This is a genomic window from Amycolatopsis sp. NPDC088138, assembly GCF_044741685.1.
Lineage (GTDB): Bacteria > Actinomycetota > Actinomycetes > Mycobacteriales > Pseudonocardiaceae > Amycolatopsis.
Genome location: NZ_JBIUTB010000008.1, coordinates 375,738 through 432,969, shown reverse-complemented (window position 1 = coordinate 432,969; position 57,232 = coordinate 375,738). Strand labels below are relative to the sequence as shown.

Annotated in this window: 49 protein-coding genes (2 of these 49 only partly in view); 21 read left to right on the top strand and 28 right to left on the bottom strand. The window is 72.5% G+C overall.

The window, feature by feature from the left end:
* The 4 genes in view from ACIOD2_RS42755 to ACIOD2_RS42740 are tightly spaced (at most 26 nt apart) and all read left to right on the top strand, a layout consistent with a single transcriptional unit that may run on beyond the window.
* Positions 1-477 carry the 3' portion of a GDSL-type esterase/lipase family protein gene (locus tag ACIOD2_RS42755; RefSeq protein WP_400551108.1) on the top strand. The gene continues 432 nt to the left of window position 1, outside the view, so 477 of the gene's 909 nt are visible here — the last part of the coding sequence; its start codon lies beyond the left edge, outside the window; its stop codon occupies positions 475-477.
* Positions 474-1,547 (top strand): isocitrate/isopropylmalate dehydrogenase family protein, encoded by a 1,074-nt coding sequence (locus tag ACIOD2_RS42750; RefSeq protein WP_400551106.1) that lies wholly within the window; start codon positions 474-476, stop codon positions 1,545-1,547. Before ACIOD2_RS42755 ends, ACIOD2_RS42750 begins: the two co-directional genes overlap by 4 nt.
* Complete coding sequence (locus ACIOD2_RS42745; protein ID WP_400551105.1) at positions 1,544-3,319, top strand: aldehyde dehydrogenase family protein; 1,776 nt, start codon at positions 1,544-1,546, stop codon at positions 3,317-3,319. Before ACIOD2_RS42750 ends, ACIOD2_RS42745 begins: the two co-directional genes overlap by 4 nt.
* A gap of 26 nt (positions 3,320-3,345) precedes the next feature.
* Positions 3,346-4,224: a MurR/RpiR family transcriptional regulator gene (locus ACIOD2_RS42740; protein ID WP_400551104.1), complete on the top strand. Its 879-nt coding sequence runs from the start codon at positions 3,346-3,348 to the stop codon at positions 4,222-4,224.
* Between the two features lie 105 nt (positions 4,225-4,329).
* On the opposite strand, the gene proC is transcribed toward ACIOD2_RS42740, so the two are convergent.
* The 8 genes from proC to ACIOD2_RS42700 all read right to left on the bottom strand — a co-directional run bounded on the left by proC (position 4,330) and on the right by ACIOD2_RS42700 (position 12,493).
* Positions 4,330-5,124 (bottom strand): pyrroline-5-carboxylate reductase, encoded by a 795-nt coding sequence (proC, locus tag ACIOD2_RS42735; protein ID WP_400551103.1) that lies wholly within the window; start codon positions 5,122-5,124, stop codon positions 4,330-4,332.
* Positions 5,121-6,113: a proline racemase family protein gene (locus ACIOD2_RS42730; protein ID WP_400551102.1), complete on the bottom strand. Its 993-nt coding sequence runs from the start codon at positions 6,111-6,113 to the stop codon at positions 5,121-5,123. Before ACIOD2_RS42730 ends, proC begins: the two co-directional genes overlap by 4 nt.
* Positions 6,110-7,054, bottom strand: coding sequence for a threonine/serine dehydratase (locus tag ACIOD2_RS42725; RefSeq protein ID WP_400551101.1), 945 nt, complete (start codon positions 7,052-7,054; stop codon positions 6,110-6,112). The genes ACIOD2_RS42730 and ACIOD2_RS42725 overlap by 4 nt, the downstream gene beginning before the upstream one ends.
* A gap of 31 nt (positions 7,055-7,085) precedes the next feature.
* Entirely contained in the window at positions 7,086-8,492 is a 1,407-nt protein-coding gene (locus ACIOD2_RS42720; protein ID WP_400551100.1) for a serine hydrolase domain-containing protein, read from the bottom strand.
* A complete protein-coding gene (locus ACIOD2_RS42715) occupies positions 8,489-9,322 on the bottom strand; it encodes an alpha/beta hydrolase (RefSeq protein ID WP_400551099.1) in 834 nt (277 codons plus the stop codon). The genes ACIOD2_RS42720 and ACIOD2_RS42715 overlap by 4 nt, the downstream gene beginning before the upstream one ends.
* Before the next feature lie 29 nt (positions 9,323-9,351).
* A complete protein-coding gene (locus ACIOD2_RS42710; protein ID WP_400551098.1) occupies positions 9,352-10,545 on the bottom strand; it encodes a copper resistance D family protein in 1,194 nt (397 codons plus the stop codon).
* A 167-nt stretch (positions 10,546-10,712) separates the two neighbouring features.
* A complete protein-coding gene (locus ACIOD2_RS42705) occupies positions 10,713-11,615 on the bottom strand; it encodes a MurR/RpiR family transcriptional regulator (RefSeq protein ID WP_400551097.1) in 903 nt (300 codons plus the stop codon).
* Between the two features lie 47 nt (positions 11,616-11,662).
* Positions 11,663-12,493 carry an alpha/beta hydrolase gene (locus tag ACIOD2_RS42700; RefSeq protein ID WP_400551096.1) on the bottom strand — a complete coding sequence of 277 codons (831 nt, stop codon included), beginning with the start codon at positions 12,491-12,493 and terminating at the stop codon, positions 11,663-11,665.
* A gap of 142 nt (positions 12,494-12,635) precedes the next feature.
* On the opposite strand from ACIOD2_RS42700, the gene ACIOD2_RS42695 reads away from it, so the two are divergent.
* The 8 genes from ACIOD2_RS42695 to ACIOD2_RS42660 are packed head-to-tail and all read left to right on the top strand — an operon-like array spanning position 12,636 to position 21,923.
* Positions 12,636-13,376 (top strand): amino acid ABC transporter ATP-binding protein, encoded by a 741-nt coding sequence (locus ACIOD2_RS42695; RefSeq protein ID WP_400551095.1) that lies wholly within the window; start codon positions 12,636-12,638, stop codon positions 13,374-13,376.
* A gap of 17 nt (positions 13,377-13,393) precedes the next feature.
* Positions 13,394-14,332 (top strand): transporter substrate-binding domain-containing protein, encoded by a 939-nt coding sequence (locus tag ACIOD2_RS42690; protein ID WP_400551094.1) that lies wholly within the window; start codon positions 13,394-13,396, stop codon positions 14,330-14,332.
* 24 nt (positions 14,333-14,356) lie between these two features.
* Entirely contained in the window at positions 14,357-15,001 is a 645-nt protein-coding gene (locus tag ACIOD2_RS42685) for an amino acid ABC transporter permease (RefSeq protein WP_400551093.1), read from the top strand.
* Complete coding sequence (locus tag ACIOD2_RS42680) at positions 14,998-15,867, top strand: amino acid ABC transporter permease (protein WP_400551092.1); 870 nt, start codon at positions 14,998-15,000, stop codon at positions 15,865-15,867. The genes ACIOD2_RS42685 and ACIOD2_RS42680 overlap by 4 nt, the downstream gene beginning before the upstream one ends.
* On the top strand, positions 15,864-18,422 hold the full coding sequence (acnA, locus tag ACIOD2_RS42675; protein WP_400551091.1) for an aconitate hydratase AcnA: 2,559 nt from the start codon (positions 15,864-15,866) through the stop codon (positions 18,420-18,422). The genes ACIOD2_RS42680 and acnA overlap by 4 nt, the downstream gene beginning before the upstream one ends.
* Positions 18,415-19,104 carry an MBL fold metallo-hydrolase gene (locus ACIOD2_RS42670; RefSeq protein ID WP_400551090.1) on the top strand — a complete coding sequence of 230 codons (690 nt, stop codon included), beginning with the start codon at positions 18,415-18,417 and terminating at the stop codon, positions 19,102-19,104. The genes acnA and ACIOD2_RS42670 overlap by 8 nt, the downstream gene beginning before the upstream one ends.
* The gene (locus tag ACIOD2_RS42665; RefSeq protein WP_400551089.1) at positions 19,101-21,311 is read left to right on the top strand and encodes an aminotransferase class III-fold pyridoxal phosphate-dependent enzyme; all 2,211 of its coding nucleotides are present in this window, start codon (positions 19,101-19,103) and stop codon (positions 21,309-21,311) included. The genes ACIOD2_RS42670 and ACIOD2_RS42665 overlap by 4 nt, the downstream gene beginning before the upstream one ends.
* Positions 21,312-21,368: 57 nt before the next feature.
* Positions 21,369-21,923: a TetR/AcrR family transcriptional regulator gene (locus tag ACIOD2_RS42660; RefSeq protein ID WP_400551088.1), complete on the top strand. Its 555-nt coding sequence runs from the start codon at positions 21,369-21,371 to the stop codon at positions 21,921-21,923.
* A 7-nt stretch (positions 21,924-21,930) separates the two neighbouring features.
* Here ACIOD2_RS42660 and ACIOD2_RS42655 read toward each other — a convergent pair whose 3' ends face one another.
* The 3 genes from ACIOD2_RS42655 to ACIOD2_RS42645 are packed head-to-tail and all read right to left on the bottom strand — an operon-like array spanning position 21,931 to position 25,390.
* On the bottom strand, positions 21,931-24,195 hold the full coding sequence (locus ACIOD2_RS42655) for an FtsX-like permease family protein (protein WP_400551087.1): 2,265 nt from the start codon (positions 24,193-24,195) through the stop codon (positions 21,931-21,933).
* Complete coding sequence (locus ACIOD2_RS42650; protein WP_400551086.1) at positions 24,192-24,872, bottom strand: ABC transporter ATP-binding protein; 681 nt, start codon at positions 24,870-24,872, stop codon at positions 24,192-24,194. Before ACIOD2_RS42650 ends, ACIOD2_RS42655 begins: the two co-directional genes overlap by 4 nt.
* Positions 24,869-25,390 (bottom strand): PadR family transcriptional regulator, encoded by a 522-nt coding sequence (locus ACIOD2_RS42645; protein WP_400551085.1) that lies wholly within the window; start codon positions 25,388-25,390, stop codon positions 24,869-24,871. Before ACIOD2_RS42645 ends, ACIOD2_RS42650 begins: the two co-directional genes overlap by 4 nt.
* Before the next feature lie 78 nt (positions 25,391-25,468).
* Between ACIOD2_RS42645 and ACIOD2_RS42640 the strand changes: the two genes are divergently transcribed.
* The gene (locus ACIOD2_RS42640) at positions 25,469-26,248 is read left to right on the top strand and encodes a hypothetical protein (protein ID WP_400551084.1); all 780 of its coding nucleotides are present in this window, start codon (positions 25,469-25,471) and stop codon (positions 26,246-26,248) included.
* On the opposite strand, the gene ACIOD2_RS42635 is transcribed toward ACIOD2_RS42640, so the two are convergent.
* From ACIOD2_RS42635 to ACIOD2_RS42620, 4 genes are read right to left on the bottom strand one after another with little or no spacing between them, the layout of a single operon-like run.
* Entirely contained in the window at positions 26,232-27,011 is a 780-nt protein-coding gene (locus ACIOD2_RS42635; protein WP_400551083.1) for an MHYT domain-containing protein, read from the bottom strand. The genes ACIOD2_RS42640 and ACIOD2_RS42635 overlap by 17 nt on opposite strands.
* A gap of 32 nt (positions 27,012-27,043) precedes the next feature.
* Entirely contained in the window at positions 27,044-27,433 is a 390-nt protein-coding gene (locus ACIOD2_RS42630; protein ID WP_400551082.1) for a DUF742 domain-containing protein, read from the bottom strand.
* Positions 27,430-27,948 (bottom strand): roadblock/LC7 domain-containing protein, encoded by a 519-nt coding sequence (locus tag ACIOD2_RS42625; protein WP_400551081.1) that lies wholly within the window; start codon positions 27,946-27,948, stop codon positions 27,430-27,432. The genes ACIOD2_RS42630 and ACIOD2_RS42625 overlap by 4 nt, the downstream gene beginning before the upstream one ends.
* Positions 27,945-30,401 carry a sensor histidine kinase gene (locus ACIOD2_RS42620; RefSeq protein WP_400551080.1) on the bottom strand — a complete coding sequence of 819 codons (2,457 nt, stop codon included), beginning with the start codon at positions 30,399-30,401 and terminating at the stop codon, positions 27,945-27,947. Before ACIOD2_RS42620 ends, ACIOD2_RS42625 begins: the two co-directional genes overlap by 4 nt.
* A gap of 607 nt (positions 30,402-31,008) precedes the next feature.
* Here ACIOD2_RS42620 and ACIOD2_RS42615 point away from each other — a divergent pair.
* The gene (locus tag ACIOD2_RS42615) at positions 31,009-31,887 is read left to right on the top strand and encodes an SAM-dependent methyltransferase (RefSeq protein WP_400551079.1); all 879 of its coding nucleotides are present in this window, start codon (positions 31,009-31,011) and stop codon (positions 31,885-31,887) included.
* Positions 31,888-32,021: 134 nt separating this feature from the next.
* Positions 32,022-33,707 carry an SIR2 family protein gene (locus tag ACIOD2_RS42610; protein ID WP_400551078.1) on the top strand — a complete coding sequence of 562 codons (1,686 nt, stop codon included), beginning with the start codon at positions 32,022-32,024 and terminating at the stop codon, positions 33,705-33,707.
* A gap of 1 nt (position 33,708) precedes the next feature.
* Here the strand turns inward: ACIOD2_RS42610 and ACIOD2_RS42605 are convergent, their stop codons facing one another.
* From ACIOD2_RS42605 to ACIOD2_RS42580, 6 genes are all read right to left on the bottom strand, one after another.
* Complete coding sequence (locus tag ACIOD2_RS42605) at positions 33,709-33,870, bottom strand: hypothetical protein (protein WP_400551077.1); 162 nt, start codon at positions 33,868-33,870, stop codon at positions 33,709-33,711.
* A gap of 245 nt (positions 33,871-34,115) precedes the next feature.
* Positions 34,116-34,940 (bottom strand): DUF3592 domain-containing protein, encoded by an 825-nt coding sequence (locus ACIOD2_RS42600; protein WP_400551076.1) that lies wholly within the window; start codon positions 34,938-34,940, stop codon positions 34,116-34,118.
* 9 nt (positions 34,941-34,949) lie between these two features.
* Positions 34,950-35,477, bottom strand: a complete 528-nt coding sequence (locus tag ACIOD2_RS42595; RefSeq protein WP_400551075.1) for a hypothetical protein — start codon at positions 35,475-35,477, stop codon at positions 34,950-34,952.
* Between the two features lie 52 nt (positions 35,478-35,529).
* On the bottom strand, positions 35,530-39,066 hold the full coding sequence (locus ACIOD2_RS42590; RefSeq protein ID WP_400551074.1) for a hypothetical protein: 3,537 nt from the start codon (positions 39,064-39,066) through the stop codon (positions 35,530-35,532).
* Between the two features lies 1 nt (position 39,067).
* A complete protein-coding gene (locus tag ACIOD2_RS42585; protein ID WP_400551073.1) occupies positions 39,068-40,102 on the bottom strand; it encodes a hypothetical protein in 1,035 nt (344 codons plus the stop codon).
* Positions 40,099-41,520, bottom strand: a complete 1,422-nt coding sequence (locus ACIOD2_RS42580) for a hypothetical protein (RefSeq protein WP_400551072.1) — start codon at positions 41,518-41,520, stop codon at positions 40,099-40,101. Before ACIOD2_RS42580 ends, ACIOD2_RS42585 begins: the two co-directional genes overlap by 4 nt.
* 55 nt (positions 41,521-41,575) lie before the next feature.
* Here ACIOD2_RS42580 and ACIOD2_RS42575 point away from each other — a divergent pair, with 55 nt between their 5' ends.
* From ACIOD2_RS42575 to ACIOD2_RS42560, 4 genes are all read left to right on the top strand, one after another.
* Positions 41,576-42,841: a low temperature requirement protein A gene (locus ACIOD2_RS42575; RefSeq protein WP_400551071.1), complete on the top strand. Its 1,266-nt coding sequence runs from the start codon at positions 41,576-41,578 to the stop codon at positions 42,839-42,841.
* A gap of 1,012 nt (positions 42,842-43,853) precedes the next feature.
* The gene (locus tag ACIOD2_RS42570) at positions 43,854-45,437 is read left to right on the top strand and encodes an AMP-binding protein (RefSeq protein ID WP_400551070.1); all 1,584 of its coding nucleotides are present in this window, start codon (positions 43,854-43,856) and stop codon (positions 45,435-45,437) included.
* Between the two features lie 426 nt (positions 45,438-45,863).
* Positions 45,864-46,967 (top strand): DnaJ domain-containing protein, encoded by a 1,104-nt coding sequence (locus ACIOD2_RS42565; RefSeq protein ID WP_400551069.1) that lies wholly within the window; start codon positions 45,864-45,866, stop codon positions 46,965-46,967.
* Positions 46,964-47,569, top strand: coding sequence for a LysE family translocator (locus tag ACIOD2_RS42560; protein WP_400551068.1), 606 nt, complete (start codon positions 46,964-46,966; stop codon positions 47,567-47,569). Before ACIOD2_RS42565 ends, ACIOD2_RS42560 begins: the two co-directional genes overlap by 4 nt.
* A gap of 55 nt (positions 47,570-47,624) precedes the next feature.
* On the opposite strand, the gene ACIOD2_RS42555 is transcribed toward ACIOD2_RS42560, so the two are convergent.
* Positions 47,625-50,114 carry a M14 family zinc carboxypeptidase gene (locus ACIOD2_RS42555; protein WP_400551067.1) on the bottom strand — a complete coding sequence of 830 codons (2,490 nt, stop codon included), beginning with the start codon at positions 50,112-50,114 and terminating at the stop codon, positions 47,625-47,627.
* A 178-nt stretch (positions 50,115-50,292) separates the two neighbouring features.
* Between ACIOD2_RS42555 and ACIOD2_RS42550 the strand changes: the two genes are divergently transcribed.
* A complete protein-coding gene (locus tag ACIOD2_RS42550) occupies positions 50,293-50,946 on the top strand; it encodes a DUF998 domain-containing protein (RefSeq protein WP_400551066.1) in 654 nt (217 codons plus the stop codon).
* 50 nt (positions 50,947-50,996) lie between these two features.
* On the opposite strand, the gene ACIOD2_RS42545 is transcribed toward ACIOD2_RS42550, so the two are convergent.
* The 6 genes from ACIOD2_RS42545 to ACIOD2_RS42520 form a co-directional block, all read right to left on the bottom strand.
* Positions 50,997-51,650, bottom strand: coding sequence for a GTP pyrophosphokinase family protein (locus ACIOD2_RS42545; RefSeq protein ID WP_400551065.1), 654 nt, complete (start codon positions 51,648-51,650; stop codon positions 50,997-50,999).
* Positions 51,651-51,811: 161 nt separating this feature from the next.
* Positions 51,812-52,684, bottom strand: coding sequence for an LLM class F420-dependent oxidoreductase (locus ACIOD2_RS42540; RefSeq protein WP_400551064.1), 873 nt, complete (start codon positions 52,682-52,684; stop codon positions 51,812-51,814).
* A gap of 77 nt (positions 52,685-52,761) precedes the next feature.
* Positions 52,762-53,895, bottom strand: coding sequence for an adenosylhomocysteinase (locus ACIOD2_RS42535; RefSeq protein ID WP_400551063.1), 1,134 nt, complete (start codon positions 53,893-53,895; stop codon positions 52,762-52,764).
* A gap of 148 nt (positions 53,896-54,043) precedes the next feature.
* A complete protein-coding gene (locus tag ACIOD2_RS42530) occupies positions 54,044-54,403 on the bottom strand; it encodes an immunity 8 family protein (protein ID WP_400551062.1) in 360 nt (119 codons plus the stop codon).
* Between the two features lie 18 nt (positions 54,404-54,421).
* The gene (locus ACIOD2_RS42525; RefSeq protein WP_400551061.1) at positions 54,422-55,732 is read right to left on the bottom strand and encodes an alpha/beta hydrolase fold domain-containing protein; all 1,311 of its coding nucleotides are present in this window, start codon (positions 55,730-55,732) and stop codon (positions 54,422-54,424) included.
* Positions 55,733-55,996: 264 nt separating this feature from the next.
* Positions 55,997-57,004: a hypothetical protein gene (locus ACIOD2_RS42520; RefSeq protein ID WP_400551060.1), complete on the bottom strand. Its 1,008-nt coding sequence runs from the start codon at positions 57,002-57,004 to the stop codon at positions 55,997-55,999.
* A gap of 70 nt (positions 57,005-57,074) precedes the next feature.
* On the opposite strand from ACIOD2_RS42520, the gene ACIOD2_RS42515 reads away from it, so the two are divergent.
* Positions 57,075-57,232: the beginning of a TetR/AcrR family transcriptional regulator gene (locus ACIOD2_RS42515; protein WP_400551059.1), read on the top strand. The gene runs 439 nt beyond the window's last position; the window shows 158 of its 597 coding nt (coding positions 1-158); it begins with the start codon at positions 57,075-57,077; the stop codon falls past the right edge of the window.

The window sequence follows — 57,232 nt, the reverse complement described above, 5'->3', positions numbered from 1 at the left end:
GCGACCGAACTCGGCTGGTCGTTGCGCTGCCTGGGTTTCGCCGGGGAATGCCACCTCGACCCGGCCGTCGCGCGGTACATCCGCGACACCGAAGCCGACGTGATCAGCCTCTGCGTCGGCGTCAACATCCACGGCGCCGCCACGTTTTCCGCACGCTCGCTCGGGCCTGCGCTGGAGGGGTTCGTGCGCACGATCCGCGACGGCCACCCGGACACGCCGATCCTGCTGACCACTCCCCTGCACGCCCCCGACCGCGAAACCCAGCGCAACGCGCACGGCCTGACCCTCGCGGACGTCCGCGCCGAGGTCGCGGCCGCCGCGCACGGCCTGCCCGTGCTGGACGGCCCGTCGGTCTTCGGCCCGGCCGACGCGCACCTGCTGGCCGACGGCCTGCACCCGGGCGCCGACGGCTACCGCCTGCTCGCCGAGCGGCTGCGGCCGCACCTGGCGGCACTCCTGACTGGAAGGTCCTCATGAGAATCCTCGTCCTGCCGGGTGACGGCATCGGCCCCGAGATCACCGCCGCCACCCTCGACGTCCTCACCGCCGCCGACACCCGGCTCGGCCTCGGCCTGGCCTTCGAGACCCGCGACATCGGGCTCGCGTCGCTCGCCGCGTCCGGCACCACCCTGCCCGCCGAGGTGCTGACCCGGATCCCGCAGGTCGACGGCGTGCTGCTCGGCCCGGTGTCGCACTACGAGTACCCGCCGCGCGCGGACGGCGGCATCAACCCGTCGGCCGAGCTGCGCACGGTGTTCGAGCTGTTCGCCAACGTCCGGCCGTGCCGCTCGCGCGCCGGGCTGAGCCTGCTGCGCTCCCCGATGGACCTGGTCATCGTGCGGGAGAACACCGAAGGCTTCTACGCCGACCGCAACATGCACGCGGGCACCGGCGAGTTCATGCCCGACCCCGATCTGGCGCTGGCGGTCCGCAAGGTCAGCGCGAAGGCGTCCGAGCGGGTGGCCGTGGCCGCGTTCGAACTGGCGCGCGGCCGGCGCCGCAAGGTGACCGCGGTGCACAAGGCCAACGTGCTCAAGCTGTCCGACGGCCTGTTCCTGCGCGAGGTCCGGGCGGTCGCCGAGCGGTACCCGGACGTCGAGCTCGAGGAGCTGATCGTCGACGCCGCGGCCGCGCTGCTGATCCGCACCCCGGACCGGTTCGACGTCGTGGTCACCACCAACATGTTCGGCGACATCCTGTCCGACGAGGCGTCCGAGCTGTCCGGCGGGCTCGGCCTGGCCGGGTCGGTCAACGCCGGCCACGACCTGTGCGTCGGGCAGGCGCAGCACGGGTCCGCCCCCGACATCGCCGGGCTCGGCGTCGCCAACCCGACGTCGCTGATCCTGTCCGCCGCGATGCTGCTCGACTGGCGCGGCCGCCGCGACGGCAACCCCGGCCTGGTCGAGGCGGCGGCGCTGATCACCGCGGCCGTCGACGCGGTCCTCGACGACCCCGCCACCCGCACCCGCGACGTCGGCGGCGAGCTCGGCACCGCCGCGTTCGCCGAAGCCGTCGTGCACACCCTCGAAAAGACTGGAGTCCGATGATCCTCTCCGTCGACCCGGCGAGCGGCACCGAGCTGGCCCGGTTCACCCCGCACTCCCCCGCCGACGTCGACGCCGTGCTCGACGCGGCCGTCCGCGCCCAGGCCCGCTGGCGCACCCTAGGCGTCACCGACCGGGTGGGGCTGCTGCGGGAGCTGGCCCGCGTTCTCCGCGCGGGCAAGGAAAAGTACGCCCGGCTGATCACCGCGGAGATGGGCAAGCCGATCGCGGAGTCCGCGGCCGAAATCGAGAAGTGCGCGGTGACGTGCGAGCACTACGCCGAGCACGCGCCCGCCTACCTCGCCGACCGGCCGGTCGCGTCGAACGCCACCGAGAGCAAGGTCGTCTACGACCCGCTGGGCGTGGTGCTGGCCGTGATGCCGTGGAACTACCCGTTCTGGCAGTTCTTCCGCTTCGCCGCGCCCGCGCTCGCCGCGGGAGACGGCACGATCCTCAAGCACGCGGGCAACGTGCCGCAGTGCGCGCTGGCCATCGCGGAGGTGCTCCGCGACGCGGGCGCGCCGGCCGGGCTGTGCGCCACGCTGCTGGTGGAGGCGGACGCGGTGGCGGGCCTCATCGCCGACGACCGGATCGCCGCCGTCACCTTCACCGGCTCCACCCAGGTCGGCACGATCATCGCCGCGCAGGCCGGTGCGGCGTTGAAGAAGCAGGTGCTCGAGCTGGGCGGGTCCGACCCGTTCGTCGTGCTGGCCGACGCCGACGTGCCGGCCGCCGCGGCCACGGCCGTCAAGGCACGGTTCGTCAACGGCGGCCAGAGCTGCGTCAACGCCAAGCGGTTCATCGTCGAAGACGCGGTGGCCGACGAGTTCGCCGAGGCGTTCACGGCGGCGGTCGCCGCGCTGCGGGTCGGCCACCCCGGCTCGCCGGGCACCGACATCGGCCCGCTGGCCCGGGAGAACCTGCGGGCCACCCTGCACGACCAGGTCGAGCGCAGTGTGGCCGCCGGGGCGAAGCTGCTGCTGGGCGGCGAGCCCGACGGCGGGCCGGGCTTCTTCTACCCGCCGACCGTGCTCGACCACGTCACGCCGGGGATGGCGGCGTTCGACGAGGAGACGTTCGGGCCGGTCGCGGCGATCACCCGCGCCGCCGACGCCGCCGAGGCGATCGCCCTGGCCAACCGGACCGAGTTCGGCCTCGGCGCGGCGCTGTGGACCCGCGACCTGGACCGCGCCGCCGGGCTCGTCCGGGAGCTGGACGCGGGCGCGGTGTTCGTCAACGGCATGGTCGCCTCGGACGCGCGGCTGCCGTTCGGCGGCATCAAGAAGTCCGGTTACGGCCGGGAGCTGGGCGCCGAAGGCATCCGCGAGTTCGTCAACACCAAGACCGTGTGGACCGGCCCGGCCGCGCCGACGGCCGGGTTCCCGCCCGCGGTCCTGCGGCCCGGATCCCTGCCCGCGCACAACCGCGGCGGCGGGGCGAGCACCGTGCCGCTGGTGACCCGGGCGGTCGGGGCGCGGGTGTTCCTCAACGGCACCACGGCGTTCGAGGGCGGCGCGGGCATCCCGTTGCACACGCACAACTGCCCGGAGAGCGTCGTGATCCTCGAAGGCGAGGCGATCGCCGAGATCGGCGGCGTCGAGCACCGGCTGTCACGGTGGGACACGACCTACGTCGACGCGGGCACCCCGCACCGCTTCCGCAACGCGTCGGCGACCGAGCCGATGCGCATCCTCTGGACGTACGCCTCGGTGGACGCGACCCGCACGATCGTGGAAACCGGCGTCACGACCCGCGTCGACGCGGAGTCCCGCTGACGGCCCCGCTGGGTAGGCTGCTCTCCGTGAGCGACGACGGAAGCGAGCCGCTGGCCGACCGGATCGGCCGGCGGATCGGGGAGCTCTCGGCCGCCGAACGGCGCGTCGCCGAGTACCTGTGGAAGCACCCGGGGATGATCGTGCTGTCCACGGCGGGTGAGCTGGGCACGCTGAGCGGGACCAGCGACGCGACCGTCATCCGCACGGTCAAGGCCCTCGGCTACTCGGGCCTGCCCGAGCTCAAGCGCGCGGTGGGCCGGGACGTCGTCTCCGACACCCCGGCCACCCGGCTGCGCAAGCGCGTCGAGCAGGCCGGCGACGACACGACGTCCCTGCTGGACGAGCTGCTCGCGGAGTCCGTCGACCGCCTCACCGAAACCCGGCGGCTGCTGGCCGAGCCGGCGTTCACGGCCGCGGTCGAGCTGCTGGCGGGCGCGAACGCGGTCCTCGGCTACGGCCTGGGCGTGTCGGAACTGCCGGTGCGCTACCTCGCGACCCGCCTGCAGCGCCTCGGCCGCCGGGCCCGCAGCACGTCGGCGACGGGGTTCCGGCTCGCCGACGAACTGCTCACGATCGAGGCGGGTGACGTCGTGGTGCTGAACGCACCGGAACGCCTCCTGCCGGACATGACCACCCTCGTCCGCCACGCACGTTCAGTAGACGCGGGAGTACTGCTGCTGACGGACTCGCTGGGCGCCACTTTGGACAGTCAAGTCGACGTAACGCTCACGGCGACCCGCTCCCCAAGCGGCCTCACCCAAGAAGGCCTGAGCACGACGCTGGTGCTGGACTGCCTGCTCTTGGCGATCGCCAAGAAAGACCCCAGCTCGGTGTCAGCGAACACGGAACTCCTGGCGTCCCTCCGGGACCGCCTGGTCCCCGGCACCCCCCGACGCCGCCCCTGACGACCACCCGCGCCACCTCTGCCGCGGCTACCAAGTCCGTGAATGGCCCATTGAGGGACTTAGAGTCCCTCAATGGGCCATTCACGGACTTGCGGGGAACGAACTTCAGCGGCCCATTTCGATCGAGCGGTCGCGGGCGGCCACCACCGCGGACATCACCGCCGCGCGTAAGGCTCGGCTCTCCAGCTCCTGGATCGCCGTGATCGTGGTGCCGCCCGGGCTGCAGACCGCCGCGCGCAGCTGCGCCGGGTCGGCGTCCGGCTCGCCCAGCATCCGGCCCGCCCCCGCCGCTGTGGCCAGGACCAGCTCCTCCGACAACGGCCGTGGGAGACCCGCCAGGACTCCGGCGTCGATCATCGCTTCGGCGAGAAGGGCGAAGTACGCGGGACCGCCGCCGGAGAGCGCCGTTACCGTGTCCAGCTGGCTTTCCTGGACCGTGACGACCCGGCCGAGCGGCGCCAGCAGCGTCTTCACCCGGTCGAGATCCGCCGCAGCGGCGTAGCGGCCCGCGCTGATCGCGATCGTGCCCGCGCCGAGCGAGACCGGCAGGTTCGGCATGCTCCGCACCACCACCGGCTCCCCCGGCAGCCGCGCCTCGATGCCGGACGTCGGCGTCCCGCCCACCGCCGAGACGAGCAGCTGCCCCGGCGTCACCAAGGAAGCCAGCTCGTCGAGCAGCGCCGCGAAGTGGTACGGCTTCACGGTGATCAGCAGCGCGTCCGCCTTCGCCACGGCCTCGCCGAGCGACGTCACCGTCACGTCGTAGCGCGAGCGCAGGTATTCCGCCCGCGCCGGAGCCGGCTCTACGACGGTGATCTCGGCGGGCGAACCGCCTCCGGCGAGCAACCCGGCGAGGAGGGCCTCGCCCATGTTGCCGCCACCCACAATGGTCGTGGTCATCGCAGTAGGAACCCCGTTCCCAGGTCGTCGGCCGGATCGAGGGCGAAGGTGCACTCTCCGGTCTGGTAGGCGGTGCCTTCGATCTCGGTGGCCACCGCATCCGAGGTGGCCGACACGACGCGCCCGGTGAACGTCGTCCCGATGATCGAATCGTGGGTCAGGACGGCTCCGGCGGGCAGCCGGCCGTCGGCGGCCAGCAGCGCGAGCCGCGCGGAAGTCCCGGAACCACACGGTGAACGGTCGGCCTGGCCGTCGGCGAACACCGTGATGTTGCGCTGGTGCGGGCCCTCGGGCGTGTCCCCGAGGTCGTCGTAGATCATCGTGGCGTAGACGCCGCTGAGGCGGCTGTCTCCGGTGTGGGTGGCCCATTCCGTCGCGTTCAGGGCCCACTTGATCTCCCGGCCGGCCGCGATCAGCTCGGAATACTGCTCGGGAACCACCGCAAGTCCCAGCGCCGACGCCGGGACCGACGCGTAGATCGCGCCGCCGTAGCTGACGTCGACGCGGACCGTGCCCCGTTTGGTGACCACCTCGACGTCCCGGCCCATCACGTAGGAATCCACGTTCCGGAAGGAAACCCGCCGCGCCACACCGTCCACACAGGACACGGCCGCGGTGACCCGGCCCGACGGCACGTCCATGACGACGTCGGTGACGCCGTTCGACGCCGCGGCGACCCGGCCGGTGCGCACCGCCCACGCGCCGAGCGCGATCGTGCCGTGGCCACACGCCGTCGAGTAACCGTCCTTGTGCCAGAACAGGACGCCGAACTCGGCGCCGTCGTCGTCGGGTGGCACGAGGAAGCAGCCGTACATGTCGGCGTGCCCGCGCGGCTCGCGCACCAGCAGCTGCCGGACGGCGTCGATCTCCGGCGACGTCTGGGCGGCGGCCCGGCGCTCGAGGACCGTCGCGCCCGGGATCTCCGGCACCCCGGCCGTGACGATCCGGAAGGGCTCACCGGCGGTGTGGTAGTCGGTCGTGGTGATCATGACTCTCCGAGGATCGTGGCCAGCAGGTCGAGACCGATGTTCCGCCCCGAGATGACCAGCACAACAGGCCGGTCCGCAGGCACGAGGCCCCCGCGCAGCGCGGCCAGGGTCGTCGCGGACGCACCTTCGGCGACCACCCCGGCGGTCGCGACGAGCTCCCGCACCGACCGGCGGATGGCCGCCTCGGGCACCGCGACCAGCTCCACCCCGCAGTCCCGCACGATGCCGGGTGTGACGGACGCCGGCTCGAGGTTGCCGTCGAGCCCGTCCGCGATGGTCTCCCCCATCGGCACCGGCACCACGTGACCCGCGGCCACGGCCGTCGACAGCGCACGGCAGGCGCCGGCCTCGACACCGATCACGCGGACGTCCTGGGGTGCACGGCGCGCGGCCAGCGCCACCCCCGAGAGCAGGCCGCCACCCCCGGCCGGGACGACCACGGTGAAGTCCCCGGCGAGGTCCGCGGCGACCTCGGTGAGCAGCGTGCTCTGCCCGGCGATGACGTGTAAATCGTTATACGCCGAGACGTACTGCCCGCCCGCCTCCGCCAGGTCGAGGGCGTGGCGCTCGGCGCCGTCGAAGTCGTCACCCTCGAGGACGAGGTTGATCGGGTAGCGGCGCAGCGCCGCGATCTTGACCGGGGCCGCGCTCGTGGGCACGACCACCGTCGCGTCGACCGAGAGCAGCCGCGCGCCGTAGGCGATGCCCTGGGCGTGGTTGCCGACCGACGCCGTGACGACGGGTTTGCCCGCGTACGCCGTCAGGGCCGCGATCGCGCCGCGGACCTTGAACGACCCGACGGGCTGCGCGCCGTCGTACTTGAGGTAGACGGGCACGTCGAGCCCCGCCTGGGGGAACGGGATGAGCGGCGTCGGCGGCAGGTGGCGGGACACCACGTCCCACGCGCGGTCGAGGTCGGCGGCCGGCACGAGTGCGGTCATGGTCCTCCTTCGTGACGGGGCAGAGTGACGGTCAGGCGCGAACGGTGCCGCGCGCGGGCGGGAGGGCCGTCGGGCCGGAGTTGACGTTGGTCCGGTGGCCGAGGACGACGTCGTCACCCTCGAAGCGCAGCGTAAGGCGGTCGATGAACGGGCCTTCGAGGAAGTGCCAGGTCAGCTCCAGCTCGTCGCCGGCCCACTTCGCCCCGGCCAGGATCGGCGCCGCGTCGTCCTGGTACGAGTGGTGCAGCCGCCCGACGCTGACGCCGGTGCGCTGCCGCACCCACTTCTCGAGCCCGTGGTCGAGGGTGTGCGTGCCGCGGTCGTCCTCGACGACGAGCCGCACGGAGTCCGCCGTCGCCTCTACCGACAGCGAACGCACCCCTTGGTCGTTGGTCTCGAAGGCATAGGTACGAGCGAAAACGGGCCGCTCCCCCGGCGAATCGAGCAGCTCGGGTTCCCGCGCCCGCTCGACCCGGTGGTCCAGGTTTGCGGGCGGCTCGGCGAACGCACGGCGGAACGCCTCACGCAGCATCCGGGGCAGGTCGTGGTACTCCGGATCCGGCATGGCACCGGTGATCACGACGACCGCGCCGGAGTCCGGGAACACCATGCACTCCTGGCCGAACAGGCCGGAAGCCGCGTAGCTGCCGTCTTCGCTCGTCCAGAACTGGTAGCCGTACCCGGAGTTCGCGACGGCGTCCGGACCGGCCGGCAGCAGCTCCTTGCCGTTCCACTCCCCGCTGACCGCGCGCAGCACGTGCGGCGCCGACGCCTTGCGCACCCAGCCGGCCGGCAGAACGCGCTTGCCCTGCCACACGCCGTCCTGCAGATAAAGCACGCCGAACGACAGCAGGTCCCGTGGCCGCAGCGACAACCCGTTGCCACCGCTGGACACGCCGTCCGGGTCGCGTTCCCAGTCGAAGTCGGTGATGCCGAGTGGCTCGAACAGGCGGGGCCGCAGGTATTCGTCGACCGGTTCGCCCGCGACCTTCTGCACGATGGCGGACAGGACGTGGCTCGTCGTGCTGCTGTACCGGAAGGTGCGGCCCGGGCGTTCGACGACCGGCTCTTCGAGGAACTCACCGGCCCAGCCGGTCCTGCGCAGCCGGGTCGTCGCGCCGGACAGCCCGCGCGCGTGGCCGGTGCGCATGGTCAGCAGGTCCCGCACGCGCATCCGGCTCAGGTTCTCCCCCGGATCGGGCAGGTCGAAGAACCGCACCACCGGGTCTTCGAGGTCGAGCAGCCCTTCCGCCTCGGCGAACCCGACCGCGGTGGCCGTGAAGCTCTTGGTGGCCGAGTGGAGTTTATGCTTCAGGTCCGGTTCGTGCGGCCACTGCCACAGGTCGAGGGTCGTCGCGCCGTCGCGGTGCACGAGCAGCGAGTGCACGCGCATCCCGCGCGCGGCCAGTGCGTCCAAAAAGGACTCGACGGCGCTCATCGGGCGCTCTCGAGAGTGCTCAGCAGCCCGCTGACGAAGTCCTGCACCACCGGGATCACCTCGCTGCCCTGGTGCCCGACACCCGGGACGACGTCCCAGCGCACCGCGATCCCCTGCGAAACGAAGTTGTCGCGCAGGGTCTGCAGCCGTTCCACCCGGGTGCGGCCGGTGTCGGCGACGCCGTCCATCCAGTTCGGGCCGCCGGGGTTGTTGATCTCCCACGTCTCGACGTCCGCGGAGCCGACGACCATCTGCACCGGCACCGCGCGCAGGGCGCCGAGGTCGATGCGGATGCCGAAGCGCTCCTCGAAGCCGCCGGTGCCGAGCCACCACGGCAGGCTGTCGTCGAGCTGCGTGATCCGCCCGGGCGCGCCGATCGACACGCCGGCGAGGCGTTCCGGGCGGGCGTAGAAGAAGCGGTGCGCGAACTGCCCGCCGCCGGAGAAACCGTGCAGGTAGAAGCGATCGGTGCGGACGTTGAACCCGGCGCCGACCTCGTCGACGATGTGCAGCAGCTCCTCGTCGAAGCGGACGCCGCGGTATTCCAGGAACTTGTAGCTGTGCAGCTCACCGGGTTCCATCAGCCCGGCCGGGAACAGCGGGGTGAGGATGACGCAGCGGTGCTCGATCGCGAACTGCTTCCACAGGTCGCGGTAGAGCTCGGCCGACCGCCCGGTGCCGTGCTGGATGACCACGAGCGGCAGCGGTTCCGCGTCCGGCGTGTGGTCCTTGGGCACGTACAGCGCGTAGAACAGGCGCTGGTCGTGCTGCGAGGCGAAGAACGGGGTGCCGCCGACGAAGTGGGCGCGTTCGGAAGCGAGGTCGGTCATGGAGCGCAGTCCTCCTGGACGTCGTAGGGTCAGTATTCGGCGGCGGGCACGGGCACCGCGGCCTTCGAGAGCCGCTCGCTCACCTTTGCCGTGGTGACAAAGGAAACCGCGAGCAAGACGGCCAGCAGGGCACCGATCCCGACGATGCCGCCGCTGAGCGTCGGGTCGGGGTCGCCGGCCTCGACGCGGGCCGAGCCGGTCAGGAACGACAGGACGAAGAGCACGCCGACGGCCAGCACGACTTCGGCGGCGACCAGGCCCGGGAACACGCGCACAGCAAGCCGGAAGACCGAGCCGTCCGCACCCGCCGCGCGGGCCCGGGCGATGCGCGGCATCAACAGGAACTCGTTGAGCCCGCCGACCGCGATCATGCACGCCACCAGGGAAACCTTGACCAGCAGGAACCGGCCGAAGCTCGTCGTGAAGAGTTCGCCGGGGCTGCCGACGAACGTCCAGGCCAGGTACAGGCCGCTGATCAGCAGGCAGCCGACGGCACACAGCGCGACGGTGCTGAACCGCGTCCACAGCTGCGCCCAGGTGTCGCCGGCGCGGGCGGTGAGGTGGCGTCGGGCCGTCGCCAGCACGACCAGCCCGGCGATCCCGCCGACCCAGGTCGAGACGGCGAAAACGTGCGTGTGGTCGAGCACGCCGTCGACGAGGTTGTCGAGGGTCTCCTTGCCGAAGTCGGTCGGCAGCAAGGTGACCTGATAAGCCACGAAGGAAAGGACGAGCCCGCTCAAGGCAATTGCGGTCAGGTGCGCGCGCATCCGCGGTGACCACAGGAGCATCAGGACGACGGCGGACGCGCCCCAGAGCAGGTACTGGGTCAAGGTCTGCGCGCCGGTCGAGATCCACTCGCCGCGCTTGCCGGGCACGGTGACGTAGTTCCAGATCGAGCCCGGCCGCAGCGCCTGGCCGTACGGGATCTCGGTTCCCTTGACCCGCGCGGCTTTCCCGGCGATTTGGAAGTAGAGCGCGACCAGGTACCAGGTCCCGGCGAAGGCCAGCCAGAGGCTCGTCCGGCGCCGGAGCACCGCCCGGTCCGCCGGGTCGACGGACGGCCGGTCCAGCACCGGGCGCAGCACGATCAGGTGGAGCATCGTGGCGCCGATGGTGCCGATCAGGCCCGCGAAGTAGGCCATCTTGGTGACGATCCGCCACAACGCGGGCGTCGGGTTGGCGGTGGCGGCCGGCACGGCTTGCGCGAGCGAAAACCACATCATGACGATCTCCTCGACAGGCGGAGGACCAGGCCGTCCCGGCCGGTCGACACGCGGCCCGCGGCTGTTCGTAGCCTAACCTACAAGACGTCCATCTGTGAAGTATTTACTACAGACATTGGTCGCAACGACTACAAGAGTCCACTGTGGATAGTCCGTTATGGACGAATTCAGGCCTGACGCTTGCGACGCCGCTTCACCGCGGGCGAGGCGTCGTCACCCTGCACCAGCTCCGAACGCAGCTTCGTCAGCTCCTCCGCGGCCCGGGTCGTGCGGGTCTCGTCGTGGGAGGCCAGCTGCAGAAGCAGCGCGTCCGTGAGCACCTCGGCGCTGAGCATCTCGCCGGTGAAGTTGGTCGTCGACTGGGGAGCCGCCAGGGTGACGTCGACCCGGTCGGCGAACAGTGCGCCCAGCGAGCTGGAGATCAGCAGGACCCGGGCACCGACACTGTGCGCGTGGTCGAGGACCACCTCGATCTCGCCCAGGATGCGCGCCGGGGTGTAGAGCACCACGAGGTCGTCGGCGCCCAGGCCCAGCAGGTCGTCGGCGAGCTGGAAGCCGGTCGCCCAGCTCGCGCGGGCCCGCCGTCCCATCCGGGTCAGCCGCATCGCGAGGTAGCGCGCGAGCAGGCCCGAGCCGCCGAGGCCGAAGGCGAGCACCTCGCGCGCCTCGTCGAGCAGGCCGACGGCGGAGCCGAACTCCGCCTCCTCGACCAGCCGCCGGGTCACGGCCAGCCGCTCGGCCGCCTCGGCGAACACCCGGGCCACGGCGGACCCGCCCTCCTCATCATGGAAGTGACGCACGGCGTTGGTCTCGACCACGACCTCGGCCGCCAGGGTGCGCCGCAGATCGAGGAGCCCGCTGAAACCCAGCGACTTCGCGGTGCGGACGACCGTCGCGTCGCTGGTGTCGGTGGCGCTGCCGATCTGTTCGGCGGTCGCGAAGATCGCGTGCCTGCCGTGGTCGCGCAGGTACTCGGCGACGATCCGCTCGGCACGGGACATGCCCGTGAGGTTGCGGTTGATCCGGGCGCTGAACGACAGGTCCTGCCCGTTCTCGCCGTGCTCGGTCATCTGCTCTCCCCTGGACTCCGCCGCATAGTACTGTCGCCGCACCGCGCTCACGGGCGACCCGCGAGGACCTCTCCCAGGAACCCCTGCACGACCTCCTGCAGCTGCAGCCCGCGGTGCGCGATCCCCGGCACGACGTCGAAGCGCACGCCGATGCCGTGCCGCTCGAAGTTGTCGCGCAACGTCGTGAGCCGGGCGACCCGCGTGTCACCGCCGGCGTCGACGCCCGGCTCGGCGATCTCCCAGGTGTCGGTGTCCTCGGCGCCGACGACCAGCTGCACGGGCACGGTCCGCAGCGCGTCGAGGGCGAGGTCCTGGCCGAACCGTTCGCGCAGGTCGGCCGTGCCGAGCCACCACGGCACGTCGGGGTCGATCCGGGTGATCCGCCCGGGCGCCCCGACCGACAGCGCGGACAGCCGCGCGGCGTGCAGGTAGGCGAACCGGTGCACGAACTGGCCGCCGCCGGAGAAGCCGTGCAGCGCGAACCTCCCGGCGTCGACCCGGTACCGCTGCGCCACTTCGTCGACGATGTCGAGCAGGACCTGGTCGAACCGGACGCCCTTGAAGCTGAGCCGCTTGAAGCCGTTCAGGTCGCCGGGTTCCCCGATGCCGGCCGGGAACAGCGGGGCCAGCACGACGGTCTCGTGCTCCTCGGCGAACCCGCGGTAGGCGTCGCGGTAGCGCTCGGCCATGCGCTGGGTGCCGTGGACGACCACGGTGAGCGGGAGCGGCGCGGTCGCGCTCCGGTGCGCTTTCGGCACGTAGAGGCAGTAGGAGAACCGCTGGTCGGCCTGCGACGCGAAGAACGCCGTCGGGCCCGAGTGGTAGAACTCGACCGGGTCCAGGATTCTCGCGTCGGCGCTCGGGCGCGGGCTCGTCATGGCGTCTCCTTCGGGTCGTTCTCGTGTAGCGGCGACGACAGGTGTTGACATCTCGGTAGCACCGTCTATCTTAACGGTAGCCCACGCTACAACGTCTCGTTAAATGTAGCGAACGCTTCCAAGTCCGCCCAGGAGGAAGCCGATGAACGCTCCGCTGGTGAGCATCCGCGGTCTGTGCAAGAGCTTCGGCGACGTCGAAGTGCTGCACGACGTCGACCTCGACATCCACCAGGGTGAGGTGGTCGTGGTGGTCGGGCCGTCCGGTTCGGGGAAGTCGACGCTCTGCCGCTGCATCAACCGGCTCGAACGCGTCAGCTCCGGCACCATCACCCTCGACGGGGAGCCACTGCCCGCCGAAGGACGCCGGCTCGCGCAGCTGAGGGCCGACGTCGGCATGGTGTTCCAGTCCTTCAACCTCTTCGGCCACCGCACGATCCTCGACAACGTCACCCTCGGCCCGATCAAGGTCCGCGGGATGTCCGCCCGCGACGCCGAGACCGAAGCCCGGCGGCTGCTCGACCGGGTCGGCGTCGGCGACCAGGCGGCGAAACGCCCCGCCGAGCTCTCCGGCGGCCAGCAGCAGCGCGTCGCGATCGCCCGCGCGCTGGCGATGAACCCCAAGATCGTGCTGTTCGACGAACCGACCAGCGCGCTCGACCCCGAGATGGTCCACGAGGTCCTCGACGTCATGACCGCCCTCGCCGCCGACGGCACCACGATGGTCGTCGTCACCCACGAGATGGGCTTCGCCCGCCGCGCCGCCGACCGCGTCGTGTTCATGAGCGACGGCCGCATCGCCGAAGAGGGCACCCCGGAAGAGTTCTTCGACCGGACCGAGACCGTCCGGGCCCGCGACTTCCTCTCCAAAGTCCTCGCGCACTAACACTTTCAGGAGCAACCATGAGAACTCGCACCACAGTGGTCACGGCGGTCGCCGCCGCGCTGGTGGCCGTGCTGGCCGCCTGCGGCAGCGCCCCCAACCAGGCACCGGGCGCGGCCGCCAAGCCCGCCGCCGCCGACATCGCCGGCCAGATCGACGAGACGGCCGTCGTCGACGCCGCCCCCGTCGGGCAGAACCTGCCCAGCACGCCGATGCTGGACAAGATCCGGCAGAAGGGCGAGCTGACGTTCGCGGGCAGCCGCAACACGATCGGCTTCTCCCAGCTCGACCCGGCCACCGGCAAGCTCTCCGGGTTCGACGCCGGCATCGCGCAATTGCTGGCGAAGTACCTGCTCGGCAAGCCCAACGCGAAGCTCCAAAGTGGCGGCTCCGACACGCGGGAAGCGTTGCTGGGCAACCACACCATCGACGTCGCCATCCAGACCTACACGATCACGCCGGACCGCGCGAAGCTCGTCAACTTCGCGGGCCCGTACTACATGGCGGCCAGCGGCATCGTCGTGAAGTCGGCCGACACCACGATCAAGCAGGCGAGCGACCTGGCGGGCAAGAACGTCGCCACCGAGTCAGGCGCGGCGAAGGACGCGCTGCTGGCCGCGGTCCCGACCGCGAAGCCGATCCTGTTCGACACCGCCGCGCAGTGCGTCGCCGCCGTCGAGCAGGGCCGCGCCGAGGCGATGACGCTCAACAACGCGTCGCTGTACGGGGTCATCGCCACCAAGTCGGACGTCAAGCTGCTCGACGCGACGTTCGGGACGAACCCCTTCGGCATCGGCATGCCCAAGGACGACCCGAAGTTCAAGGACGTCGTCAACCAGTTCCTGAAGACGATCGAATCCGACGGGACGTGGACCAAGCTCTGGGAGAGCACGGTCGGCAAGCTCATCAAGACGCCCGCGCCGCAGCCGCCGCAGATCGGCTCCGTGCCCGGCTCCTGATCCGGCCCGAGACGGGAGACCACCGTGTCCGTACTGTTCGACCACCTCGGCGACCTGTTCACCGGGTTGCTCGTGACCCTGGAACTGGCCGTGCTCGCCTTTCCGCTCGCCCTGGTCGTGGGCACCGTGCTCGGCGTCTGCCGGGTCGGGCCCATCGGCCCGCTGCGGTCGGTCGCCGCGTTCTACGTGCACTGCCTGCGCAACTCGCCCCTGCTGCTGGTGCTGATCATGGTGGTCTTCGGGCTTCCCTACGTCGGGGCGACCGTGCCGCTGTTCGGCTCGGTCGTCCTCGGCCTGGGCCTGTACTTCGGCGCGTACGTCTGCGAGACCGTCCGCTCGGGCGTCGCGGCCGTGCCCGCCGGCCAGATCGAGGCGGCGCGCGCCCTCGGGCTGACGTTCTCCGGCGTCCTGCGGCAGGTCGTGCTGCCGCAGGCGTTCCGGTCGATGGCGCAGCCGCTGGGCTCGATCTTCATCAACGTCAGCCTCGCGTCGGCGCTCGGCGCGGCCGTCGGCGTCCAGGAGCTCACCGGCTCCGCCCGGCAGTTCAACCTCGACCACGCCCAGCCCATCCCCAGCTTCATCGCGGCGACGATCGGCTACCTGCTGATCACCCTCACCGCGGGGCAGCTCACCGGGATCATCGAGCGGAAGGTCCGGATCCGGCGATGAAGTCCTCGTCCACCACCGTGTTGTTCGACGAGCTCGGCCCGAAGGGCAAGGCCCGGCTCAAGGTCGCGACGATCGTCGCGGTCGTCGTCGTGCTCGGCGCGCTCGCCGGGATCTACTTCCAGCTCGACCACGTCGGCCAGCTCTCGTCGCGGCTGTGGTCGCCGCTGTGGGAGTGGCCCAACATCCGCTACCTGCTCGACGGCCTGGGGATGACGCTGCGGATCGGCCTGTCCTGCGCGGCGATGTCCCTGGTGTTCGGCACGGTGTTCGGGCTGGGCCGGCTGTCGCCGCGCCGCTGGCTGGCCGTGCCGGCCGCCGCCGCGATCGAGCTGTTCCGGGCGATCCCGCTGATCCTGCTGGTCTACTTCTTCCTCATCGGGCTGCCGACGTTCGGCTGGAGCCTGCCGCCGTTCTGGGTGCTGTCCATCCCGATCGTGCTGCACGCCGGTTCGGTGTTCGCGGAGATCGTCCGGGCCGGGGTGAACTCGCTCGACCGCGGCCAGTTCGACGCCGCCGCCGCGATCGGGCTCCGGCGCGGCCAGGCCCTGCGCCTGGTCATCCTCCCCCAGGTGTTCCGGGCCCTGCGGCCGGCGCTGGTCACCCAGGTGATCCGGACGCTCAAGGAGTCCAGCCTCGGGTACGTCGTCAGCTACCCGGAGCTGCTGCGCAACGGGCAGGTCCTCGGCGAGTACAACGCGAACTTCGTCCAGGCGTACGCGGTCACCGCCGCGATCTACATCGTCATCAACTTCGGCCTCTCCCGGATCGCCGAGCTGCTCGACCGGCCGCCGCGCGTCCGGCGCCGCTCCCGGATCGCCGAGCCAGCCCCCGCCACCCCGGCGGCCACGGTCGGGACGCTTTCGTGAGCGCCGACAGCTACGCCAGCCTCTCCTCGCTCGACCTGGCGGGCGAGCGGTTCCGGGTGCACCGCCTCGACGCCGTGCCCGGTGCGGAACGGCTGCCGCTGGCCCACAAGATCCTGCTGGAGAACCTGCTGCGCCACGAAGACGGCCACACGGTGACGGCCGGGCACATCCAGTCCCTGGTGGACGGTTTCCGGGGTGTCATCGCGTTCTCGCCGTCGCGGGTCTTCCTGCACGACACCAACGGCGTCCCGGTGCTGACGGACCTGGCCGCGCTGCGCGACGCCGTCGCCGAGGCGGGCGGCGACCCGGCCGCGGTGCGCCCGCACATCCCCAGCCACCTGACCGTCGACCACTCCATCGCGACCGAGGTGTCCGGGAGGCCGGACGCGGTGCGCCGCAACGTCGAGATCGAGTACGAGCGCAACGCCGAGCGGTTCCGCTTCCTCAAGTGGGGCGAGCGGCTCGACGGGGTGCACGTCGTGCCGCCCGGCACCGGGATCATGCACCAGATCAACCTCGAGTACCTCGCGACCGTGGTCGAGCGCCGCGACGGCTGGGCGTTCCCGGACACCTGCGCCGGCACCGACTCGCACACCACGATGGTCAACGCGCTGGGCGTGCTGGCCTGGGGGGTCGGCGGGGTCGAGGCGGAGGTCGCGCTGCTCGGGCAGCCGCTCAGTCTGGTCGTCCCGCCCGTCGTCGGCGTCGAGCTGACCGGCGAGCTCGGCCCCGGCGTCACCGCGACCGACCTGGTGCTCACCATCACCGAACGGCTGCGGGAGCACGGCGTCGTCGGCAAGTTCGTCGAGTTCTCCGGGCCCGCGGTGGCGCGGATTCCGCTGGCCCACCGCGCGACGATCTCGAACATGTGCCCGGAGTTCGGGGCCACCGCGGCGATGTTCCCCATCGATGCCACGACGCTCGGCTACCTGCGGCTCACCGGCCGCACACCCGACCACGTCACCGCGGTCGAGACGTACACCAAGGAACAGGGCCTCTGGCACGATCCTTCCGTCAGCCTGCGCTTCGACGAGCGGGTGCGGATCGACCTTGCCGCCGTCACACCTTCGCTCGCCGGGCCGCGTCGGCCGCAGGACCGTGTCGCGCTCGCCGACGTGCCGGCGAACGCGACGGCCGCGATCGGGTCCACTGTGGACCGTGACGGGGTTCCCGACGGTGCCGTCGCGATCGCGGCGATCACGTCGTGCACCAACACGTCCAACCCGCACGTGATGGTCGCCGCCGGGCTGCTCGCGCGCAACGCCCGCGCCCGCGGCCTGACGTCCGCGCCCTGGGTGAAAACGAGTCTCGCGCCGGGTTCGAAGACCGTCACGGAGTACCTGCGGCTCGCCGGGCTGACCGAGCCCCTCGACGAGCTGGGGTTCCAGCTCGTCGGCTACGGCTGCATGACGTGCATCGGCAACTCCGGGCCGCTGCTGCCGGCGGCCGCGGAAGCGGTCGCCGAGCGCGGCACGGTCGTCGCGTCCGTGCTGTCGGGCAACCGGAACTTCGACGGCCGGATCAACAACGACGTCTCGCTGAACTACCTCGCGTCACCGCCGCTGGTCGTCGCGTACGCGCTCGCCGGGTCGGTCAAGCACGACCTGACCACCGAACCGCTCGGCACCGATCCGGACGGCGTGCCCGTCTTCCTCGCCGACCTCTGGCCGGACGACGCCGAGGTCGACGCCGTCGTCAGCGCCCACCTCACCCCGGAGCTGTTCCGCGACGCCTACGCGGACGTCTTCGACGGCGGCGAGCGCTGGGCCGCCGTGCCCGCGGCGGGCGGCGACCGGTTCGAGTGGCCACCCGGATCGACCTACCTGCGGCGGCCGCCGTTCCTCGACGACGTCCCGGGCCCACCGGCCGACTTCCTCGGCGCGCGAGCCCTGCTGCTGCTCGGCGATTCGGTGACCACCGACCACATCAGCCCGGCCGGGCGGATCCCGCCGTCGAGCTGCGCCGGGGAGTACCTGACCGGACTCGGCGAGGCCGACCTGAACACCTACGCCTCCCGCCGTGGCAACTTCGAGGTGATGGTGCGCGGCGGTTTTGCCAACCCGCGCCTGAAGAACCGCCTCGCGCCCGGCGGCACGACCCGGGACGCCGCCGGGGACGTCGTCCCGGTGTACGAGGCCGCGCGGTCCTTCACCGGCACTCCCCTGCTGGTGATCGCGGGCCGCGAGTACGGCACCGGGTCGTCGCGCGACTGGGCGGCCAAGGCCACCGCGCTGCTGAAGGTGCGGGCGGTGCTGGCCGAGTCGTTCGAGCGGATCCACCGGTCGAACCTGGTGCAGCTGGGCGTGCTCCCGCTGCAGTTCACCGAGGGGCAGAGCGCGGAGACCCTCGGGCTCGACGGCACCGAGGAGTTCGACCTGCTCGGCATCCCCGAAGCCGTCGAGGATCCGGCGCGGCCGGTGACCGTGCGGGTCCGGCCGCGGGACGCGCCCGCGTTCGCGTTCGAGGTCCGCGCCCGGCTGGACACGCCGCGGGAGGCCGTCTACTACACCCACGGTGGTGTGCTGCCCTACATGCTCAAGCAGTTCGGTGCCTGAGGCCGTCGTCGAGCCGCTGCTGCTCGGCTACGGGCTCTCGTCGGCGCAGGGCAGCATCGGGTTCTGCGGGGTGTACCTCGTCCACGCGGCGGGACGCCGGATCCTCTTCGACTGCGGCCACACCGGACGCCGGAAGGCGTTGCTGCGGGCGCTGGGCACGCGTTCGGTCGACACGCTGGTGCTGTCGCACGCGCACTGGGACCACGTGCAGAACGCGGACCTCTTCCCCGACGTCCTGATCCACCCGGACGAGGACCTCTCGCCGCGCGGAAACCCGGTGGCGCCGCCGTGGACGTCGGCGATCCTCGCCCACGCGCGTCCGGCGACGGACGGGCTCGAGCCGGCCCCCGGCGTCACGGTCACCGCCCTGCCCGGGCACACCGCGGGCTCGATCGGGCTGACCGTCACCACGGCCGCCGGTGTCGCGCTGCTGACCGGGGACGCCGTCCCGTCGGCGCGGTCCGTGCGGGCGGGTCGGTGCGCCACCGCCGTCGACGAGGGGGCCGCGGCGCGGTCACTGTCCTTTGTGCAAGCTCACGCCGATGTGGTCTACCCCGGCCACGACCGGCCGTTCACCATGGAAGGCGGGCAGCCGGGCCGGTACCTGCTGCCCCGGGCGGACCTCGCCGCCGGCGAGCCCGACCCGCGCACCCGGGAACCCGGAAAGGACGCCTCCGCATGAGCCTCTTCACGGAACCGGCACCGGCTTTCGGTTCCGGGAGCCTGCGTGCCGCGCTCGGTGACCACTGGCGGCTGACCGACCCGGTGCTGAAGCCCCTGGACAGCGAACGCGACCGGAACGTGCTCGTCGACGGCCGGTTCGTCCTCAAGATCTCCAACCCGGCCGAGCGCGCCGACGTCGTCGACATGGAGGTCCGCGCGCTGGAGCACGTGCACACCGCGGACCCCGGGCTGCCCGTGCCGGAGTCCGTCGCCACGCGGTCGGGCGAGGCGGTCGCGCACCTGACCGACGACACCGGACGCGCGTGCCTGGCCCGGCTGATCACCCTGCTGCCCGGCGTCCCGCTCGAAGGCAAGCCGCTGGCAGGCGGGCTCGCGGCCCAGGTCGGCGCGGTCGCGGCGCGGGTTTCCCTGGCGCTGCAAGGGTTCTTCCACCCCGCGGCCGGCCGCACCCTGCTGTGGGACGTCCGGCAGGTGGCCGCAGTGGTGGCCGAGTCGGGCATCGGGCGGTTCGGCGAGCTGGTCGCGCGGGTGGCACCGGCGCTGGCCGCGACGGCCACCCTGCCCTCCGGCGTGCAGCACGCCGACGTCACGCTCACCAACGTGCTGGCCGAGGACGGCGCGATCACCGGGGTGATCGACTTCGGCGACATGCACCACACGGCCGCCGTCACCGACCTGGCCGGCACCCTCACGTCGGTGGTGCGCCGGTCCGATGACCTTTGGCGCGGCACGGAAGCCGTGCTGCGCGGCTACCAGCGGCACCGCGCGCTGAGCCCGGACGAGGTGGCCGTGCTCGGCGAGCTCGTCATCGCCCGGCTGCTCACCACCTTGGCGGTGTCGGCGACGCGGCGGGACGCACACCGCGACAACGAGCGCTACATCACGCAGTACGACGACACCAGCGAGCGGGTATTGGCGCAGCTGAGCGCCTTCACCCCGGCCGAGCTGGGCGACCGGCTGGCGCGCCTGGCCGGGACCCGCGACCTCGCCACGGCGGTCCCGGAACCCGAGCTGCCCGCCCGGCGGGCCGCGGCGATGGGCGGCGGGCTGTCCCCGCTGTTCTACCGCCGTCCGCTCGAGCTGGTCCGCGGGGAAGGCACCTACCTGTACGCCCGCGACGGCCGCCGGTACCTGGACGCGTACAACAACGTCGCCGTCGTCGGGCACGCGCACCCGGCCGTCGCGCGGGCGGTCGGGCAGCAGCTGGGCGAGCTGAACACGCACTCGCGGTACCTGCACGGCGGCATCGTCTCGCTGGCCGAGCGGATCCTCGCGACCATGCCGCCGGAGCTGGACACGTGCCTGTTCACCACGTCCGGCACCGAGGCGAACGAGCTGGCGTGGCGACTGGCGACCGAGTACACCGGCGGCGACGCGGCGATCATCGCCGAGCACGCCTACCACGGTTCGTCGAAGTGGATGGCGGACCTCAGCTCGAACGAATGGCCGCCGGGCTACCGGCCACCGCACGTCGGGACGTTCGCCGCACCACGGGATTCCGTTACCACGCCGGCCTTTTCGGCCGCAGGCCTGCGCCCGGCGCTGGTCCTCGCCGACTCGCAGTTCACGTCGGAAGGCATCCTCGACGTCCCCGCCGGGTTCCTCGCCGGGCTGGTCGAGAGCGCGCACGCAGCCGGCGCGCTGTACCTGGCGGACGAGGTCCAGTCGGGTTACGGCCGCAGCGGCCCGCAGCTGTGGCGGTTCGCCCTCGCCGGGATCACGCCGGACCTGGTGACGCTGGGCAAGCCGATGGGCGCGGGCTACCCGATCGGCGCCGTCGTCACCCGGCGCGAGATCGCCGACGTCCTGGCCGGCCGGTACGAGTACTTCTCCACCTTCGCCGCGACCCCGGCCGCCGCGGCCGCGGGCCACGCCGTCCTCGACGTCCTGGAGCTGACCGGCCTGCCCGCCCGCGCCGTCGAGGTCGGCGAGCACCTCCGCCGGGGCCTGCGGGAGCTGGCCTCCCCGCTACTCGGCGAGGTCCGCGGCACCGGCCTGCTCGCGGGCATCGACGTGCTTCCCGCCGGCGACGTCCCGTCCCGCGAGGTCGCCCGCTCGCTGCTCGAAGCCCTGGTCGAGCGGGGTGTGCTCGCCGGCCTGACCGGCCCGCGCGGCGACGTGCTGAAGGTCCGCCCGCCGCTGGTCTGGGAGACCGAGCACGCCGACGAGTTCGTCGCACGGCTCGCCGAGGTCGTCCGGGCCTGACCTCCGCGCGCTCGCCGCGCCGAGGCGGCGGGGGCCGGGCGGCGCTACGATGACGGCGTGGCGGCGGTACGGGCGGCGCAGGCCGAGAAAACCAGGCAAGCGGTGCTGGACACGGCGCGGAAGCTGTTCCTGGAGCACGGGTTCGACGCCACCTCCCTGCAGCAGATCGCCGACACCATGGGTGTCACCAAGGCGAACGTCTACTACTACTTCCGCACCAAGATCGCCATCCTCGAAGCGCTCCTCGAACCCACCGTCGCCGCGCTGGCCGCCGGGCTCGACGCCCTCGAGCGGATCAGCGGCCGCGAAGAGCGCCTCGAGTTCTACGTGACCCACTGGGTGGACCAGGTCGTCACGGCGTACCGCACGCTCGCGCCGATGAGCCAGGCCGACCCGATCGTGCGGCGGCACCCCGGCATCAGCCGGACCCTCGACGAGCTCGCCGAGCGCGCCCTGCACCTGCTGTTCGGCCCGGACCCGACCACGGACCAGATCGCCGCCTACTCCCTGATCAGCGACCTGGGCGTGGTCACGCGCCGCCTCGACGCGCTGCCCGACGACGAGCTCCGCGCCGTGCTCACCCGCCTCTGCCTGCGGGTCGTGCGGAGCTGAACCGCGCTCATTCCTCCCTCAGGTTCTCCAGGCTCGTCGACCGCCACAGCGCCGGCAGCGTCACCGCGGTGACCCCCAGCACCGCGATCGCCGCCGTGGCCGTCAGGACCAGGATCGTCGAGACGTCGACCACCATCGTGCGGTGCACCACCAGCGTCAGCAGCAGCCAGTCGAGCCCCAGCCCGGCGGCCACCGCGACGACCACCGCCACCGCGACCGGGATGACCATCTGCCACAGCAGCGACCGGGCGAGCACCCCGCGGCCGACGCCGTTGGCCATCAGCGCGGCGAGGCTGCGGCGCCGTTCGCGCAGCTGCTCCCAGGCCGCGATCATCAGGCTGCCCGCGGCGAGCAGCAGCACCAGGATCGACCCGACCGACAGCACGCGGGCGATAAGCGCGAAGGTGCCGTCGCGTTCCGTGCCGAGCGAGTAGACGATCCCGTTCCAGCCCAGCTGCCCGACGGCGTTGCGGACCTGCTCCACCAGGTCCGGGTCGGCCGCCGGGATCGTCGCGGTCGAGGTCAGCCCGACCGCCGTCGCGGTCGACATCGCGGCCGGGGTGACGAGCAGGCCGGCCGGATGTCCCGGCACCGTGCGGAAGCGGTCCACCGGGATCGTCCACTGTGGTGGGACGTCCGGGTCGGCGCGGCGGGCACCGAGGAACCAGAGCCGGTCACCGGGCGCCGGGTGGTGGGCGTCCGGGGCGGGGGTCCCGACGGCGAACACGTCGCCGTCGCGGCAGTCGCCCGGCGCGCCCTTGGCCCGCAGCTCGGCGCAGGTGCCGAACTCGAGCGTGGTCTCCGCACCGGCCGCGTCCACCAGCCGGCCGCCGGTCTTCACCGGTGCGTCACGCGCCCCGGGCAGGTCGTGCAGCGCGGCGGTGAACGCCTGGACCTCGGTGAGGTTCGACGCGAAGTTGCTCGCCAGCACCCTGGTGTCGGCCGGGCCGGGCTGGTCGCTCTCGGCCCGGGCGTAAACCCCTTGCAGGGCAATCGATCCGGCCAGCACCACGGCGATCCCGCTCACCAGGCGCGCCGCGGACGCGCCGTCGAGCTGCAGCCGCCGGACGGCGAGCAGCCAGGCCGGCGAGCCACCGCGCAACCGGGCCGCGATCCGCTCGACCAGCCACGGCAGCACGAGCGGCACGGCCATCAGGATCAGCACCACCCCGGTGATCACCGCCGTGTCCCCGGCGTCGGCCGCCGCGGTCTCCCACCGCGCCGCCAGCAGCACCCCGCCGACGACCGCGGGAAGGAGGCGCCACCACAGCGTCCGCTTGACCTGGCCTCCCCGCCGCACCACGCCGAGCGGCTCGATGACGACCCGCCGCAGCGCGAACAGGGCCGCGAGGCACGCCAGCACCGGCAGCAGCACCACGGCCGGGACGCCGAGCCGCCAGTCGGGCACGACGTCACCGCCGAAGATGCCGCCGCGGAAGGCCGACACGGTGATCATCGGGACGAGCGCCCGGACGAGCAGGAACAACGCCGCGCCCACCACGAGCCCGGCGAACGAGCCGAGCAGCGCCTCCCCCGCGGCGATCCGGCCCACCTGGCCGCGGTCGGCGCCGACCAGGCGCAGGGCGGCGAGGCACCGGTCCCGCGACGCCGCGGCGAGCCGGGTGCTCGTGACCACGAAGACGAAGACGGGGACCAGGCAGGTCGTCGCGCCGAGCACGACCAGCAGCAGTTCCAGCGCCGTCAGGCCCCGGTGGACGGGTTCGCCGCCGAACCGGCTCACCGCGGCGGCGTTCGGCTGCGCGGCGGCGGTGGTGGACCCGACGTAGAAGTAGAGCTCGTTCGGGCCGGTCAGGCCGGCCTCGCCGATGGTGCCGATCACCCACTGCGGGAACCGCGGGCGCAGCTGCTCGCCTTCCGGCGACGCCAAGAGATCGGCGAGCGCCGGCGACAGCACCGCCTCACCCATCTCCGGCAGCCGCTCGACGCCCGGCAGCGCAGGAGCGTGCGGCCCGGTCTGCTGCACGAGGTAACCCTGCAGGCCGCGGCCCCGGAACTCGTCCGTCCGCTCGACGACGTGGACCGGGTCGACCCCGGCGACCGGCGGGCCGTCTTCGATCGCCGTCCGCGCGGCGGCCCGGTCGTCCCGGGCGCCGAGCAGGTGCGGCACCGACGCCGCGGTCAGCAGGACGGCCACCCCCAGGCCGACCCCGGCCGCGGTGAGGGCCAGCCGCACCAGGGCCGTCCGGGCGCCGCCACCGCCGAGCGCGAGGCGCACCCCCAGCGCCAGGTCGCCGCACCAGCGCCGGATCACCGGGTCACCTCGAACTGCCGGGTGCGGCCGTCGCGGACGACGACCTCACGATCGGAATAGGCCGCGACGCGGGCTTCGTGCGTCACCAGGACGATGGCGGCGTCGCGCTCGCGGGCCGCCGACGTCAGCAGCTGCATGACCTGCTCCCCGTTGAGGGAGTCGAGAGCGCCGGTCGGTTCGTCGGCGAAGACGACCCGCGGACCGGTCACCAGTGCGCGGGCCACGGCCACGCGCTGGCCCTGCCCGCCGGACACCTCCCCCGGCCGTTTCCCGGCGACGGCCAGCAGATCGAGCTCGTCCAGCAGCTGCCGTCCCCGCTGCGCGGCGACGCGCGGGCGTTCGCCGTTGAGCCGCAGCGGCAGGGCGACGTTCTCCAGGCAGGTGAGCTCCGGGACGAGCCGGCCGAACTGGAAGACGAACCCGAAGTCCGTGCGGCGCAGGGCGGAGCGCGCGCGGTCGGGCAGCCCGGCCAGGTCGGCACCGTCGTAGTGGACGGTTCCGGCGTCGGGCCGGACGATCCCGGCCAGGCAGTGCAGGAGCGTCGACTTGCCGGACCCGGACGGCCCCATCAGCGCGACGACCTCCCCCGCGCACACCCGCAGGCTCGCGGCCGCCAGCGCTTCGGTCGGGCCGTACGCCTTCCGGAGGCCGGCGGCTTCGAGCAGGACGTCGTTCACGCGACCTCCTTCGCCAGCTGATCGAGCCGGGCCGCGGTCAGCTCCAGCCAGCGGAGGTCGGCCTCCAGGTGGAACAGCGCGTGGTCGCAGATCAGCTGGTCGGCGAGGTCGCCGCCGGTCTTGCGGCGGGTCAGCTCGCGCATGGCGTCGAGGTGCGCCGAGCGCTGCACGTCGAGCACCTCGGAGGCGGGCCGGCCGGACAGCAGCGCGAGCACGACCTTGGTGTAGAGCGTGTTCTGCAGGTAGGCCTCGGGCTTTTCCGGCGTGGCGAGCCAGCTGCCGACGTCGGCGACCCCGGCGTCGGTGATCGCGTACCGCTTCCGCTCGGGCCCGCCGTCGACCTCGACCCCGTCGGCCTCGACGAGCCCCTGCTTGAGCAGCCGCGCGAGGGTCGAATAGACCTGCCCGTAGTGGACCTGCCGGTCGTGCCCGAACCGGTCGTCGTAGGCACGTTTCAGGTCGTAGCCGTGCCGCGGGCCGCCTTCGAGGAGCCCGAGCAGAGTGAGTCCGATCGACATGCGAGCGACTATACACAGGGAGTATATCGCTGGTTTATACACCCGGTTCATAGTGCGCCGGGCGCTACTCTGGAGCGCGTGAAACGGATCTGGGGGATTCCGGTCGTGCTGTTCGTGCTCGCCTCGTCGGCGTCGTGCGCGGCCGGGGACGCGAACACCGACCGCGAAGCCACCACGCTGGCCGAAGCCATCGCCTCGCCCCGGCAGCCGTCCGCTCTCCGCTACGCCCGCGCGGCCCTGGACACCCCGTTCGGCCGGTCGCCTCGGTTCAGCGTGCTGGAGGCCCGCGACCTCCCGGTGAACGGGCCGACCGAGGTCTCGACACACCTGCTGTTCCGGATCCACCACGAGGGCACCGAATCGGGCTGGACGTCGACCGACCCGGTGACCGCCTGCTACACGGCGGACTTCAGCTACCAGGGGCTCGACGACCTGCCGCACCGCGTGGACTGCCCGCCGGACGCCGCGCCGATCACCCCGCCACCGGCTCCCCCGCCCGCCACGGTGCCCGGCACGTCCGACGCGCCGCTGAACGCCGTCCTCACGGCGCTGCCTGCCACCACGACCGAGGCGGACGTCCTCGCGGCCCTCGCCAGGGCCGTGCCCGCACCGCCGCCGGACCCCGGCACGCACCTCACCCCACCGGCGCCGGCGGTCCGGGTCGCCATCCGCGGTACCGACGTCGGAGTGGCCTACCGTGCGGCCGACCCCGTCAACGGAATCGACTGCCTGCTCGGCTCACGCGCCGGCCACGACGTCCTGGTCTGGCGGCCCTCCTGGCGGGAGGTCCAGCCCGGCGAACTGACCTGCGTCCCGGAGGACGCGCTGGTGCGCCGGGCCGTCACCCCGCCGCACTGAGCGCTTTCTCCTCCGCCACGGCGGCCTTCGGCGCGGCCTCGACCGCCGGGGCCATCAGCACCGCCGTCAGCGGCACCGCCATCGCGATCGCCGCGAGGACGAACACCGGGAACAGGAACGAGAACACCTCGGTGCCCGAGGGGTCCGGCGCGCCCATGTCCATCTGCATCCGGACCGCGGCCATGCCCGTGTAGTGCATGCCGGTGACGGCGATGGCCATCACGAACCCGGCGGCCACGCGCAGCACCAGCCGGTTCAGGACGATCGCGAACCAGAGCGCGGCCGTCGCGGCGACCACGGCGATGACCACCGACAGCACCACCAGCGGCGTGTCGTAGGTGAAGCCGCCCTTCACGCGCAGGGCCGACATGCCCGTGTAGTGCATGACGTTGACCGCGAGCCCGGTGATCAAGCCGCCGAGCAGCAGCCGCCAGCCGATCCGGGCCTGGCTGCCCGCCACCAGCAGGCCGACGAACACCGCGGCGACCGCCAGCAGTGCCGACAGCACGGTGCGGAAGACGTCGTAGCGCACCGGCATCCCCGGCGTGCTGAAGCCGAGCATGGCGACGAAGTGCATCAGCCAGATGCCGACACCGCCGATCGACACCGCCGCCAGCACCAGCCAGCGGAGGCGGTGGCGCGGGTCGGCCGCGTGGCGGGCCTGCACGGCGCAGGCGAGGCCGAGCACGCAGCCGACCACCGAGGTCAGGTAGGCGAGCACGAGCAGCCAGCGCCCCAGCGCGAAGTTCTCCGCGTGGTCCATGGGTCAGTCCTTCCTCCGGGGCACGGCGGGACTCACAGGTCCTTCAGGCCGTGCAGCACGCGTTCCATCAGGTCGTGGCGCTCGCCCCAGGACGAGGTGTCCGAAAGGGTGTCGCGGACGATGACCAGCCGGTCCTCCATCAGGTCCGCGACCAGCACGCGGACCACGCCGAGCGGCAGCACCAGCAGCGCCGCGATCTCCATCAGCGACCGCGGCCGCAGGCACAGCTCCATGACCTGGGCCAGCGCACTCGTCGAGTGGTAGGCCTCGTTCCGGCCGGCGGCCGTGGTCTCCACGAGCGCTTCGACGGCGATCTCGACCACCGGCGCCGTCCGGCCCTCGGTCCACGAGTAGGGCCGCGCGAGCGACGGTGCGTGGCGCGGCTCCTCTCCGGCCGGGCCGAACGGCGGGTAGTCGGTCACAGGCGGTCCTGAGCCACCGGCATCTCACGCGCGGGCACGTCCACCTTCTGCCCGACCCGCTCGACCAGCATCGTCATCTCGTACCCGACCAGGCCGATGTCGCAGCCGGTCGTGGCGAGCACGACCAGGTTGGAGCCGTCGCCGACGCTCATCAGCAGCAGGAACCCCTGCTCCATCTCGATCACCGACTGCACCACCCGGCCCGCCGTGAACAGCTCCGCGGTGCCGAGCGAGAGGCTGGACAGCCCGGCCGCGATGGCCGCCAGCTGGTCCGCGCGCTCGCGGGGCAGCGTCTCGTCGGCGGCGACGAGCAACCCGTCGGCGGACACCAGCACGGCGTGCGCCACCCCGGTGACGTCCTGCACGAACCCGTTGACCAGCCAGTTCAGCGTGGCCGTCCGCTCGGGCGGCGGCGCCGCACCGGGGAAGACCCCCAGGGTGCCGCTCAGCGTGCGAGTCGCGGAGTCGGCGCCGGGGGCGCGCCGGTGGTGGTGAACCTCGGGCAGTTCCGTCATCGCGGATCCACTTCGTCCTTTCCGGATTCTTCGGTGCGCGACGCGGTCTGCCGCCGGGCCGCGCGCATTCCCTGGTAGTGCCGGGACAGGCTGTTCCGGACGGCGGCGGCGTCCCGGAACCCGCCACCGTTCTCCTCGCGCACCCGCGGGACGACCGCGCCGGGCGCGAGCTGCGCACCGGGCCGCCGGGTCGGCAGGCCGGCGTCGGTCAGCTGCGGCGCCGCCGCCGGTTCGAGCGCGTTTTCCGCGGCATGGCGCGCCTGCTCCGCCGCCGGGGTCGCCCACTCGGCGACCGGCTGCGGCTGTGACGGCGGTTGCGACGGCGACGGCTTCGCGACCGGCGTCGGGGCAGGCGTCGGTGTCGGTGTCGGGGCCGGCGTCACGACCGGGGCCGGCGGACGGGCGGGCGGCGGGTCGATCGGCTCGGTGAACCAGCTCGTGACGACCTGCTCGAAGATCGGCGTCGGCGCCTGCGGCGGCACCACCACGGGCGGCCGGTGCGACCCGTTGCGGCGCACCGGTTCGACCGCCCGCCCGGCCCCGATCGGCCGGGCCAGGTCGGCGAGGACCAGCGCGCCGGGGACGTGCACGCTGGCGGTGACACCCTGGTGCCGCCCGCCCGGCCCGGTCGGCCGCAGCCGCACCGTGACGCCGTGCAGCGCGGCGAGCCTGCCGACCACGAACAGGCCCATCCGCCGGGTCGTCTCGGGCCCGACCGTGCCGGCGGCGGCGAGCCGTTCGTTGACCGCCGTGATCTCCGCGGGTGTCATGCCCAGCCCCTGGTCGACGACCTCGATCAGCAGGCCGCCGTCGGCGCCGCGGTCGGCGGTCAGCGCGACCTTCTGCTCCGGCGGGGAGAACCGGGTCGCGTTCTCCAGCAGCTCGGCGAGGATGTGGACGACGTCGGCGGCCGCTTCGGGCTGCACCGAGCTGCGGGGCGCGTTGCCCATCGCGATCCGGCGGTAGTCCTTGACCTCGGACGTCGCGGCCCGCAGGAGGTCGCGCGTGGGCACCGGTTCGCGGCCCTGGCGCACCGGGCGGCCACCGGCGAGCACGTGCAGGTTCTCGCCGTTGCGGCGCAGCCGGGTGGCGATGTGGTCGATCCGGAACAGCTCCTCGAGCCGGCTCGGGTTCTGCTCCCCCGACTCGAGGTCTTCGATGATCGACAGCTGCTGCTCGACCAGCGACTGGCTGCGCCGCGACAGCGTCATGAACATCTCGCTGACCTGCTTGCGCAGCTCGGCCTGTTCGACGGCGAGCCGGACGGCCTGGCGGTGCATGTCGTCGAAGGCGCGGGCCAGCTGCCCGATCTCCTCCTCGGTCCGGACCGGGACCGGCGGGACGGCGCGCCAGTCGACCTCCTGGCCGTCGCGGACCTGCCGGACGGTCTCCGGCAGTTGCTCGTTGGCCGCGTACAGGGCGGCCGCGCGCAGCCGCCGCACCGGCGTCACGAGCGACCGCACGACCAGCAGGGCGATCGCGAGCGCGCCGAGCAGGGCGCCGAGCACCAGCGCCGTGTCGCGCAGGGAGTCGGCGCGGGCGCGGTCGGCCGCGTCGGACACGTTGCCGGCCAGCTGCGTGGCGACGTCGTTCAGCACGCCGGTCACGCCGGGTACTTCCGCGGTGATGGACGGGAGGAACGACAGCAGGGCCGACGTGCCGGTGCTGTCGGGGTCCTGCAGCGTGCCGAGCCGGTTCTGGGCGGGCGCGGTCGCGGCGGCGAACCGGGTCTTCAGGGCGCCGGACAGCTGACGTCCGGCCTGCTCGCCGAGCACGGTCTGCTCGGCGGTGCTCAGCACGGCCGCCGGGCGCAGCGACGCGTCGTCCGGGCTGGCCGCCGCCGCCCGCACGTAGGTCTCCTCGGTCGCCAGCTCGCCACGCAGGTGCACCAGCAGCCGGGCGGTGTCGGCCGCGACGGCGGTTTCGCTGCCGACGTCGGCCGGGACGAGCGCGGGCACGAGGTCGCCGAGCGAGGCGATGATGTCGTTGTAGCCCGCGGCCTTGGTGCGCACGTCGCCGTTCGCGGCGCCGGCCGCGCGGATCCCGGCGAGCTTGCCGAGCGCGGTGTTGAGGGCGCGGCCGGTGTCGGCGGCCAGCGGCGCGAACCCGGTTTCGCGCTGGATGGCGCTCACCTTCGCGTCGACCGCGGCGGTCAGGGTGTTCGGCGCGCCCCCGGGCACCGCGACGGCGGCGACCATCTCCTGGCTCAGCGACGCCGTCAGGTCGATCGTGTCGTGCAGCACCGGCAGCCGGTCGCGCGCCGCGCTGAGCGTCGTGGCCCGGTCGAGCTCACCCTGGATCCGGACCACCGCCAGCGCGACGGCGACCAGGACGGGGAGCAGCAGGACGACGCTGATCTTGGTGCGGACGCTCCAGTGCGCCGGCCACCACGGGGAGTCGGCCGGACGGCGTGGCGTGGACCCTCTGGACCCTTTGGACCCTCGGTCAAGCATGGTGGAACCGCTCGATTCCCAGCCGGCGCGCGGCTGACGTCGAACCCGGACAGGACGAGATGACCCCAAGGCCGATCACGGAACGTCCTGAACGATCTTGAACACCGGCACCCGAACCGGTGAATTGCGGCTTTCCCAATGACGTGGCGTGACCGAACCGGCTTGCAGAGAACATCAACTCCAGCGCCCCTGTCAAGCCCGACACCGACATTTTCGACAGCTCGGCGCGAATACTTTCCGACACGCCCGCGCATATCACGCATCGTGTCCCGCCGACTCCGCCTTGCACACCGTACAAGCAGGTTAGCGCAGCTCCGCGCGCTGCTTAGCCTGGCTCACGATGTTCACGAAGGGATCTTTTCCGGCGTCGGCAGAATTACCCACAGCGTTACCCGATCGCTACATCGGCACAATTTGACAAAGAGCACGGAGCATTGTTCGTTATTAATTTCCGGTACGCACCGCGAGTCCGGCGCACACTTCCGAACATCACAGCCGGTGACGCACGACACACGCCCTGAATCCGGGCAAACCACTCACGCCACGCACTCGATCGGTCGCGCAATGTCATGCTGGAGGGATCCAGTGATCAAGAGGAGGCCTGCGGATGACCGGGACGCACGAGCAGTGGGACATCGTGACCAGCGTCGGCCTGACGGCACTGGCCGTCGCCTCCGCGCGGGCCATCGCGACGGAGTCCGCGGGCGGCCTGGTCGACGACCCGTTCGCGGCCGAGTTCGTCCGCGCGGCGAACCCGCCCAAACCGCTGCCGACCGGCCCGTCCGACGTGGACGGCGACGAGATGTGGCGCGCGATGGCCGCCTACATGGGCCTGCGGTCACGGTTCTTCGACGAGGTCGTCGTCACCTCCGGCGCGCCGCAGGTGGTGATCCTCGCCGCCGGCCTCGACGCCCGTGCCTACCGGCTCGACCTGGACGGCCGCGACGTCTACGAGGTGGACCAGCCGCGGGTCCTCGAGTTCAAGCAGCAGGTGCTCGACGACCTCGGTGCGCTGCCCCACTGCCACCGCCGTCCTGTCGCCGCCGACCTGCGCAACGACTGGCCCGCCGCGCTGGAGCGCGCGGGCTTCGACCGGACCCGGCCGACCGTGTGGCTCGCCGAGGGACTGCTGCCGTACCTGCCCGCGCGGGCCGAGGAGGAGCTGTTCGACCTCGTCCACGCCCGTTCGGCGCCCGGCAGCCGGTTCGGCGTGGAGCAGGTCCCCGGCGGCGACGTCGAGGGCATGAACCGGAGCATGGAGGCGATGCGGGCCGCCGAGCGCCTGGGCATCAGCATGGCGGGCCTGCTCAACACCGAGCCGCGCCGCGACCCGGCGGCCTGGCTGGACGGCCAGGGCTGGCGGGTCACCACCGACATCGCGGACGCCCTGGCGGCGCGCTACCGGCGTCCGCTGCCCGCGTTCCTCAACGACACGATGGCGAAAGCGGAGCTGATCCGCGCGGACCTGCCATTGACAAAAGCGTGACAATTACCGCGGTACCTATTCGGCCATCAGTGTGACGTTCCCGTTCGGCGTAACAAGTTCACCACGGAGCACGACCCCACGACGCACAGGTGTCACGATGACACCACAAGCATCGTGGACGTGTGAGGACGGGCATGCCAGAGGGATTCGTCTCGAAAATCGTCGATCCCGGCACGTTCGACGACGGTGACACGTTTTCCTTCGAATCGCAGGAGTACCTCAGGGAACTGTTCGAAACCGTCCGGGACCGCGGCCTGCCGCTGACGATCGTGGTGGGCGCGGGGGTGTCGATGAACTCCGGCCTGCCGTCGTGGCCTTCGCTCATCGAAAAGATGGTCGACGCGATCGCCGACGACGACATCCGCAAGATGGCCCAGGACGACAAGGTCGACCTGATGCGCAAGGCGGAGATCGTCCTTCAGCTGCTGAAGGAGGCGGACAGCGACTTCCGGGAGCACGAGGTCATCCGCAAGGCCCTCTACCAGCAGGACCTGAAGGTGACTCCCGGCCTGCTGGCCGAGTCGATCGCCCGGCTGGCGAGCGTCCGGCGCGAAGACAGCCGGCTGCTCACCACCAACTTCGACATCATCCTCGAAGAGGCGCTCCTGACCTACTTCGCCGATGGCGACGTCAAGTCCTTCTCGGTCCCGCTCGGCGAGAAGGACGGGTGGACGAAGTGGAACCAGGCCGACGAACGCGTCGGCGTGCTGCACCTGCACGGCCGGATCCGGCAGGCGACCGGCCACGAGGAACCGATCCTGCTGACCGAGTCGCAGTTCCTCCAGTACGGCGCGAAGGTGCGGGCGATCCTCGCCGAGTCGATCAAGGACTCGTGCACGATCTTCATCGGGCTGAGCATGTCCGACCCGAACCTCGTGGGCCCGCTCTACGAAAGCGCGCTCACCGAGTCCGACGCGCCGCGGTTCTCGCTCGTCGTCCCCCCGCCGGTCAAGGACGTCTCCCCGACCCGCGCCGCGGCCTACGCCGTCAACTCCGCTCGCTACCTCGAGCAGACACTGGGCCTCAAGCCCATCTTCCTGAAGTCGTACTCGCAGCTGAACCAGGCGATCTCCGACCTCGCGCTCGCCGTCGTGGAACCCGGGCGGTACCGGCCGGAGGACGAGGTCGCGGACTCCCTGGTCTACAGCCGGCGCTTCGCCAGCGCCCTGGACGACTGCTACACCGCCGTCGGCTGCGAGCCGACGGCGGAGATCCCCGCAGGTCCCGCCGCCGAGGAGCTGACGACCCGGCTGCACTCCGCGCTGAGCATCGCCGGTGGCCCGCTGGACGTGCTCCGGGAACTGTCGCGGGAATACGACGACCACGTTCTCGGCGGCAACGAAGGCGAAAACTTCGGGCTGTTTCTCTGGCTGCGCAGCCGGCCCCAGGAGAATGGGCGCCGGCGGTACACCCTCAACCTCGTGGGCACCTCGGTTTACACCCATCGCGAAGAATGGTCCCTGCGGCACCACGTTTCGATCGACCGCGGTTCAGACTTCGCCGCGGCTCAGGCCGTTTTCACCGGAACCCTGCAAGCGGCGAACCTCAGCCCGTCACCGATCGCGCAGATTTGGCGCGGTATTCTGGCGGCGCCCATTCTCCTGTCGGAAATCGGCAGCGACAAGAAGATCGGCCCCCACCCCGCGGACGTGCTCACGGTCGGCGCGATCACCCTGAACTCGACCTACATCATCAAGGCCAACGGGGAGGACGTGGCGCCCGAGCACCTCTCCCTGATCAGCAAGCTGGATTCCGAGCGCTACAACTACCTGCTCGGCAGCCTGCAGCGGGCCGCGCAGTACGCGATGAACCTCGGCTGAGCTATTTCTTCTTCTGCTTGGCCTTGATCACCGGCACCGGGCCGGGCACGGTGACGTACACCGAGCTCCCGACCGTGCGCCGCGGGGACTGGCCGATGATCGGCTCACCCGGTTCGGACGTCGGCGAGGCTTCCGTCTCGCGAGCCGCCGTGTTGATGTTCATGGCGTCAGCACACCCTTTCGCGCCGCGTACCGGTTCCCTCTGCACGGACGATCTCACGGCGTTCTGGAGAGCGGGTCGAACACCACTCTCCGGCACCCACACTACGCCGGCCAGGGGACGGCTTCGTCCAGGTGCTCATGCGATCACACTCCGCGTCAGGGTCGCATTCCGCGTCGATGATGCTACGGGCCGTAGTATCCTGCGGCAACCGCTCAATGCGGGAGTCGCTTGCTCCCATTCCGCCGTTACATGAACGGCGGGTAGCGCACCGCGTGGTCGTCGGGGTCCGGTTCCACCAGGACCGCGTCCGGATTCTGCGGGTCGTAGCGGACCCGGACGCTCGAACCGCGCGCCGGCGACTGCATGACCGGGGTGACCATCGTCGTCACCACCGTGCGCTCGCCGGTCTCCGCCGGGAAGCGGACGTGGACGGTGAACCGCGGGTTGCCCATCACCCAGACGTTGGTGAACTCGACGTGCGTGACCTGCCCCGTCACCAGCCGGCCCCGCTGGGCCAGTGCCTGGGCGCGGTCGTCCGCCTCCGCCGTGGCGAGGAACGCCCGCAGCAGCACCACGATCAGCACCAGGGCCGCCAGCCCGGCCACCGCCGGCACCAGGTACGGCTCGTAGTAGACCACCCAGTCGACGTCCGACCAGGGCTCGGGCGGGCCGTCGAGGAACGGCAGCCGCTGCCCCACCGCCTCCGGCCGGGTCCACGACGGGATCGCCACGCCGCTGCCCAGCGCGACGCCGAGGAACGCGGCCAGCGAGCTCGCCCGGAAGCCGACGCCCATCCGGCCCAGCGAGACGCCGCCGCTCCACAGCATCGCGAAGCCGAGTGACGACGCCGCCGTGACCGAAAGGCTGAAGAACAGCACCAGGGAGACCGCCGGGCCCGCGTCGGCCCCCCACGCGTCGACGCGGTTCAGCGACATCAGCCGGAACGTGTCCAGCAGCCCGAGTGCGCCCGACCAGCCCGCGACCGCCCAGGTGAGCGTCGTGGGCACGCCGAGCAGCCACAGCCGGCGGCCGGGACGCCGCGGGTTCTCCGGCCGGCCGAGTGCGAACACCCCCGCCCCCTAGGCGATCGGGCCGAACACGCCGACCTTCGCCGGGTCGGCGGGGTCGACGCGGGCCTCGTGCCGGGTGCCGGGCGCGTACTGCTGGATCGTCGCCTGCGGCGCGATCAGCTGCGCCACCGTCCGGTACGGGACGCCGCCGTCGCGGGTGACCTCCAGCGTCGCGGTGTACTGGGCCTGCCCGGCGATCGTCCGGCCGGTCGGCTCCAGCGCGCGGACGACCAGGGTGGCGGGCTCGCACGTGTCGTAGAGCCGCCGCAGCTCGGTGCCGTAGGCCTGCAGTTCCTGCTGCTGGCGCAGCTGCTCCTCCATCGGCAGCGCCAGGAACGCGGCCATGTCGGGGTCGGCGTTCAGGCTCCGGAACGCCTGCGCGGCCGCCTGCGGCGTCGGCAGCTGCGGGGTGATGTCGTACCCCTGCGCCGCGGCCGCCCGCCGGAACTGCTCGGCGTGCTGCTGGAACTCCTGCGCGCCGCGGGCCGCGCCCTGCTGCGTCGCCTCGTTGACCTTGTCGCGGATCTTCTTGAACATCGGTCCTGCCTTTCGCTGTGCGGTGTGCACACAGCTTCGGCGGACGGCGGTGCTACCGAACCCAGGTTTGCCCGTCGGCGGTGGCGTCGAGGCAGGTCAGGGCGGCCCAGAAGACGGGCGAGCGGGCCGGTTCGGGCCGTTCACGCCACCGCGCGAGCCTGCTTCGCTGCCAGTCGCACAGCTCGGTGACGGGATCGTCGCCGTCGAGGGCGGTGTCGACGGCGATCAGCAGCTCGGCCATCGGGTCCGCACCGGGCACGGCGGCCGACGTCGGCAGCGCCCAGACGGTCGCGGCGACCAGCCCGGCCCCGGCCGCGACGGCGGCGAGCAGCACGCCGAACGGCTCGGCCAGGCCGAACTCCCCCGCGCTGGCGCAGCCGATCAGCGCCACCCGCGCCGGCATGGCGTCCACTCGCGACAGTGCGAGATCGGCGGCGGTGAACGGCCGGTGCGCCCCGATCGGCGCGGCCGTCCCGGGCAGCTCGGCCCCGCAGGACAGGTGCAGGGCGGTCTGCGCGCCGTGCTCGTCCCGCACGCGGCTGACGTGCCCGGCGAACACGAGCCGCGAGCACGGCTCGGCCAGCAGCCGCGCGAGCAGCCGCCGGTCGGCGTCGGCCCGCCGCACGAGGTCGAGCCCCGTGGTGGCGGCCGGCCGGACCGGCCCGGCCGCGAGCCGCGCGTCGAGATGCTTGATCAGCGGCGAGTCCGCGTGCTGCTTGCCGAGCACGGAACCCAGCTCGCCGAAGGCGCTCTGCCCGGGAATCCGCGGATCGAGCAGGTAAACGGGCGGCCCACCAGCGGCGGGCGCCGTGCGCGGAATCCCGGCCGGCGCGAGCAGCGCGACGTCGGCGACGTCGAGCACCCGCTCATCGCCGTCGTCCCCCAGGGCAAGCAACCCCCACGGCACGGCGGCCAGCCGCGACGAAGGCTGGATCCGCAGCAACGGCCGCACGTCCGCGTCCCGAAGCCGCTGAACCAGATCGGCGGGCAGCAGAGCACCGCCAAGCACCCGGGCGAGGTTCTGTTCCCCGGCGGCACTGCCGAGGGCGTCGTCGCCGAGCGCCCGCCGGACGGCGTCGGCGACGCTCTCCCCCTCGTGCGGCGTCGGAGAAGCGGCGGCCAGGACCGCGAGGGCAGCGTCGGCGTCGATCGTGCGCGTGTGGACGGTGTCGAGGTCCTCGGTGGTCCGCCAGCTGAGGTAGGTGGGCCCGGCATCGGCGAACCGCAGGACGAAGGTCTCCCGCCCGGCCGCGGAGGTGGGCCAGGTGGCCACGGTCTCACCGCCGGGGCGCCGCAGGTGGTACCGCTCGGCGGCGAGGTCCAGCCAGCGGTCCAGCTCGAGGGGCTGGCTGGGAGACCACCGCAGTTCGGGTGGCGGGGCGAGGCGGAGGGGAAGGGCGGAGGTGACGGCACCCAGCGCGGCGAGGGGAAGAGGTTGGTCTTGCACCGAGGTGCGCTGGGCTGCGCGGGGCTTGGGTTGAGCCGAAGTTTCGGACGGAGGAACCGGCTTCGCTGCCTCGGGTCCTTGCCCGGCGGCAACCGCTTCCCGGCTGCTCGCCGCAGCAGCCGACTCCGCCATCTCCGAATCCTGCTCGGCAGCAACGGACTCGACTCGCCCGGAACCACCGCCCCCGGCAACCGGCGCCCGACTGCTCGCCGCAGCAACCGGCTCCGCCACCTCCGAACCCTGCTCGGCAGCAACCGACCCAGGCCGACTCGAACCACCACCGCCGGCAGCCGATTCCCGCCTACTCGCCGCAGCAACCGGCTCCGCCACCTCCGAACCCTGCTCGGCGGCAGCCGAGCCGGGCCGCCCGGATCCACCACCGCCCGCAACCGGCTCCGGCACCTCCAAACCACCAACCGGCTCCGCCGCCTCGATCCCCTCCGCACCCTGCTCGGCGGCAACCTGTCCGAACCGCACCGAACCAGCCACCCCTGCGACCGGCTCAGGCACTTCCGAACCACGCGCGGCGGCGACCGGCACGGGTCGGTCCGCGGCAACCGGCTCAACCCGCTCCGAATCCGCGGCCCCGGCAACCGGTTCCAGTGTCGGCAGTGTGCCCGTCAGGTCGAGGGACCGTTCCTCCGTGTAGGCGCCGACCGCGCAGGTGCGCTCGATCAGCTCCGCCGTCAGCCGGGTTTCTCCGAGCTGGGTCAGCAGGACCATCAGCAGCTCTGTCGCCGGGCCTGCGACTCCGCTTGCCCAGGCCGTTCTCGCCTCGGGCGAGGCGAACTCGAAGCGGTACTCCTGCGCGGCCAGCGTCACCGGCAGCAGCAGGTCCAGCGCCGCCCGCGGGTCGCGGTGGTACTCGATCGTCGCCGTCACGAAGTCCGCGCGCAGGGCCTCCAACCACTCCCCCGAGGCCCTCGCCGAATCCTGGGCCCGCGCCGCGTGGTCCTTCGCCTTTGGCCAGTCGCCCTCGGCGGCCGCGCAGCGGGCCAGCGCCAGGTCGAGCCTGCGGGTACCCGGGGTGTCGCCGTGGGCCGCCCACAGTTTTCCCGCGTGCTCGAACTGGTCCCTCGCCTGCGCGACCTCCCCCGCGAGCAGCAGGAGCGACCCCAGCGCATGGCTCGCTTCGGCCACGTCGCCGGTCAAGCCCGCGGCCGCGAGCTCGTCGCGGGCCGTGACGATCGCCGCGATCGCGCCCGAGAAATCCCCGCTCAGGGCCCGGGTTTCCGCCAGCTGGACGTCGAACTTCGCCGCCGTCGGGCCACCGTGCCGGGCGCTCAGGCGCAGCAAGTCCGCCGACGCGTCCGCGTCCTCGCCGCCCGCCTGCCGGACGCGGGCACGTTCGGCGCGCGCCATCGCCTGCAGCGACACCACCTGTTCGCGGACGTCGTCGACGTCCGCGATCGCGGCCAGCGCGGCCAGGATCTCTTCGATCGCGGCCCGCGCGCCGGCCGGATCGCCCGCCGCGACCTGCACCCGCACCTCGAGGATCCGCAGCTCCAGCTCGTCGGCGCCGTACGGGTCGAGCTGCTCGCGCGGGAACTGCCCCGGCTCGGCCGCCTTCCGGAACGCCGCCCGGCGGCGCTGGTCCGCGAGCAGCTCGCGCGCCCGCGGGAGGTCACCCTCCTCTGTGGACAGTGAGATCAGTACGCGTTCGGCCACCTCACGCGAACCTTCGGTCATCCGCAGCTCGGCGTACTGTCCGAAGTGGACGATGGCGACCGTGATCACGGCGAAGACGTTCAGCACGGCCTCGGCGCACTGCCGCGCACCGCGCAGATCCCCGGCGGAATAGCAGACGGTCGCCAGGTCGCTGACGGCGGCGAGTTCGAGGTCGGTCCGGTCGAGCCGGTGCGCGAGCTGCCGCATCCGGGTGTACAGCCGCTGCGCGCCCACGACGTCCCGCGCCGCGGCGAGCCGCTTGGCCGCACCCTGGACGTCGACGGCCTCGACGAGCAGCTCGTGGTACTCGGCCTCGGTCAGCGAGCACGTGGGAAGCTCGCCGTAGGGTGCCGGATCCAGGCCGAAATGCGTTGCGACACAACGGCAGTTGTACCCGTGCGAGGTCGACCCGGTCAGTTCCGGCGGCAGCGGCCGGTCCGGCGGGACGAGCGGCGGCGGGAAGCCGGCCAGCACGTCAGAACTCCTCGGCGGCGTCCCCGGCCGCCGCGCGTTCGGCCAGCGTGCGCGCCGGGAGCGGCAGCGCCTCGCGCGCCCGCACGAGCGCGACGACGGCCGCCCGGTCCTCCGGCGTGGTGCCCACGACGCCCTCCGCCGCCACGCCGACGACGAGTCCGATGTGGACGGACGGGCTCGCCGCGAGCCGGGCGGCGTCCGCGTCGAGGTCGGCGCTCCCGGCGAACTGCCCGGCACCGAGGTGCAGCGGAACTTCCGCGAACGGTTCACCGTCGTGGGTCGCGACCGCGCCGAGAACGGCGTCCGCGAACGCCCCCGCCACCTCCACCTCGAGCCGGGCGGCAGCCGCGGTGGCGACGATCCGCCAGGTCACGGTGCCCTCGGCGGCGTCGAGCACCCCCGGGGGCACGCGCGCCCAGTCGACACTCGCGCGGCCCTCGGCCAGCAGCCCCTCGCCGTACGCGGCGGGACCGCTGCCCGCCGCCAGGGCGTAGGCGCGTTGGCCAGGCGTGACGTGTGCCGCGGCGGCGGCTTCGGCGCGCACGACGTCGTCCTGGGCGTCGAACCAGGCCGACAGCCGGGCGCAGAGTGCCCGGACCTCCTCGGCCGGCCCGGCCAGGGCGCCGCCCGCGATCGCGGCGTCGAAGAGTTCGGCCGGGGTGGCTTCGAAGTCGTCGAGCAGGCCTTCGGCGACGTCCTCGACGGCGGCCGTCGCGACGGCGGTTTCGAGATCCAGGAGCGCCGGGTCCAGCGACGGGATGCCGAGCGACGGGCTCGCGGGCCACCAGTGGCGCACCCAGAGCAGCAGCGCGAGGGCGGCGAGCTCCGGGCGGGCCGGGACGTCGGCGTGCCCCTGTTCGAGGGTGGTCACACTGGTCTCGGCGCCGACGAGCCGGGTCAGCCACGGTTCGGCGGCCCCGGCGTCGGCGAGTTCGATCCGCATCGACGTCGCCGGGCCGCCGAGGAGATCGGCGAGGGCGAAGCGGACGAGACCACCGTCCGCGGCGACGACGGGCGTGTGCACCGGGTGCGTCACGACGCGGCCTCCAGCTCCGGCAGCCGGGCGACCAGCGCGCGGCGCACCTTCGTCCGCAGGTCGAGCGACGTCGAGCGGACGACGCCGGTGACGAGGTCCCGGACGTCGGCGGCGTCAGCCGGGACGTCGCCGCGGACGTCGAAGCCGTGCAGCCGGATCCAGAGACGGCCGAGGAACTGCTTGGCGAACTCGCGCAGCTCGCGCACGAGGTTCGGGTCGGGCCGCGGCGTGAGCGGGGTGTCACCGGCCAGGGCGCGGCGGGCGTGCAGGACGTAGCCCTCGCGTGCGACCTGCGCGTTGAGCCGCCGCGCGAACTCGGGGATCGCGGCGGGCGCGGCGCCGTCGAGCGGCCGGAGGGCGGGCGCGACGACGACCCCGAGCGCGAAGCAGCCGGCGAGGGCGGGCAGGCCGAGCCCGAACCCGGCGGCGACCCGGCCGAGCTCGTCGTCGACCAGCTCGGCGACCGGCGGCCGGTCCTCGGCGGGCGTGCGTTTGAGGGTGGCGCGGACGCGTCGTTCGACGCTGCGTTCGAGCAGGTCGGCGGTGGTTTCGTCCCGACGGCTCAGCGGCGGCACGGCGGTGTGGTCGCCGCGCTGCAGCCCGAGGTCCGGGGTGTCGAGCCCGGAGATCTCCCGGACGGCCCGCTCGAGCGCGGCGGCGCCCCCGGGCTGCCGGAGGGCCAGGCCGAGTGTGTGCCCGGCCGCGGACCGGGCGAGCGCGCGCCAGGCGGAGTCGGAGAGGGTTTCGACGAAGGCGGCGAGCTGCGGGACGCCCTTGCCCGCGGGATCGGCAAGCGGGCGGTCGGCAGCGGTCGTGTGCGCGCCGGCGCTGTCGGAGACCGGCACCACAACGCCGCCGGTCGTCTGCTGGATCGGCAGCGCGTCGTCGTCGTGCTTGGGCGCCGGGGTCGCTGCTTGCCAGCGGCGGTGCAGCTCCTCCGTCAGGTCGGCCGCCACCCGGGGGTCCGCCAGGTAGCCGGCCAGCTCGTCGACGCCTGCTCCGCCGCCTTCGCCGTGCAGGTCGCGCAGGGCCGCGGCCGCCGTCTCCGGGGCTTCCGGGCCCGGGGCGCCGAAGCCCGTCGCCAGCTCGTAGGCCAGGGGGAAACACACGTCCTGGACGTTGCCCGCCGTGATGCGCAGCGCCCGGCGCTGCCGCTTCAGGTGGGTGAACCACTCCGCCGTCGCCTGCAGGCGGAACGCGTCCGCCAGAAGCAGGCCGGTCAGCTCCGCCGCCGCGTCCTCGTCGAGGAGCGGGCGGCCCAGGCGGGGGCGGGCCGCCGTGCGGACGACCAGGGGGTCGACGATCTTCTTCACCGTGCGGGTCAGCGGGCCGCCGTCGGCCGAGGACAGGACCGCCACGCCCGGGATCCGCTGCCACGCCCGCGCCAGCACCGCCGAACGTAGCTGCGGCTTCGCCATCACCCTCCCCCTCTCCGATCGCACCCTATCCGAGGCACAGTGCACAATCTCGCCTGTGACCGAGGAGCAGGACAGCACCGGGCACGGCAGACGCGTCGGCTGGGTCGAGCTGTACTTCGACCTCGTCTTCGTCTTCGCCGTCAGCCAGGTGACACACGCGATCGTCGCCGATCCGCGCTGGGCGCACGTCGCCTCCGCGCTGGGCCTGTTCGCCACGCTGTGGTGGACCTGGATCGGCTTCGCCCTGCTCTACAACCGCGTCGGCGACGACACCCGCGTCACCGACCGGCTGTTCGTGCTCGCCGGGACGGTGCCGTGCGCGATCGCGGCCACCCAGGCGCACCACGCCTTCGACGGCCACCCGGCGGGCTTCGCGGGGGCGCTGGCCGGCGTCCGCCTGATCCTGGCCGTGGCGCACTGGTGGTCCGGCCGGGGCAAGCCCGGGGTCCGCCGGATCACCTGGGGATACGCCGCGGCGACGGTCGTGTTCACGATCTCGGCCTTCGTCCCGCGGCCGTGGGTGTTCGTGCTGTGGGCGTTCGCGCTGATCCAGGAGGCGGGCTTCCTGCTGCTGGACAAGGGCGAGGACTGGCGGCGCGAGCGCCACGACGCGCACCGGCCGTCGCGGGCCGCGAAGATGCGCTCGATGCTCACACCGTCGAGCAACCCGGGGCGGGCGGTCGACGCGGGGCACCTGTCCGAGCGGTTCGGGCTCTTCATGATCCTGCTGCTCGGCGAGCTCGTGATCACGGTCGGCGGCGCGGCCCTCGACCACCCCGACGACGACCTCGCCTACTGGCTGGCCCTGTGCGGCGGCCTGGTGCTCGCCGGCGCGCTGTGGTGGGTGTACTTCACGTCGGCGGCGGAGATCTACGAGCGCATGCTCGACCTCTCCGGCGGAAACCCGGCGCTGGCCTACTTCCTGTACGCGGGCGGGCACCTGTTCCCGGCGTTCTCGCTGCTGCTCATCGCGGCCGGCGTGGACCTTTCGCTGCACGAGTCCCCGCCGGCCTCCGCCGCGTGGTTCGTCACGGCCGGCCTGACGGCCTACCTCAGCGGGACGCGCGTGTTCTCGATGCAGCCGCGCAAGTGGTACGTGAACGTGCTGCAGATCGCGGCGCTGGCGGCCACGGTGAACCTCGCGCTGCTGAGCCGCGTCCTGTCGGCGCCGGCCGTGGTGGCGGTGATCGCGGTGTGGGCCGTCGGCAGCGCCGCCCTCTCGGCACGGGTCCGGAACGGGGTGCTCGAGAGCCTGTCGGACAACCCGGCGGCCTTCTTCCGTGCCTCGGAACTCGACTTGGAACGCGACCAGGGAGCCTGACCTCGGCGATCCGCCGCGCCGGGCGAAGGCGATGGAGTGACTTCGCCGGTTGCCTCGGCGGCCGCGGCTTGGCTCGAAAGTGCCGCCGCGGTGCTCACCCGAAGGCAGCCCTGGCGAGCGCGGCCGACTGCCTCGGCGGCCTGGTCGCAGCTTTGGCGTGCGTGACCGATTGCCAGGGGCGGCCCGGCAGTCGCCTTGGCGTGCATGACCGATTGCCGGGGACGGCCCGGCAGCCAACTCGGCGTACGTGACCGGCTGCCGCGGACGGCCCGGCAGCCGCCTTCACGAGCATGACCGATTGCCACGGGCGGCCCGGCAACCGCCCTGGCGTACATGACCGGCTGCCGCAGGCAGCCCGGCAGCCGCCTCGGCGTAGGCGACCGGTTGCAGGGGCCGACCGGTGGCCAACTCGGCGAATGCGACCGGATGCCGCAGGCGACCCGCCAGCCAACTCGGCGAACGTGACCGGTTGCAGGGGCCGACCGGTGGCCAACTCGACGAGTGCGACTGGCTGCCGCAGGCGACCCGGCAGCCGCCTTCGCAAGCATGACCGATTGCCACGGGCGGCCCGGCAACCGCCCTGGCGTACATGACCGCCTGCCGCAGGCAGCCCGGCAACCGCCTTGGCGTACGTGACCGGCTGCAGAGGCCGACCGGTGGCCAACTCGACGAGTGCGACCGGCTGCCGCAGGCGACCCGGCAGCCAACTCGGCGTACGTGACCGGCTGCCCGGCAACCGCCTTCGCTTGCGTGACCGGCTGCATGGGGCAGCCGCGACCATCTCCACCCGCGGCCGTCGTGGACCGAGTGACCACCCTGTCCCGCATCGGCGTGCCCGCGTCGGTGATCGCCAGCTCCGCGCGAGGCGTGGTCACTGTGCGCGGTCCCTGGTGAACGCAGTGGCATCGACTTCTTGTCGCTGCCGTCATGGTTGCGGCATTGCGTCTTCTCGACGGTCGCAACGAGTGCTACGTTTCTCCTGGTGCAGGTCGTTCCGACCCGAGGAGCCGTGATGCCGCTTTCGCCCAGCGCTCACACCGACTCGTTCTGCCGCGACCGGCTGCCGCCCGCGGGGCAGTGGCCGCGGCTGGTGTTCGACCTGCCGGAGCTGCGCTATCCCGACCGCCTCAACGCCGCCACCGCGCTGCTCGACCAGACGATCGCGCGCCTCGGGCCGGACCGGCCGTGCCTGCGGTCGCCGCGCGAGTCGTGGACCTACGGTGACGTGCTCGCGCGCGCCAACCGGATCGCGCACGTGCTCACTGCCGACCTCGGGGTCGTGCCCGGGAACCGCGTGCTGCTGCGCGGCACCAACACGCCGTGGCTCGCGGCGTGCTGGCTGGGCGTCCTCAAGGCCGGGGCGGTCGCCGTCACGACCATGCCGATGCTGCGCCGCGGCGAGCTCGACAAGATCACCGCCCGCGCCGAACCCAGCATCGCCCTCTGCGACGAGCGACTGCTCGACGAGCTGCCGCCCGGCCTGCCGGCGGTCTCCTACGGCGCCGACCTCGCCGATCGCTGCGCGAAGCACCCGGCGGCCTTCGACGACGTGCCGACGGCCGCCGACGACGTCGCGCTGCTCGCCTTCACCTCCGGCACCACCGGGTCACCGAAGGCGACCATGCACTTCCACCGCGACCTGCTCGCCATCGCCGACACGTTCTCCCGGCACGTCCTCAAGCCCACCGCGGACGACCTGTTCTGCGGCACCCCTCCCCTCGCGTTCACCTTCGGCCTCGGTGGCCTCCTCGTCTTCCCGCTGCACGCCGGCGCGGCCGTGCTCCTGCTCGAACGCGCAACGCCGAAGGAACTAGCCGCGACGGTCGCCGAGCAGGCGGTGACCGTGCTCTTCACCGCGCCGACGGCCTACCGCGCGATCCTCGGCTCCGGCGACGGCCCGCTGCTGGCCGGCGTCCGGCGCGCCGTCTCCGCCGGTGAAGCCCTCCCGGCCGCCGTGGCCGAGCGGTACCGCGAGGTCGTCGGACGGCCCCTCATCGACGGCATCGGCAGCACGGAGATGCTGCACGTGTTCATCTCCGCCGCCGACGAAGCCGCCCGTCCCGGCTCGACCGGTGTCGCCGTGCCCGGGTTCCGCGCCACTGTGCTCGACCTCGACGGCCGGCCGGTACCGGACGGCACGCCGGGGCTGCTCGCCGTGCAGGGCCCCACCGGCTGCCGCTACCTCGGCGACCCCCGGCAGGCCGACTACGTCCGCGACGGCTGGAACCTGACCGGCGACACCTACGTCCGCGACGCCGAGGGCTACTTCCGGTTCGTCGCCCGCAGCGACGACATGATCGTGTCCTCCGGCTACAACATCGCCGCCCCCGAGGTGGAAGAGGTGCTGCTGACGCACCCGGACGTCGCCGAATGCGCTGTCGTCGGCACACCCGACCCGGACCGCGGCTCGGTGGTGACCGCCTTCGTCGTGCCCCGGCCGGGCGCCGAGGCGGGGCCGGACCTCGTGCACGCGCTGCAGGAGCACGCCAAAGCCGTTGCCGCGCCGTACAAGTACCCGCGCCGGGTGCGGTTCGTCGACGCACTGCCGCGCAACGCGAGCGGCAAGCTGCAGCGCTTCCTGCTGCGGGAGGGGTGACGGGCTCGCTGCCGAGGTGGGGTGGCGGTGAGCCCGTCACGTTCGTGGGGAACCGGGGGCATGCCTCAACAATACCCGGATAATCGAACACCTGTTCGCGTCCATCCGGGTGGATTCCGGCTACGCAAAGTCAGCGCGGCCCAGCAAAACCCGGCCGTTACACCACTTTCGAGCGACAAACAGTCCTCAGTGGACACTAATGGAGCACCGGAAACGTAACGCCCGCCCCGGACGGGGCCACGTCACGCACCCCGGCGCACCGGCCAAGCGCGCCGGTGACCGCGCCCCCGGCGGGCGGTAGAACTCCGGACACGGCCCTGACCAGGCCCGCGGGACCATCACCCTGGCGCGCCGCGGAGGCGGTGACCGACCCCGCGACCCGACCCCATAAAGTCTTCGCGCAGCCATCCGGAGGTGAACGCCAGCGTGCCCGAGGTCGACTACTACGAGGTGCTCGGCGTCCACCGCGACGCCACGGCCGCCGACGTCAAAACGGCCTATCGCAGGCTCGCCAAGTCCCTGCACCCGGACGCTGGCGGCACGGTCGGCACGTTCCGGCTGCTCCGCGAGGCCTACGACGTCCTGAGCGACCCGGTCAGCCGCGACCGCTACGACGCCCGTGGCTCCCGAAGCGCCACCGTCGTCCCGGTCCCGGTGCGGCCACGACCGCGGCGGCGCTTCGGCGACGAGCCCGGCTTCGTCCCCGACCTGCCCGACCTGGACGCCGAAGACCTCGACTGGTGGCACTTCGCGGGCGAGGACACCCGGATGCGGCACGGCCGCCGCCGCGGGCCGGGGCACACCCCGGTCGTCGCCGCGGTGGGCGGCATGGTGCTGGTGCTGCTGCCCCTGGTCAGCGGCGTGGAGTTCTCACCGCCCGTACTGGTCGCCTGGCTGGTGCTCACCGCCGGCACCGCGTTGCTGGTGCAGCGGCTGGCCCGCGGCTACCTGCGCGCGTCCCGTGCCCGCGACGCCTTCGCCGAGGAGTTCGGCGGCCGCACCGTCTTCGGCGCGCCCGGCACCGAACGTGACGAGCTGGCCGAGCGGCTCACCGCCGAGCTGCTGGAGCGTTACCTGACCCGGCTGCCCGGCGCGCGGATCTTCCACGGCCTCGCCTGGCCCGGCTCGGTGTTCGCCGACGTCGACCACGCCGTGCTGTGCGGGAAGCGCCTGGTGCTCATCGAATCGAAGCTCTGGCTGCCCGGGCACTACGAGACCGCCGAGGACGGCAGGCTGCTGCGCAACGGGCGGCCGTTCCGCGGCGGCGGCAGCCGGCTCCCCGAGAGCCTCGAGGCCTACCGCGACCTGCTGCCCGGTGTCGCGCTGCGCGGCGCGATGATCGTCTACCCCAGCCGCAGCGGCGAGCTGACCACCGCGGACCCGGACGACGAGGCGGCCCCGCCGATGACGCCCGAGACGTTCCTGTACGAGATCGGCGAGTGGCTCGCCGCCGAACCGTCCACTGTGGACCACGACGCCCTGCGGTCCGTGCGCGACCAGGTCGTCGGCGGGGGCGGCCGGGCGGCGTGAGCGCCGCCGCCACCCTCGGCACGGTGCTGCTGGCCTACCTCCCGGCGGCCGTCTCCCCCGGCCCCAACTTCGTCCTCATCGCGCACACCGCGGCGGCCGGCACCCGGCGCACCGCGCTGGCGGTCGCGCTCGGCGTCGTCGCCGCGGGCGGGCTGCTGGCCGCGGTCGCCGTCTTCGGGCTCGGCACGCTCCTGGCCCACACGCCGTGGCTGGCCACGGCCCTGCGCGTCGTCTGCGGCGCCTACCTCGCCTGGCTCGGGATCCGGCTGTGGCTGCGCGCCCGCGCGCCGGAATCCGCCCCGCCCGAGGCGCGCGGGAGTGCGTTCCGCCAAGGCGTCGTCAGCAACCTGACCAACCCGAAGGCCGCGGCGTTCTTCGGCAGCGTCCTGACGGCGGCGCTCCCACCGGGCGAACCGGTGGAAATCAAGGCCGCGGCGGTCGCCCTGATCGTCGTGGTGTCCACCGCCTGGCACCTGAGCGTGGCGCTGCTGTTCTCCGCCCCGGCCACCCAGCGCTGGTACGAACACGCGAAACCGGCCCTCAACCGCGTCGTGGGCACGATCCTGGTCATCCTGGGGGTCGCGCTGGCCGTAACGCCGTGAAGGCCACCTTGAGGGACTCAGAGTCCCTCAAGGTGGCCTTCACGGACTTCGGGAACTACCGGGCGCCGCCCGACGCGCGCTGCTTCTGCGCGTGCGCGGACCGGGTGCAGACCTCACCGACGTCGACCGTCTGGCCGCGGTCGGCGAACACGTCCGCCACGCCGACGAGGTTGCCCTTCGGCGACGTGCAGGTCAGCTGGTAGGCCTCCTTCGTCCCGTAGGTCGGCGGGACCGGCGACGAGAACGAGACGTCCCCGGTCCAGTCGTCGACGGCGTTCGGGTCGGCCTGGTCGTAGTTGACCACCACGGCCTTGTAGTCGCCGGCCGGCGGGTCGAACAGCACGGCGTGCTCGGACGTCGTGCCGCCGTTCGCCGACGAGCTGACCAGGTTGCCCGCCGAGTCGTAGATGAACAGGTCCCAGTCGGTCGCGGTGTTCGCCCAGTTGATGTTGACGCTGAACTTCCCGTTGTCCACCTTCGGCAGGCCGTCGACGTGGAAGGTGAACGAGTCACCCGCGGTGTCGGCCGGGTAGTTCTGGTTGATCGGCGGCACCCCGGCCGGGTTGGCCACCGCGTAACCCTGCTGCGCCGGGCCCTGCGGGTCGCGCCCGTAGCGGCCGGCGACGTAGGGGCGCGTCGACGGGTTGACCGACCACGCGAACCGCCCGCCGGTGGTGGTCAGCTTCGCGTTCAGGTCGTCGGTCACGTAGATCGGCGGCTTGGTGGTGCCGTCGGCCTGGATCACCGGCGACGTCGGCGTCTGGAACGTCTTGTGCAGCTTGAGCTGGTAACCCTTGGGCGCCGAGCCGATCAGCGTCGAGTGCTGCTGCGGGTCGGCGGCGTTGGCGAGCATGTCCAGCAGCGCGCCGCGGTTGCCGCCCTTGCCCGCGCCGGTGGTCGGGGCCAGGCCGGCGTACTCGGCGACGACGGCGGTCTCGTAGGCCTCGTGGAAGCCGGCGCCGCCGATCTCGATGGTGAAGCCCCAGCCGGCGGTGGCCCAGTACGACCAGTCCTCGGTGGTGCCGGTCGTGTCGTAGAGCGCCCAGCTCGGCTCGCTGGTGTAGCCGTTGCGCGACGCCAGCTTGTCACCCAGCGCCTTGTACTGCGGCTCCTCCAGCGGCGGCCGCACGTCGGCCACGCCCGGCGGGCGCAGCACCAGCGCCGCGTTGGTGTGGAAGGTGATCAGGTTGGTCACCTGGCGGGAGGACACGATCGAGCGGATGTTGCGCGACTCCGGCTCGGAGAACGGCGCCGAGCCGCGGAAGGTGTCCCCGCTCCAGGCCACCTCGGCCCCGTTGCCGCCCCAGAACCCGGCGTAGTTGCGGTTCGGGTCGGTGCCGCGGATCCGGCCGCCGGGGTTGGCCTTGCAGACGCCGGTGGCGTACTGCGGCGGCGAGTCGTTGACGTTGCAGTTCTTGCGCTTCATCTCGTAGTCGAAGCGGGAGAAGTCGCCCTTCGGCTCGGCCTCGCGGGAGATGTCGAAGCCGTCCGGGTTGACGATCGGCACGATGACGTTGCGCGTCTTGCCGACCAGGCTCCGGATCTGGTTGTCGTGCGCGTAGCCGTTGACCAGCTCGTACGCCCACTCCATCACGGTCTCACCGGCGGGCCACTCCCGGGCGTGGTGCACGCCCATGGTGAAGTCGACCGGCTTGCCGTCGGTGACGTTCTTGACGTCGGTGGCGATCTCCACCCCCATGACGTCGCGGCCTTCCCAGGTCGACTCCGGCATGGTGAACGCCGAGACCAGGTTCGGGTTGGCGCGGGCCAGCTCCTTGATCTCGTACTCGTAGTCGTAGAGGTGGCGGTAGCTGGTCCGGCCCGAGGGCAGCGCCGACTTGGGTGTCTTGGCCGCGTACGCGCGGTCGGCCTTCGCGTCGGCGACCGACTTGGCCGAGAGGTCGGCCTGGACCACGGTCGAGGTGAGGCCGCTGCTCTTGAGCGTCTGCCGGTCGGCGTCGTCGGCCAGCACGACCTCGACGCCGGTCGCGTCACCCTTCTCGGTGACGTCGAGGCCGAGGCCGGTGAGCTTGGTCTTGTCGGCGCGGGTCGGGGTCTGGACGCGGACCAGCTGCGCCTTCTGCGCGGTGGTCGGCGTGCCCTGCGGCGTCAGCGCCAGGAAGTCGACGCCGAGCTGGGCCTGGCCGGCCGAGCCGCCGTAGCGGCAGCCCTGGACGACGAGTTCCTGCCCCTTCTTCACGAAGCTTTCGGCGAGTTCGTGGGTGCGCAACGCCGCGGAGGCGGCGACGACGGCGCCGGTCGCCTTGTCGAACACGGCGATGTCCCAGTCGCCCTCGTTGGCCGACGTGGCCTTCAGCCGAGCCTGCACCAGACCGTCCACAGTGGACGTGACGTCCCGGCGGTCGGTGCCCGCGACCCCCTTGGGCTGCAGTTTCGCGAAGCAGGAGCGCGCCACCGACTTGTCGGCACGCAGGATGTTCTGCGCCGCGCCGGCGGTGCCGGTCGGCAGTGCGACGAACGTCGCGGCCAGCGCGACCGACGATGCCAGCAGCACCAGCCGTCTTGGTGAATTCCCCACAGGCATAGCCCTCCTTGACCGAGGCCGGCAGCACGGACGTACCGGTAGCGAGTGACCGTAATGGACGAAAACGGGCCGGGGTAACCGCCGTAAGTCGTACTGGTTTCACCGGTTCTTCACACGGATGGCCGCGCAAAAGGACATTTCACCGGGAGTTCAACCACTCCTCGGCTACTGTCGGTTCATGGTCACGGTCCCTGCGCGACGGACGTCCGCCGCGGTCTCGCTGGCGGGCATCGCGGCGCTCGCCGTCGGCGCCGCCCTGGTGCTGTTGCTCCAGGTCATCCCCCCGACGGACGAGATCAGCGCGACCCGCCGCACGATCAGCGAATACGGCCTCTCCGACCACAAGTGGATGTTCGACATCGCGGTGGTCCTGGTGGCGTTCGGCTCGGCCGCCGGGCTCGCGGTGCTGGGCAGCCAGCGCCGGCTGCCCGCGGCCGCGGCGATCCTCGGTGCACTGTGGACGATCGGCCTGCTGGTGATCGTGGCGTTCCCGAAGCCGGACTGGGCGACGGTCTCCCGCTCGGACTTCGGCGGCACCCTGCATCGCGGGGCGAGCGTGGTGGCGTTCGTCGCGCTGCCGCTGGCGGTGCTGATCATCGCGCACACGGCGTTCCCGGGCTCCCCCGGCCGGCGGTGGCTCGCGAGGGTGCTCGCGATCGCGTCACTGGGCTGGTTCGCGGTGATCCTGGGCGCCGTCGTGGTCGCGGCCGTCGACGGCGGCCGCTGGTGGACGCTGATCCCGCTCGGCCTGGTGGAGCGCGGGATGGCGCTGACGGAGCTGATCGCTTTGGGCGTGGTGCTGGCCCCGGTGGGCTCGCGCTCGCAGGAGTGACCACCGGTCCGGCCGATCTCGGCGACGCGCCGACCAGGACCGGGTAACGCCTAGCGGATCCGTTCGTGCAACGCGGCCATCCGGGCGTCCAGGTCGGCCGCCGTGGACGCGGCCGCCGCGAGTTCGCCCGCGAAGTCCGGCGGGACGCTGTCGCGGTACTTGTACGACAGCTTGTGCTCCACCGCCGCCCAGAAGTCCATCGCGATGGTGCGGAGCTGGACCTCCACCTTGACCTTCTCCACCCGGTCGGACAGGAACACCGGGATGCGCACGATCAGGTGCAGGCTGCGGTAGCCGTTGGCCTTGGGGCGGGCGATGTAGTCCTTGGTGCGCAGCAGCTCGACGTCGTCCTGGGCGGTGAGCATGCGGGCCACCGCGAAGACGTCGTCGACGAACGGGCAGACCACACGGATGCCGGCGATGTCGTCGAGCTCGCGGGCGGCGGACACCCAGTCGCTGCCCAGGCCGCGGCGGTGCACCTTCTCCTTGATCGCCTCCGGCCGCTTCACCCGGCTCGTGATGTGCTCGATCGGGTCGTGCCGGTGGACGAAGTCGAACTCCTCACTGAGGATCCGCAGCTTCGTCATCAGCTCTTCGATGGCGAACTTGTACATCAGCAGGAAGCGCGGGAGCTGCCCGGCGACGACGAGCTCGTCGGCCGCCTCGATCAGAGATGCGTGCTCGGCCGCCGGATCGGTGGTCACTGAACCCTCGTCGTAGGAGTCGTCGGTCGGTTTTCCGCACGCCAGGTTACTGCGTGCTACCCGATCAACGGGCCGCGACGGGCCGGAGTTCCCGCCGGTCACCGGATCGGGGAAGCCGGACCGGCGCGGCCGGCACCCGCGACCGCGCCGTCCCCACCGGGCTAGAGGTCCGCCAGCTGCGGCACGGCCGGCGCCATGCCCTCGATCCAGGACGCCGGCGCACCCGTGGTCGGGGTGATGATCGCCGTCTGGATGCCCAGCTTCGCGTAGTCCGCCATGCTGCGGACGAAGTCGTCACGCGTGTCCGGCGTCGGGCGCGGGTTGTTGGCGAGGATCGTCTTGCGGATCTCGTCGTAGTCGCGGCCGACGTCGTCGCAGTGGCGGCGCAGCACGTCCAGCTTGTGCGCGACGTCCTCGGGCGAGGAGCCGAACAGGTTGCAGGCGTCGCCGTACTGCGCGACCAGCCGCAGGGTCTTGCGCTCCCCGCTGCCGCCGATCATCACGTTCGGCCGGTGGATCGGCTGCGGCGAGCAGAGGGTCTCGGCCAGCTGGTAGTGCTTGCCCTCGAACGGCCCGTTGTTCTCCGGGTCCCACATCTGCCCGGCGATGCGCAGCGTCTCCTCAAGCCGCTCGAAGCGCTCGGCGACCGGCGGGAACGGTACGCCCATGCCCCGGTGCTCGCGCTCGAACCACGCGGCGCCGATCCCGAGCGCGGCGCGGCCGCCCGAGAGGACGTCGAGGGTGGTGACGATCTTCGCGAGCAGCCCGGGGTGGCGGTAGGTCACGCCGGTGACGAGCAGGCCGAGCTCGATGCGGGACGTGTGCGCGGCGAGGAAGCCGAGGGTCGTGTAGCCCTCCAGCATGTTGGACTCGGCGGGGAGGCCGGTCGGCTCGATCTGGAAGTAGTGGTCCATGAAGGACAACCAGGTCGCACCGGCCTCCTCCGCCACGGCGCCCACGCGGGCGAGCTCAGCGGCGATGGCGGTCGTGCCGCCCTCGATGTCGAAGACGGGAAGGTGAAAACCGAGCTCCATGAAGCGTTCTCCTGACGTGCGGTCGGCGTACCCGCCACGTTAGGACCTGGAGTGCGCTCCAGGGCAAGTCCCGGGTTTCAGCGCAGCCGCGCCACCAGGTCCGTGGCGATCCGCCGTTCCACGGTCGCCGGGACCGGCTGGACTTCCGGCGCGAGGCCGCCCGCGCACACCGCCGCGAGGCTGCGGACCTGCAGCGTGAGGCCGAGATCCATGGCCTGGATGGAGTTCCCGTTGGCGGCGGTCAGGTTGAGCATCCGGCCGTGGTCGAGGACGACGATCTCGCGGCCGCCCGCCAGGACGTGCCCGGTGCGGCGGCCGGGTTCGCCGTACTCGATCGTGCGCACGGCCGCCGCCCGCAGCGCGTCGGCGTCGATCTCCCACGCGAAGTGGCCGACGCCGGCGAGGACCGCGCCGTCGGGCAGGGCCGCCAGCTCGGCCGCGCCGACGACGCCCGGGGCGCCGGTGGCCGTGAAGACCGCTTGGGCGTCTTCGAGGACCTCCTCGGCGGGGCCGACGCGGTGACCGTCCAAAATGGCCTGCAGCGCCCGCATCGGGTCGGTGTCGCACACCGCGACCCGGGCGCCGAGCCGCGCGAGGGTGTCCGCGACGCCCTTGCCGCACGGCCCGTAACCGAGCACCGCGGCGCGCATCCCCGGCAGCATCAGGTTGGTGGCGTTGAGGAAACCCTGCACGACGCTCTGGCCGACGCCGAACTCGTTCTCCACCAGGAGTTTCAGCCGCGAGTCGTTGATCACGACGACCGGGTGGGCGACGCCGCCCGGGTGCTCCCGCAGCCGGAGGCCGCCGGTCGTCGTCTCCTCGGTGCCGCCGAGGTACCCCGCGGGCGTCCCGGAGGCGAGCAGCGACAGGGTGAGGTCGGCACCGTTGTCGAGCGTGAGGTCCGGCTCGTTTTCGAGGACCTTCGCGACGTTGCGCGCGTGGTCGGCGTCGTCGTCGGCACGGCGGGTGTGCACCGTGACACCGAGTTCGCGCAGGGCATCGGCGACGTCGTCGTGGGTCGTGCCGGGTGAGCCGGTGAGGGTGACGTCGACCCCGGCGCGGGCCAGGAGGGTGACGAGCGCGCCGGTCTTGGGTTCGACGTGCAGGCACATCGCGAGCCGGCGCCCGGCGAGCAGCGCCTCGTGTTCCTGGACGGCGGCGGCGGTCAGCGGCATGTGCTTGAGCGCCCAGCCGAGGGCAGGCAGAGTCATGACTTTCCTTACGGTTGACGAAGAAACCGCGCGAGGCGGCGAATGGGACCTGGAGCGGGTTCGGTCAACCGTAGAAGTCGCAGCGGTAGGAGTGGTCGCCGAAGATCGGCGCCACGAGTCCCCGTCCGCTGCTCACCCCGTCAAGCTATCAGCCGGCCGGCCGGTAGTCCTCGAACTCCCAGAGCCCGTACCGGCTCAGCTTCCCGGTGACCGCGGTCCAGTCCGCGCCCTCGCAGTTCGCCACCAGGTCGTCGAAGTACTTCAGCAGCCCCGGCCAGTCGAACCGGTCGACGATCACGTGGTGACGGCCCGAGATCGGCCCGTCGCGCCGCGCCTCCTCACGCAACCAGCCCGGGGTGCATACCTCGAAGTCGAACGACTCCTCCCCCGGCTCGCCGGCCGGCCCGGCGATCATTTGCACGAGGAACATGAACCGCTCCGGGTCCTCGGGCGCGTACGACTCCGGCTCGATGTCCGGCGTCAGCAGGAACCTGATCTCGGCGCGCATGGTCGTCAGTCTCCTCGGTCAGCGCAACGCCGTGGCCAGGAACCCGGTCACCTCGGCAGAGCCGCCGGTGGTGACCGCGACGCCCGCCGTGCGCAGCCGGTTCGCGTAGTCGTCCGCCTTGCGTCCGCCGTCGGCGATCAGGACCGGCGGGGCACCCGGGCCCGCGTACGTCAGGGGGCTCGCCGCGCGCAGGGTGGCCGGTGCCCGGCCCAGTGCGAGCAGGATCGAGGCGCGGGTGACCGCGTCGAGGCCGGTGAAGTCCGTGAAGTCCGCCGGGGCCGACACCGCCGCGACCGCGCGGACCTTGCCCGGGACGCCGCTGTACTGACCGGTGCCGAAGGCCGGCGCGGTGCCGAGCAGCTCCGCCAGCGTGCCGCCCGTGCCGATGCCCCAGGCCCCGATGCGGGCCGGGTCGAGGTGCAGCGCCGTTGCGTTGGCCGTCAGGAACCGGACCGCGCACTGGGCGTCGGCGAGCGGCGCGGGCCACGGCGCGGCAGGAGCGAGGCGGTAGTCGATCGAGGCGACCGCGACGCCGCCGGCCGTCAGCGCGTCCCGCACCGCCGCGAACCGCGGGCCGTCGAGCAGGGCACCCGGGCCCGTGGCTCTGCGGTTGCCGAGGACCAGGCCGCCGCCGTGCAGGTAGAGCACGACCGGCGCGGCCGCCGCGGACGTCCGGGGCTGGTAGACGTCCATGGCCAGCGGGATCCCCGACGGGCGGCAGTACTCGACCGTGCTGGAAGCGCCGTCGAGCAGCGTCGAGGCGGTGGTGCCGGTGACGCCGTCGCCCGCCGCGACCGCTCCGGCCGTGCCGGTGGCCAGGACCAGCAGGAGCACGGGGAACAGCACGATCCACGCCGACACGCGCCGCAGCGTGGACGGCCTCGGGTGCGCCCGACGCCGGGCGACGACCAGGAACCCGAACAGGGCGATGACCTGCAGTGCGGCAGCGACGTAGTCGGTGAAGCCGACCACCGTGTCCGCCGGTTGCCAGGGATCGAACCGCGTCAGCAGCCCGAGCGGCCGGCTGACCACCCACAGGGCGAGCGACGCGGCCGCGGTCAGCGCGGCGAACCGGGCGGTTTTGCGCGTGGGCCAGCCGAGCACCGCGGCCACGGCGACGATTTCGACCGCCGACAAGGCGCCGAACAACATGGCGTAGAGCTGCCAGAGGCGCCAGAGCGCGGGCACCGCGGCGGCCGGGATGACCGCACCGCCGAGAGCGGCCAGCGACGCCGTGACCAGCAGCGCACCGCGTCTCAGGGGTGGCGTGGCGTCGTAGCGGGAGGTCGCCGACAAGGGGCGTGTCCGCTGCCCGTCGACGACCTTCATGAACCCAGTGTCACCCCGGACGGCGCGCGGCGGCCACCGCACCGCCGAACCGCGTCGGCTCTTCGAGCACAGGTGATGCCCCTGGGATCACCCGTGATGCCCGCAGGATCACGCGAGATGCCCGGTACCGCACGCGCGCCGTGGGCATGCCGGTGATCAGAGAGGCAACACGTGTGTTTGGAGAGGCATCACGTGTGATTGAAGGGTCGACACGCCGGCTTGCGCAGGCACTGTCCTCGCGAGTCGAGGACTGTCGAGACGGGGTCAGGCGTAGCAGGCGGCGAGCACCCCGAACGCGGCCTTCGGTTCCCACGGCAGCCCGGGGTACGTCTCCCCCGAACCTTCCTCCAGGACCTTCACCACGCCCCAGCTCGCCATGTCGAGATCGTCGCGGGGCGAGGGGCGGTACACCAGGCCGTAGCAGACGAAGGTGCACGCGAACGCCGCGTCGACGCCCTCCGCCGTGAACACCTCCAGCAGCTCGCGGAGGTAACCGGCCTGCTCTTCCTCGTCGCGGACGTAGTCGCCGTTCAGCCGGACCGGGACGTCGCCGTCGTACTCGAGGATCTCGCCGCCGCGGGCGCCGAGGTCGGCCGCGCCGCGGAAGGTCGTGCAGCCGAACTCCGTGATCGCCACCGGCTTGCCCGCCGCGACCAGCGTGCGGATGCCCTCCTGGTAGAGGTGCTCGACCTCCTTCGAGCGGTGCGCGTCGACCGAGACGATGTCGAACGGCGACCAGTCGACGCGCTCCAGCGGCACCGCCGCGTAGGTGACCTTGCCGCCGAACCGCGCCCGGACCGCTTCGACCGCGCGGGCGAGGAAGTCGTTGACCCGCTGGGGAAGCCCGGCCAGCGCCTGCTGCGACTCCGGGGACCGCGAGACCAGGCCCGCCACGCGTTCGGGGAGGGTGGCACCCGGCAGAAAGCCGTGGTTGAACAGGCTCAGCTCGGCGCCGGTGACGAAGACGACCTCGGCGCCCGCGGCGCGGAGGCGCTCGGCCCGCTCGGCGCCGTCGGCGAGCTGCTCGAGGATCTGCTCCGGGTGCGCGTCCCACGGGAACGGCGAGAACCACACCTCCAGCCCGAGCGCGGCCGCCTCGCGGGCGGCGAACTCGATCCGGTCCAGGTCGGTGCCGAACAGCCGGACCGCCGTGCAGTGCAGGTCGTCGCGGATGATCGCCAGCTCACGCCGGACCAGCCCGGGTTCGAACGGACGGCGGATGGTGCCACCGACCGCCATGCCGGTGTCGTAACCGATGCCCTTGGCTCGCATAGGGGTGCCCTCCAGAGGAAATAGCGTACGGTACGTACCGTACCCTATCGACAAGGTACGGTGAGTACCGATGACCGAAGCGAAGACCCGGCGGCGCGGCGCCGAACTGGAACGGGCGATCCTGCTGGCCGCCGCGGACGAGCTGGCCGAGGCCGGCTACCCGGGCCTGACCATGGAGCGCGTCGCCCAGCGGGCCGGCACCAACAAGAACACGATCTACCGCCGCTG

Coding starts and splice junctions, on each gene's coding strand:
- ACIOD2_RS42750 (WP_400551106.1), top strand. CDS start 474: ATGAGAATCCTCGTCCTGCCGGGTGACGGCATCGGCCCCGAGATCACC.
- ACIOD2_RS42745 (WP_400551105.1), top strand. CDS start 1,544: ATGATCCTCTCCGTCGACCCGGCGAGCGGCACCGAGCTGGCCCGGTTC.
- proC (WP_400551103.1), bottom strand. CDS start 5,124: ATGACCACGACCATTGTGGGTGGCGGCAACATGGGCGAGGCCCTCCTC.
- ACIOD2_RS42730 (WP_400551102.1), bottom strand. CDS start 6,113: ATGATCACCACGACCGACTACCACACCGCCGGTGAGCCCTTCCGGATC.
- ACIOD2_RS42725 (WP_400551101.1), bottom strand. CDS start 7,054: ATGACCGCACTCGTGCCGGCCGCCGACCTCGACCGCGCGTGGGACGTG.
- ACIOD2_RS42720 (WP_400551100.1), bottom strand. CDS start 8,492: ATGAGCGCCGTCGAGTCCTTTTTGGACGCACTGGCCGCGCGCGGGATG.
- ACIOD2_RS42715 (WP_400551099.1), bottom strand. CDS start 9,322: ATGACCGACCTCGCTTCCGAACGCGCCCACTTCGTCGGCGGCACCCCG.
- ACIOD2_RS42710 (WP_400551098.1), bottom strand. CDS start 10,545: ATGATGTGGTTTTCGCTCGCGCAAGCCGTGCCGGCCGCCACCGCCAAC.
- ACIOD2_RS42705 (WP_400551097.1), bottom strand. CDS start 11,615: ATGACCGAGCACGGCGAGAACGGGCAGGACCTGTCGTTCAGCGCCCGG.
- ACIOD2_RS42700 (WP_400551096.1), bottom strand. CDS start 12,493: ATGACGAGCCCGCGCCCGAGCGCCGACGCGAGAATCCTGGACCCGGTC.
- ACIOD2_RS42695 (WP_400551095.1), top strand. CDS start 12,636: ATGAACGCTCCGCTGGTGAGCATCCGCGGTCTGTGCAAGAGCTTCGGC.
- ACIOD2_RS42690 (WP_400551094.1), top strand. CDS start 13,394: ATGAGAACTCGCACCACAGTGGTCACGGCGGTCGCCGCCGCGCTGGTG.
- ACIOD2_RS42680 (WP_400551092.1), top strand. CDS start 14,998: ATGAAGTCCTCGTCCACCACCGTGTTGTTCGACGAGCTCGGCCCGAAG.
- ACIOD2_RS42665 (WP_400551089.1), top strand. CDS start 19,101: ATGAGCCTCTTCACGGAACCGGCACCGGCTTTCGGTTCCGGGAGCCTG.
- ACIOD2_RS42645 (WP_400551085.1), bottom strand. CDS start 25,390: ATGTCGATCGGACTCACTCTGCTCGGGCTCCTCGAAGGCGGCCCGCGG.
- ACIOD2_RS42635 (WP_400551083.1), bottom strand. CDS start 27,011: ATGGACCACGCGGAGAACTTCGCGCTGGGGCGCTGGCTGCTCGTGCTC.
- ACIOD2_RS42625 (WP_400551081.1), bottom strand. CDS start 27,948: ATGACGGAACTGCCCGAGGTTCACCACCACCGGCGCGCCCCCGGCGCC.
- ACIOD2_RS42620 (WP_400551080.1), bottom strand. CDS start 30,401: ATGCTTGACCGAGGGTCCAAAGGGTCCAGAGGGTCCACGCCACGCCGT.
- ACIOD2_RS42615 (WP_400551079.1), top strand. CDS start 31,009: ATGACCGGGACGCACGAGCAGTGGGACATCGTGACCAGCGTCGGCCTG.
- ACIOD2_RS42610 (WP_400551078.1), top strand. CDS start 32,022: ATGCCAGAGGGATTCGTCTCGAAAATCGTCGATCCCGGCACGTTCGAC.
- ACIOD2_RS42605 (WP_400551077.1), bottom strand. CDS start 33,870: ATGAACATCAACACGGCGGCTCGCGAGACGGAAGCCTCGCCGACGTCC.
- ACIOD2_RS42595 (WP_400551075.1), bottom strand. CDS start 35,477: ATGTTCAAGAAGATCCGCGACAAGGTCAACGAGGCGACGCAGCAGGGC.
- ACIOD2_RS42580 (WP_400551072.1), bottom strand. CDS start 41,520: ATGGCGAAGCCGCAGCTACGTTCGGCGGTGCTGGCGCGGGCGTGGCAG.
- ACIOD2_RS42570 (WP_400551070.1), top strand. CDS start 43,854: ATGCCGCTTTCGCCCAGCGCTCACACCGACTCGTTCTGCCGCGACCGG.
- ACIOD2_RS42555 (WP_400551067.1), bottom strand. CDS start 50,114: ATGCCTGTGGGGAATTCACCAAGACGGCTGGTGCTGCTGGCATCGTCG.
- ACIOD2_RS42550 (WP_400551066.1), top strand. CDS start 50,293: ATGGTCACGGTCCCTGCGCGACGGACGTCCGCCGCGGTCTCGCTGGCG.
- ACIOD2_RS42540 (WP_400551064.1), bottom strand. CDS start 52,684: ATGGAGCTCGGTTTTCACCTTCCCGTCTTCGACATCGAGGGCGGCACG.
- ACIOD2_RS42535 (WP_400551063.1), bottom strand. CDS start 53,895: ATGACTCTGCCTGCCCTCGGCTGGGCGCTCAAGCACATGCCGCTGACC.
- ACIOD2_RS42530 (WP_400551062.1), bottom strand. CDS start 54,403: ATGCGCGCCGAGATCAGGTTCCTGCTGACGCCGGACATCGAGCCGGAG.
- ACIOD2_RS42525 (WP_400551061.1), bottom strand. CDS start 55,732: ATGAAGGTCGTCGACGGGCAGCGGACACGCCCCTTGTCGGCGACCTCC.
- ACIOD2_RS42520 (WP_400551060.1), bottom strand. CDS start 57,004: ATGCGAGCCAAGGGCATCGGTTACGACACCGGCATGGCGGTCGGTGGC.